General features: G+C 41.5%; 48 protein-coding genes, 1 rRNA gene, 1 riboswitch and 2 other annotated features. Of the genes, 8 read left to right on the top strand and 41 right to left on the bottom strand.

Translation table 11 applies throughout. From position 1 onward, the window contains the following. From HUK49_RS06370 to purC, 15 genes are all read right to left on the bottom strand, one after another. A 16S ribosomal RNA gene (locus tag HUK49_RS06370) occupies nucleotides 1-97 on the bottom strand; the annotation flags it as partial. Between the two features lie 538 nt (nucleotides 98-635). Further along, nucleotides 636-1,889: a tyrosine--tRNA ligase gene (gene tyrS, locus HUK49_RS06375; RefSeq protein WP_191913089.1), complete on the bottom strand. Its 1,254-nt coding sequence runs from the start codon at nucleotides 1,887-1,889 to the stop codon at nucleotides 636-638. 55 nt (nucleotides 1,890-1,944) lie between these two features. Further along, nucleotides 1,945-2,147, bottom strand: a binding site (T-box leader). A 96-nt stretch (nucleotides 2,148-2,243) separates the two neighbouring features. Further along, a complete protein-coding gene (locus HUK49_RS06380) occupies nucleotides 2,244-3,251 on the bottom strand; it encodes a hypothetical protein (RefSeq protein WP_102169490.1) in 1,008 nt (335 codons plus the stop codon). 200 nt (nucleotides 3,252-3,451) lie between these two features. After that, nucleotides 3,452-4,000: a folate family ECF transporter S component gene (locus HUK49_RS06385; protein WP_191913090.1), complete on the bottom strand. Its 549-nt coding sequence runs from the start codon at nucleotides 3,998-4,000 to the stop codon at nucleotides 3,452-3,454. 59 nt (nucleotides 4,001-4,059) lie between these two features. After that, a riboswitch (THF riboswitch) is annotated at nucleotides 4,060-4,153 on the bottom strand. A gap of 188 nt (nucleotides 4,154-4,341) precedes the next feature. After that, entirely contained in the window at nucleotides 4,342-4,770 is a 429-nt protein-coding gene (locus HUK49_RS06390; RefSeq protein ID WP_102169492.1) for a hypothetical protein, read from the bottom strand. Nucleotides 4,771-4,980: 210 nt separating this feature from the next. Further along, entirely contained in the window at nucleotides 4,981-5,667 is a 687-nt protein-coding gene (locus HUK49_RS06395; RefSeq protein WP_102169493.1) for a 2,3-diphosphoglycerate-dependent phosphoglycerate mutase, read from the bottom strand. A gap of 130 nt (nucleotides 5,668-5,797) precedes the next feature. Next, nucleotides 5,798-7,054, bottom strand: a complete 1,257-nt coding sequence (gene purD, locus HUK49_RS06400; protein ID WP_191913091.1) for a phosphoribosylamine--glycine ligase — start codon at nucleotides 7,052-7,054, stop codon at nucleotides 5,798-5,800. A gap of 348 nt (nucleotides 7,055-7,402) precedes the next feature. Next, a complete protein-coding gene (gene purH, locus HUK49_RS06405; RefSeq protein WP_235981021.1) occupies nucleotides 7,403-8,941 on the bottom strand; it encodes a bifunctional phosphoribosylaminoimidazolecarboxamide formyltransferase/IMP cyclohydrolase in 1,539 nt (512 codons plus the stop codon). 3 nt (nucleotides 8,942-8,944) lie between these two features. Next, on the bottom strand, nucleotides 8,945-9,523 hold the full coding sequence (gene purN / locus HUK49_RS11255; RefSeq protein WP_148444677.1) for a phosphoribosylglycinamide formyltransferase: 579 nt from the start codon (nucleotides 9,521-9,523) through the stop codon (nucleotides 8,945-8,947). 9 nt (nucleotides 9,524-9,532) lie between these two features. Next, nucleotides 9,533-10,570 (bottom strand): phosphoribosylformylglycinamidine cyclo-ligase, encoded by a 1,038-nt coding sequence (gene purM / locus HUK49_RS06410; protein ID WP_191913092.1) that lies wholly within the window; start codon nucleotides 10,568-10,570, stop codon nucleotides 9,533-9,535. Further along, complete coding sequence (gene purF / locus HUK49_RS06415) at nucleotides 10,567-12,030, bottom strand: amidophosphoribosyltransferase (protein WP_191913093.1); 1,464 nt, start codon at nucleotides 12,028-12,030, stop codon at nucleotides 10,567-10,569. The genes purM and purF overlap by 4 nt, the downstream gene beginning before the upstream one ends. After that, nucleotides 12,006-14,234, bottom strand: a complete 2,229-nt coding sequence (gene purL, locus HUK49_RS06420) for a phosphoribosylformylglycinamidine synthase subunit PurL (protein WP_191913094.1) — start codon at nucleotides 14,232-14,234, stop codon at nucleotides 12,006-12,008. Before purL ends, purF begins: the two co-directional genes overlap by 25 nt. 3 nt (nucleotides 14,235-14,237) lie before the next feature. Continuing rightward, nucleotides 14,238-14,918 (bottom strand): phosphoribosylformylglycinamidine synthase subunit PurQ, encoded by a 681-nt coding sequence (purQ, locus tag HUK49_RS06425; protein ID WP_191913095.1) that lies wholly within the window; start codon nucleotides 14,916-14,918, stop codon nucleotides 14,238-14,240. Next, complete coding sequence (purS, locus tag HUK49_RS06430) at nucleotides 14,919-15,167, bottom strand: phosphoribosylformylglycinamidine synthase subunit PurS (protein ID WP_102169499.1); 249 nt, start codon at nucleotides 15,165-15,167, stop codon at nucleotides 14,919-14,921. After that, complete coding sequence (gene purC, locus HUK49_RS06435) at nucleotides 15,168-15,887, bottom strand: phosphoribosylaminoimidazolesuccinocarboxamide synthase (protein ID WP_191913096.1); 720 nt, start codon at nucleotides 15,885-15,887, stop codon at nucleotides 15,168-15,170. Nucleotides 15,888-16,202: 315 nt separating this feature from the next. Next, nucleotides 16,203-16,452: a binding site (T-box leader), on the top strand. Nucleotides 16,453-16,633: 181 nt separating this feature from the next. On the opposite strand from purC, the gene HUK49_RS06440 reads away from it, so the two are divergent. From HUK49_RS06440 to HUK49_RS06450, 3 genes are read left to right on the top strand one after another with little or no spacing between them, the layout of a single operon-like run. Beyond that, nucleotides 16,634-17,410, top strand: coding sequence for a homoserine O-acetyltransferase/O-succinyltransferase family protein (locus HUK49_RS06440; RefSeq protein WP_235981023.1), 777 nt, complete (start codon nucleotides 16,634-16,636; stop codon nucleotides 17,408-17,410). Next, nucleotides 17,407-18,696, top strand: a complete 1,290-nt coding sequence (locus HUK49_RS06445) for an O-acetylhomoserine aminocarboxypropyltransferase/cysteine synthase family protein (RefSeq protein ID WP_191913097.1) — start codon at nucleotides 17,407-17,409, stop codon at nucleotides 18,694-18,696. Before HUK49_RS06440 ends, HUK49_RS06445 begins: the two co-directional genes overlap by 4 nt. Before the next feature lie 21 nt (nucleotides 18,697-18,717). Continuing rightward, on the top strand, nucleotides 18,718-19,959 hold the full coding sequence (locus tag HUK49_RS06450; protein ID WP_191913098.1) for a homoserine dehydrogenase: 1,242 nt from the start codon (nucleotides 18,718-18,720) through the stop codon (nucleotides 19,957-19,959). A 63-nt stretch (nucleotides 19,960-20,022) separates the two neighbouring features. On the opposite strand, the gene HUK49_RS06455 is transcribed toward HUK49_RS06450, so the two are convergent. Continuing rightward, nucleotides 20,023-20,769, bottom strand: coding sequence for an alpha/beta hydrolase family protein (locus tag HUK49_RS06455; protein WP_191913099.1), 747 nt, complete (start codon nucleotides 20,767-20,769; stop codon nucleotides 20,023-20,025). Nucleotides 20,770-20,838: 69 nt separating this feature from the next. Here HUK49_RS06455 and HUK49_RS06460 point away from each other — a divergent pair, with 69 nt between their 5' ends. After that, nucleotides 20,839-21,591 (top strand): NADPH-dependent oxidoreductase, encoded by a 753-nt coding sequence (locus HUK49_RS06460; RefSeq protein ID WP_191913100.1) that lies wholly within the window; start codon nucleotides 20,839-20,841, stop codon nucleotides 21,589-21,591. A 78-nt stretch (nucleotides 21,592-21,669) separates the two neighbouring features. Here HUK49_RS06460 and purB read toward each other — a convergent pair whose 3' ends face one another. From purB to HUK49_RS06480, 4 genes are all read right to left on the bottom strand, one after another. Further along, on the bottom strand, nucleotides 21,670-22,965 hold the full coding sequence (gene purB / locus HUK49_RS06465; protein ID WP_191913101.1) for an adenylosuccinate lyase: 1,296 nt from the start codon (nucleotides 22,963-22,965) through the stop codon (nucleotides 21,670-21,672). Nucleotides 22,966-23,022: 57 nt separating this feature from the next. Next, nucleotides 23,023-24,138, bottom strand: a complete 1,116-nt coding sequence (gene purK / locus HUK49_RS06470; RefSeq protein ID WP_191913124.1) for a 5-(carboxyamino)imidazole ribonucleotide synthase — start codon at nucleotides 24,136-24,138, stop codon at nucleotides 23,023-23,025. Nucleotide 24,139: 1 nt separating this feature from the next. Beyond that, on the bottom strand, nucleotides 24,140-24,625 hold the full coding sequence (purE, locus tag HUK49_RS06475) for a 5-(carboxyamino)imidazole ribonucleotide mutase (protein ID WP_191913102.1): 486 nt from the start codon (nucleotides 24,623-24,625) through the stop codon (nucleotides 24,140-24,142). 296 nt (nucleotides 24,626-24,921) lie between these two features. After that, a complete protein-coding gene (locus HUK49_RS06480) occupies nucleotides 24,922-26,100 on the bottom strand; it encodes an SAM-dependent methyltransferase (RefSeq protein WP_191913103.1) in 1,179 nt (392 codons plus the stop codon). A 137-nt stretch (nucleotides 26,101-26,237) separates the two neighbouring features. Between HUK49_RS06480 and HUK49_RS06485 the strand changes: the two genes are divergently transcribed. Both HUK49_RS06485 and pyrE read left to right on the top strand, forming a co-directional pair. After that, a complete protein-coding gene (locus HUK49_RS06485; protein WP_191913104.1) occupies nucleotides 26,238-27,293 on the top strand; it encodes an AI-2E family transporter in 1,056 nt (351 codons plus the stop codon). 243 nt (nucleotides 27,294-27,536) lie between these two features. Continuing rightward, on the top strand, nucleotides 27,537-28,187 hold the full coding sequence (pyrE, locus tag HUK49_RS06490; protein WP_191913105.1) for an orotate phosphoribosyltransferase: 651 nt from the start codon (nucleotides 27,537-27,539) through the stop codon (nucleotides 28,185-28,187). Nucleotides 28,188-28,268: 81 nt separating this feature from the next. Here pyrE and HUK49_RS06495 read toward each other — a convergent pair whose 3' ends face one another. The 16 genes from HUK49_RS06495 to rsmG all read right to left on the bottom strand — a co-directional run bounded on the left by HUK49_RS06495 (nucleotide 28,269) and on the right by rsmG (nucleotide 42,816). Next, on the bottom strand, nucleotides 28,269-28,628 hold the full coding sequence (locus HUK49_RS06495) for an AzlD domain-containing protein (RefSeq protein ID WP_191913106.1): 360 nt from the start codon (nucleotides 28,626-28,628) through the stop codon (nucleotides 28,269-28,271). A 15-nt stretch (nucleotides 28,629-28,643) separates the two neighbouring features. After that, complete coding sequence (locus HUK49_RS06500) at nucleotides 28,644-29,525, bottom strand: AzlC family ABC transporter permease (protein WP_191913107.1); 882 nt, start codon at nucleotides 29,523-29,525, stop codon at nucleotides 28,644-28,646. 136 nt (nucleotides 29,526-29,661) lie between these two features. Further along, complete coding sequence (locus tag HUK49_RS06505) at nucleotides 29,662-30,804, bottom strand: sensor histidine kinase (RefSeq protein ID WP_102168574.1); 1,143 nt, start codon at nucleotides 30,802-30,804, stop codon at nucleotides 29,662-29,664. Nucleotides 30,805-30,837: 33 nt separating this feature from the next. Beyond that, entirely contained in the window at nucleotides 30,838-31,527 is a 690-nt protein-coding gene (gene croR / locus HUK49_RS06510; protein ID WP_191913108.1) for a response regulator transcription factor CroR, read from the bottom strand. A gap of 235 nt (nucleotides 31,528-31,762) precedes the next feature. Then, nucleotides 31,763-32,800, bottom strand: a complete 1,038-nt coding sequence (locus tag HUK49_RS06515; protein WP_191913109.1) for an LCP family protein — start codon at nucleotides 32,798-32,800, stop codon at nucleotides 31,763-31,765. 80 nt (nucleotides 32,801-32,880) lie between these two features. Beyond that, nucleotides 32,881-33,336: a DUF441 domain-containing protein gene (locus tag HUK49_RS06520; RefSeq protein ID WP_191913110.1), complete on the bottom strand. Its 456-nt coding sequence runs from the start codon at nucleotides 33,334-33,336 to the stop codon at nucleotides 32,881-32,883. A 378-nt stretch (nucleotides 33,337-33,714) separates the two neighbouring features. Beyond that, on the bottom strand, nucleotides 33,715-34,857 hold the full coding sequence (gene guaB / locus HUK49_RS06525; RefSeq protein WP_191913111.1) for an IMP dehydrogenase: 1,143 nt from the start codon (nucleotides 34,855-34,857) through the stop codon (nucleotides 33,715-33,717). Between the two features lie 217 nt (nucleotides 34,858-35,074). Next, nucleotides 35,075-36,268, bottom strand: a complete 1,194-nt coding sequence (locus HUK49_RS06530; protein ID WP_191913112.1) for a phosphopentomutase — start codon at nucleotides 36,266-36,268, stop codon at nucleotides 35,075-35,077. Between the two features lie 17 nt (nucleotides 36,269-36,285). Then, nucleotides 36,286-36,957 (bottom strand): deoxyribose-phosphate aldolase, encoded by a 672-nt coding sequence (deoC, locus tag HUK49_RS06535; RefSeq protein WP_102168569.1) that lies wholly within the window; start codon nucleotides 36,955-36,957, stop codon nucleotides 36,286-36,288. A gap of 114 nt (nucleotides 36,958-37,071) precedes the next feature. Next, a complete protein-coding gene (locus HUK49_RS06540) occupies nucleotides 37,072-37,839 on the bottom strand; it encodes a DUF1129 domain-containing protein (RefSeq protein ID WP_191913113.1) in 768 nt (255 codons plus the stop codon). Nucleotides 37,840-38,090: 251 nt separating this feature from the next. Further along, nucleotides 38,091-39,188, bottom strand: coding sequence for a redox-regulated ATPase YchF (gene ychF / locus HUK49_RS06545; RefSeq protein WP_102168566.1), 1,098 nt, complete (start codon nucleotides 39,186-39,188; stop codon nucleotides 38,091-38,093). Between the two features lie 37 nt (nucleotides 39,189-39,225). Continuing rightward, nucleotides 39,226-39,426, bottom strand: a complete 201-nt coding sequence (locus tag HUK49_RS06550) for a DUF951 domain-containing protein (RefSeq protein ID WP_003716214.1) — start codon at nucleotides 39,424-39,426, stop codon at nucleotides 39,226-39,228. Nucleotides 39,427-39,441: 15 nt separating this feature from the next. Then, a complete protein-coding gene (locus HUK49_RS06555) occupies nucleotides 39,442-40,329 on the bottom strand; it encodes a ParB/RepB/Spo0J family partition protein (RefSeq protein WP_102168565.1) in 888 nt (295 codons plus the stop codon). Further along, complete coding sequence (locus HUK49_RS06560; RefSeq protein WP_191913114.1) at nucleotides 40,316-41,086, bottom strand: ParA family protein; 771 nt, start codon at nucleotides 41,084-41,086, stop codon at nucleotides 40,316-40,318. Before HUK49_RS06560 ends, HUK49_RS06555 begins: the two co-directional genes overlap by 14 nt. An 11-nt stretch (nucleotides 41,087-41,097) precedes the next feature. Next, nucleotides 41,098-42,072, bottom strand: a complete 975-nt coding sequence (locus HUK49_RS06565; protein WP_191913115.1) for a nucleoid occlusion protein — start codon at nucleotides 42,070-42,072, stop codon at nucleotides 41,098-41,100. 18 nt (nucleotides 42,073-42,090) lie between these two features. After that, complete coding sequence (gene rsmG / locus HUK49_RS06570; RefSeq protein WP_191913116.1) at nucleotides 42,091-42,816, bottom strand: 16S rRNA (guanine(527)-N(7))-methyltransferase RsmG; 726 nt, start codon at nucleotides 42,814-42,816, stop codon at nucleotides 42,091-42,093. A gap of 577 nt (nucleotides 42,817-43,393) precedes the next feature. On the opposite strand from rsmG, the gene HUK49_RS06575 reads away from it, so the two are divergent. Beyond that, nucleotides 43,394-44,377 carry an aldo/keto reductase gene (locus tag HUK49_RS06575; RefSeq protein ID WP_191913117.1) on the top strand — a complete coding sequence of 328 codons (984 nt, stop codon included), beginning with the start codon at nucleotides 43,394-43,396 and terminating at the stop codon, nucleotides 44,375-44,377. Nucleotides 44,378-44,485: 108 nt separating this feature from the next. Here HUK49_RS06575 and HUK49_RS06580 read toward each other — a convergent pair whose 3' ends face one another. The 5 genes from HUK49_RS06580 to HUK49_RS06600 all read right to left on the bottom strand — a co-directional run bounded on the left by HUK49_RS06580 (nucleotide 44,486) and on the right by HUK49_RS06600 (nucleotide 52,593). After that, nucleotides 44,486-45,484, bottom strand: a complete 999-nt coding sequence (locus HUK49_RS06580) for a hypothetical protein (protein WP_191913118.1) — start codon at nucleotides 45,482-45,484, stop codon at nucleotides 44,486-44,488. Between the two features lie 165 nt (nucleotides 45,485-45,649). Then, on the bottom strand, nucleotides 45,650-48,040 hold the full coding sequence (locus HUK49_RS06585; protein WP_326515824.1) for a mucin-binding protein: 2,391 nt from the start codon (nucleotides 48,038-48,040) through the stop codon (nucleotides 45,650-45,652). Nucleotides 48,041-48,046: 6 nt separating this feature from the next. After that, a complete protein-coding gene (locus HUK49_RS06590; protein ID WP_191913120.1) occupies nucleotides 48,047-48,598 on the bottom strand; it encodes a MucBP domain-containing protein in 552 nt (183 codons plus the stop codon). Then, the gene (locus HUK49_RS06595; protein WP_191913121.1) at nucleotides 48,599-51,535 is read right to left on the bottom strand and encodes a YSIRK-type signal peptide-containing protein; all 2,937 of its coding nucleotides are present in this window, start codon (nucleotides 51,533-51,535) and stop codon (nucleotides 48,599-48,601) included. It abuts the gene before it with no gap. Between the two features lie 302 nt (nucleotides 51,536-51,837). Continuing rightward, nucleotides 51,838-52,593, bottom strand: coding sequence for an SDR family NAD(P)-dependent oxidoreductase (locus tag HUK49_RS06600; protein ID WP_191913122.1), 756 nt, complete (start codon nucleotides 52,591-52,593; stop codon nucleotides 51,838-51,840). Between the two features lie 81 nt (nucleotides 52,594-52,674). Here HUK49_RS06600 and HUK49_RS06605 point away from each other — a divergent pair, with 81 nt between their 5' ends. Then, entirely contained in the window at nucleotides 52,675-53,040 is a 366-nt protein-coding gene (locus HUK49_RS06605; protein ID WP_191913123.1) for a MerR family transcriptional regulator, read from the top strand. Nucleotides 53,041-53,145 lie beyond the last annotated feature (105 nt).

Consider the following 53,145-nt stretch of genomic DNA (forward strand, 5'->3'; position numbering starts at 1 on the left):
GCAAGCACGTCATATCAGTTGGGCCAGTGCGCTCGACTTGCATGTATTAGGCACACCGCCGGCGTTCATCCTGAGCCAGGATCAAACTCTCATATAAAATATAAGAACTTGAATAGCTCTACTTCAAATTAATTAAGCGAATTGACTTCGCAAATGTTTTGCTTCAAATCATTATGATTGAAGACCCTACACATTTGATTCGTCGAAACTTTGTTCAGTTTTCAAAGGTCTACCTTAGTCAGTAACAAGTGCTGACTAACAAATTTATTATATCAGATGTCTTTTAAGATGTCAACAATTAATTTTAATATTTTCAAATTAACTCATCAATCATTCTCAACAGACAACTTTTATAATATATCATCTTGTTAAGAGCGAGTCAACATGTTTATTGAAATAAAAACAATTTATCAGATAAACAAATAACTCTTTGTATCTCTCAACAGGAACTATACTATACCTTCTTTTTATTTCTTCGTCAACAGCAAATATGAAGAACTATTCATTTGTATTGAACTAATTCGAACATTGAATTCAAATTAGCAAATATAGTTAATGATTTTTTAAACAAAGCAAAAGAGTGCCCGCCATTTTTTTGGCAAAAGCACTCATAAACTGAACAATTTATTTTTAAATTATTTTACCCGAACTAAGAAGTAACGTTTCTTTCCGCGGCGAACAATCACAAACTTACCATCAAAATGGCTACTTGGATCGATCTCTGCATCAACATCAGTTACCTTTTCACCATTAATATGGATAGCACCACTTTCAACATCTTGTCGTGCTTGACGACGTGATGGTTCAATCTCGGTATCATCGACTAACCATAAGATAATGTTCTTCTTTTCATTAGCTACTTCTACTGAAGGAACGTCCTTGAAAGCTTGTTCAATTTCCTCAGTAGTTAAGTCAGCAATATCCCCTGAGAATAGCGCCTTAGTAATCCGTTGAGCTTCGGCTAATCCTTCTTCTCCATGAACAAACTTAGTAACTTCTTCAGCTAACCGACGTTGAGCTTCACGCTTCCATGGTTCTTTCTGAACTTTTTCTGCCAACTCATCAATTTCTTCCTTAGATAAGAAGGTAAAGTACTTGAGGTATTTAACAACGTCACGATCATCCTGGTTAATCCAAAATTGGTAGAATTCGTAAGGCGAGGTCTTCTTTGGATCAAGCCAAATAGCACCACCAGCAGTCTTACCAAATTTCGTCCCATCAGCTTTTAACATCAACGGAATGGTCAACCCGTATACTTTTGCATCGGGTCCTTCTACCTTATGAATCAAATCAATCCCGGCGGTAATATTCCCCCATTGGTCTGACCCACCAATTTCAAGTTGCACACTATTATTTTGGTAAAGGTGCAAGAAATCTACCGCTTGAAGAATTTGATAAGTAAACTCAGTAAAGGAAATTCCTGAATCAAGTCGACTTGCAACAACTTCCTTATTTAACATTGTATTAACATTAAAGAGCTTCCCAAAGTCACGTAAAAAATCAATCATGGTGAAGTCCTTCAACCAGGTGTAATTGTCAACAATCGTAAAGTTCTCAGTACCAAAAAGTTTCTTCATTTGTTCAGTAAGAGCCTTCTTATTGTGATCCAACTGTGATTCAGTTTGAAGGGTCCGTTCCGTTTTCCGTCCAGATGGATCACCAATTGCACCAGTTCCACCACCAATGATAATAACTGGGTGGTGCCCTGCTAACTGGAATCGCTTGAGAATCATAAAGGGAATTAAGTGACCGATATGAAGACTATCACCTGTTGGGTCAGTCCCACAGTATAGGCCAATATTCTTATTTTCAGTTAATTCCTTCAATGCTTCTTTATCAGTAGTTTGGTTAATGGCGCCACGCCATTCAAGTTCATCAATAATGTTCATCGTATTGCCTCCTATAACATATTTCAGATCAAAAAATCCCCAACTTCATATTGAAGTCAGGGACGATTTACCGCGTTACCACCTTGAATTGTAATTACTAATCCAGTAATTACCTCTCTAGTCGATAACGAGACGATCCGTTCAAAATTGAAAAGCTCCGTAAGTGTAATTCGTCAGCCAACCGCGTTAGACTTTCAGCAACCGTCTAATCTCTAATCTACTAGTTGGCAAACTACTAAATTACATCAACGCCTTTATTATTGCCGTCATTGTACCTAGAGAATTAGTACTTTGTCAAGATAAAAAGGAAAGCCACAGAATCCACTTCTTTCGTGACTTTCCTTTTACTGAGGATTATTTATTTTCTTGTTTCTTTTTATCCTGCTTTTGTTTAGCTTTCTTTACCTTTTTCTTTGGTGTATAAACTTCATGAACATAAGCCTCACCAGTTAATTCAGCAACTGGCTTAAACGTGTCAGCAAAGTCTTCATCCAAGTTAGCGGTTTTCTTTGCTTCTTCATAGTAAAGGGCACCACTAGCAAAAATCACTGGTAAGTATGCGGCAAAGCCAAGAATCATTAACAGCAATCCAATATATATCAACGCGTAAGTTGCGGTGTAAAGTCCCCAGTATGCCAGGGCACCGAAAATAACTTCCCAAACAACCATTGGGATAAAGATTACAACAAGCATGATCAATAGGTAGTTCCACTTACGTCCACCCATAAACCGTCGACTAGCGGTTAGGGCATGGCGCATTGATTGACCAAGGAATTGTGGCTGACGATCACGGTAAAGGAAATTGGCTTGGGAATATTCAATTCCTTTCCATACCATCACAATATCGTTTAGTATCCGGCAAACAATCACTAATGCTTGGTTTTTAGCAACTAATCCACCAATAATATCTAACGGCAAGCTCCACAGGAATACAAATAAGCCAGTGTAAAGAATAATCCGCCATAATTGATTCTTCCGCAAATGCTTATAGTGCATCCATACTGATCCAGCGCTGACAATTTGTTCAGGATGACGAACCTTATCCTGGTAAGTAAATTGTGCAGCCGTGGTAAAGAACGAATAGAAGAATGATAATGCGACTAAAATAACAATTGCAAGAAGCAGCTCAAGCAAAGCCAATCCAATTGCTGCAGGTGATGCCATCCCGTACATAATCATCATCATGGCCATCCCCATCGAACTTAATATTCCCTGGGCAAAATAACCAACAATAAACGATAACGCGAGGAAAATAATCATCACTCCGCCAAGCGGCCACATTGAAGTTTGGTAATGTGGCTTAACTAGTCCCTTCAGGTCATGAATGAACTGTTTTAAGGATAAATGATAACGTTTCTTCATTTAATACTCTCTCCAATTATTTCAGAATATATTTTTCATCATAACACAAAACGAACAAAGCTCAATTTTCATGGTGCTTTTTTCATAAAAAATTCAAAAAGTGCTTACCATCACAGTCAGCAAGCCGATTAATGAAGGTCAGCACCTTAAATTATCTTCTATTAAAATATTCGTCAAAATTCGCTAAATTGCTTCAGAAGCTATACTCTCAAATTAATCTTACTCAATCGCTTCAAAATAAGGAAAACAATAATTCCCTCCAAAGGCCAAGTAATGACTTCTTTAGGCAGCCGGATAAGCAAAAGCGCCCAGAATGTTTTCCCAGTGCTTCCCGTATTTAGGCTCATAATGTAAATCCAAAGTGTTGTAAAGATAACATTAGTTACTAAAATTTGGAAGAACTCATAAATTAGCGCCCGTTGCCAAGTAACTTTCTGGTTATACAGGAACATCCCCGCTAGTGCGCCAGAAACAAAGGCTGAGAAGGTAAATCCTGGGAAAAAGGCAGTTCCAGAATTAAGAATGGTGTTACTAATAATATCATTAACCACCATGGCCCAACCACCAATCCACGGTCCTAAATAGTAACCAATCAAGGCAGTCGCAATAAAGCCAAAACCAAATTTAAGAATCGTTGGATCACCAATTGAGATTTTCTCTAAAACAACCTCAAGAGCAATCAACATTCCAGCAAGAGTTAGCCGCTTAGTAGTAAACCGCGGACCAGCAAAAGATAACATTGATGACATCTCAATCCACTCCCTACTTAAAAATTTATTCTGTTAGGGAACACATTGACAGGTGTCTCTGTGGTGAATGCGAAATTATCAAGCAGCTAATGCTTCCTTCCAGCGTTCACATTCCGTTCCGCTGGACAATAACTCGGTAATTTCTACCCCAACACTCAATAATATATCTCAATTGCGGATAATATTCAATATATTAGATAATATTATATGGAAAACATCGATTATTAACCACATCCAGCCATAAACATTCGTATTTAGCTTTGTAAGATAATAAAACACCGCGATTGATTCAGACTAAACCAATTGCGGTGGAATAAAATTTAATTATATCTGGTTAAAAATTAATCATTGAACTTTCCAGCGCTCTTTAAAATTTCCTGAGCTTTTTCAAGATAGTGGTGTTCAGCACGGAATGCCTTAATCTTGCCGCCCTTGCTCTCGTCTAGGCCGTCAAGTTGCTTTTCCAGTTCATCAAAGCCCTTCTTAAGATCTTTGATAACTGGTTCTTCATCTTCCATGTAAATGTAGTGATTCTCAGCAGGATCCTTATGTCCTTCACCTGCAACACGTTCGAGCTTATCGCTATCCTTATCTACTTTCTGAGCGTGCTTAAGAATTGACTTGATATCCTTAATTGTTTCGTGTTGAGCAGTACGATGCTTTTCGTTATCTACACTATCTTCAATCTTAGTTAAGTGTCCCTCAGCATCCGCAATCTTTTTAGCAATCCGATCTAATGCCTTTAATTGACGTTTTGCGTAATCAGCCATAATAATAACCTCCTGATAAATATTTATTTACACTATTATTATATTTTTAATAATAACGTTATGCAATTAATAGCACTTATTATTTTGTATTCATTAGAATAGTAATTAATATTTTTATCAAGGTTCATTATATTGACCGAAAGATCGTCATTTGATTTTTGCATCAAAAAAAGCCGGAAATTTCCGGCTTTTTCATTAAGAATATTTATTCTAGTATTTTTCTTTGCTCAAAACGTTAAGCTTCTCGTCAAAGTCATAAACAACTGGTTGACCAGTAGCCATTTCAAGGTTCATGATGTCATCATCAGAAATGTTTTCGATGTACTTGCTCAAAGCACGGAGAGAATTACCGTGAGCTGCAATAATAACGTTCTTGCCATCAAGAAGCTTTGGAGCAATTTCATCTTGCCATAAAGGAATTACCCGTTCCAAGGTAACCTTTAAGTTTTCACCACCAGGAACTGTCCGTGGATCCAAGTTAGCGTAACGACGATCGTGTAATGCTGAACCTTCATCATCAGCAGTCAGCAATGGAGGTAAAACATCGTATGAACGACGCCAAATGTGAACTTGTTCGTCACCGTACTTTTCAGCAGTAGCCTTCTTGTTAAGGCCTTGTAAAGCACCATAGTGACGTTCGTTCAAGCGCCAAGTCTTAGTTTCAGGAATCCAAAGTTGGTCACATTCTTCAAGAGCATAGTGTAATGTCTTGATAGCACGCTTCAATACTGAAGTGTATGCGTAGTCAAATTGAATACCATGTTCCTTAAGGGCTTTACCAGCGTTCTTAGCTTGTTCAACACCCTTTTCGCTCAAATCAACATCAATCCAACCAGTGAACTTGTTAGCAAGGTTCCATTCACTTTGGCCGTGACGAATTAAAACTAGTTTTGCCATGTTTTAATGACCTCTTTCTTCTTAAAATCGCTATACTACTATACAGCATTACCTAATTATTTTAATCCAAACATTGAAAAAATCCAATAGGTGAAGCGGTGATCTTGTGAAATTAATCGCGATTATCGTTCTATAATCCTGCTTTTGCACCAATATCATGACGATAAAAACATTCTGGTTGATTCAGTTTTTCTAAATACGCATAAACACGATCATGAGCTTCCTGAAGAGTTTCTGCTTGGGCAAGCACCATCAATAATCGTCCTCCCGCGCCCCGTAAATGACTAAGTGATCCCGTCACGTTAGCATAGTCAATTTCAACTTCACTGCTCTCAGGAAAGGAGCCTAATTTTTGACCATGAATTGGTTTTTGCGGATACCCTTTGGAGGCTAGAACAACACCAAAACTAGCTTCAGTGGTCTCACTAATTGTTGGTAAAGGCTGATCATTGATTGCCGCATCAACAAGTTGATAAAGATCCGTATCTAAGCGCGGAAGGACCACCTGAGTTTCCGGATCACCAAGGCGAACGTTATATTCAATCACCTTTGGCCCATCCGCAGTCAGCATCAGCCCAATATAAAGGACACCATGGTAATGGTATTCACCTTTCACTAACCCATCAACCGTTGGCTTAACCACCTCATCAATCATCCGTTGGCGATCAGCCGTCGATAACTGGGGAAGTGGACTATATGAACCCATCCCCCCAGTATTCGGACCCCGGTCGCCATCATAAGCTCGTTTATGGTCTTGTGCCATCGGTAAGATTCGATAATGACCGTTGCTGATCACTACAAACATCGAATATTCAGGGCCGCTCAAACATTCTTCAAGAACTATCCTGGCTTGCCCCGATGCAAACATCTCTTTAATTGTCCGAACCGCAGCATCGTGATCCTGGGCAATCACAACCCCTTTACCTCCAGCGAGGCCATTTTCTTTGATAACAACCGGGTAGCCAAATTGATCCACATGTTCAAGGATTGCTGTTTGGTCACGATAGGAAGCATGCTTAGCAGTTGGTACACCGTAATTATTCATAAAGTTCAAAGCATAATCTTTTGAACCCTCTAGTTGCGCTGCCCGAGCATCGGGACCAAAGATCTTCAATCCAGCTGCATGGAAGTCATCTACAATACCATCAACCAGGCAATCTTCGGGTCCCACAAACGTCCATTTAATATCGTGATCTTTTGCAAATTTGATCAAGCCGGCAAAGTCGTTTTCAGCAATTGCCACTGGCTCAACTCCTACACTTGGCATCCCAACATTTCCCGGTGCACAGTAAACATGGTCTACACTAGCGCTTTCCCTCAGCTTTTTGGCAATCGCAAATTCGCGACCCCCTTCGCCGATCACTAATAAATTAACTTTATCTGTCATGAGATCCTCCTGAATTTGATGTTGGATAATCATTTTTGTTGGTGACTTGTGTTTTGGCTCGTACTTTAATGCAGCAGAGTCGAGATCTGCGCAGTAGCTGATTGACTCCTTTCATCAACAAGTTGATAGCAAGAAGTCTAATCAGCTTTGCGAGGGTTCACAGACAAAAACAAGTTTTCTGGTTCACTCCTTCGCCGTGACCGCAATCTCCGTCTAACGTTTTAATGCAGCAGAGCCAAGATCTGCTCGCCAGGAACTTGCTAGAGTTAGCAACCTCCCTCCTAGGCGCAAACCGCCTTCGTCGGGAGAAATTGCTAACTTTCCGCAAGTTCTTTGCTGGCTCACACTCTAGTGTCTAAAATGTCTTACCCCAGTAGTGGCCATGGCGATACCGTATTTATTAGCCATGTCGATTGATTCCTGATCACGGATGGAGCCGCCGGGTTGAACGACTGCTTTAATGCCGTGCTTACCAGCATATTCAACGCAATCACCGAACGGGAAGAAAGCATCCGAAGCCATCACGGTTCGTTCGTCAATATCATCCCCTGCATGCTTAACAGCAATTTTAAGGGAGTCAATCCGGTTTGGTTGGCCTTCACCAACGCCAAGCGTCCGTTCATCATTCGCTAAAACAATTGCGTTTGATTTAGCATGCTTAACGGCTTTCCAAGCAAACATCAGTGTCTTCAACTGTTCTTCGGTTGGTTGAACATCAGTTACGCACTTCCAGTCATGATAGTCTTCCTTAAGGGTATCTTGTTCTTGCATTAGCATTCCACCCATTACAGAGACAACTTCATGCTTAGTTGGTTCATCCTTTTTACTGAAATCAAGACTAAGCAGACGAATATTTTTCTTCTTTGCTAAAACTTCGTAAGCATCATCATCGAAGCCAGGTGCAATCACAATTTCAAGGAAGATTTTGTGCATCTTTTGGGCAGTTGCTAAATCAACTTTCCGGTTTAGGGCGATAACTCCACCGAAGATCGAAACGGTGTCCGCTGTGTATGCGCGATCCCACGCTTGCTCCAAGGTTTCACCTCGACCAATACCACAAGGATTCATGTGCTTCATGGCAACGACCGCTGGTTCATCAAATTCCCGAATACAACGAAGAGCCTCATCCGCATCCTTAATATTATTGTAGGAAAGTTTTTTCCCGTGAAGCTGCTTAGCAGACAATATTGAGAATGACTTTGGCAATGCATCCTGGTATAACCAAGCTTTCTGGTGGCTATTTTCACCATAACGCATCGTTTCTTTCAGGTCCCAAGTTAAAGTTAACTTTTCGGGATCTTCTAGGCCATTTTCCTTAGTCAAGTATTGAGAAATTAATGCATCATAAGCAGCCGTATGACGGAAAGCTTTGGCAGCTAACTTTGAACGGGTTTCCAATGTCGTCGTGCCATTTTCCTTAAGTTCACCCAACACCTGATCATAGTCGTTTTGGTCAACGACGATTGTAACGTCACGGTAATTCTTAGCTGCTGAGCGGACCATGCTTGGGCCACCAATATCAATATTTTCAATTGCATCCGCAAGCTTTACGCCTGGTTTTTCAATCGTCTCCTTAAATGGGTAGAGATTTACACAGACAAGATCAATTGGCGTAATATTAAGTTTTTCAAGGGTTTTCATATGTTCTGGTAATTCACGCCGCGCTAGTAAGCCCCCATGAACATATGGATTTAATGTTTTTACCCGACCATCCAGAATTTCAGGAAAATGGGTAACATCTTCAATACTGATCGTATCAATTCCTGCATCATCCAAAACCTTCTTTGTTCCACCAGTAGAAACAATTTCAAAACCGTTTTCTACCAGTCCCTTAACAAAGGGAACCAAATTCGTCTTATCAGATACACTTACCAATGCTCGTTTCATAAGTTAATTCTCCTTCTCTAACTCTGTCAAAACTTGTTTTACTGCTGCGGGATATAATTGATGCTCAGTCTCATGGACCCGTTCTTCCAACGTTTCTACCGTATCGCTAGGCAAAATTGGCACGTGCCGCTGGGCGATAATTGGTCCAGAATCTAAACCAGCATCGATATAGTGGACGGTTACCCCGGTCTGTTTCCGCCGGTCATTAAATGCCCGCTCAATCGAATGTAATCCTGGATACTCTGGCAACCACGCGGGATGAAGATTGACGATTCGGTGTTCATATTGATTTAGGATCGTTGGACCGACCACCCTTAGGTAACCGGCTAAAGCAATAAAGTCAATTTGATATTTTTTCAGTAACTGTAAAAGCTGTTTTTCATACTCTTCCTTTCCACCACAGGATTTCACCGTGAAACTTTCGGCAGGAACACCAAGGCGCTGTGCCCGTTTCATCACCGGTGCATCTGGATGGTTGCAAAAGAGCAACGATAATTCACCAGGAATATCACCGCTTTGAAAATGCTTTGCTAGCACTTCAAAGTTTGTTCCGTTCCCGGAAGCGAAAATGGCAACTCTCATTTTCAAACCTCACTTAATTTCAATCTTTTCAGCATTTTCAGGGCGTTGACGCAAGTGACCAATTTGGTAACTTGCCTCACCTGCTTCTTTCAACTTCTCTTGAACCTGTTCAACATTAGTAGGATCAACTGCCAACACTAAGCCAATCCCCATGTTGAATGTTTGAAAGCAATCTGTCAGCGGTAACTGGCCGAGTTGCTGTAAGTAATCAAAAACTGGCAATGTCGGCCATAACTTATGATCGATTACCGCCTGCAATTGATCGTCAATCATTCGGGGAACGTTCTCAATCAATCCGCCACCAGTAATATGGCTTATCCCTTTAATCAATTTTTGGTGAATTAAAGGTAGTACTTGACGGACATAAATTCGGGTTGGTTTTAAAATGGCCTCGCCAACCGTCTCACCGTGAAGGACTTCTGGTTTCTCGTCGAGTTGAACATCATGATCCTTAAAGAGAATCTGACGAACAAGGGAAAAGCCATTCGAGTGGATCCCACTAGCTGGCAATCCCAAAAGGACATCGCCAGCTTGTGGTTGAGCCGTGGTTAAAAGCTCTTCTTTCTCTACGACTCCAGTCACCGTCCCCGCTAAATCATATTCATCTTTTGCGTACATATCCGGCATTTCAGCTGTTTCGCCACCAATTAATGCGGCACCAGCATCACGACAACCGGCTGCTACACCACTCACAATTTCTGCCATCTTTTGAGGGTCGTTATGACCAGTCGCAATATAATCGAGGAAGAATAACGGCTCAGCCCCTTGAGCTAAAACATCATTCACACACATTGCAACTACATCAATACCGATCGTGTCATGTTTTCCCATTTGTTGAGCAACCAGGAGTTTAGTTCCAACACCATCTGTCCCCGAAACGAGAACCGGATGTTTCATGTGTAACTCTCCCAAATCAAACATTCCACCAAAACTACCAATGCCACTAACAACGCCTGGGCGATCGGTTGATTTTACAGCCGCTTTAATCCGATTAACTAATTCGTATCCGGCATTTACGTCAACACCGGCTTTTTGATAGCGATTCATGATTCAAGTTCCTTTCGTGCCCGCTTTTCTTGTTCGTTTAGTGACTTCAAATATCCTTCTTCGTAATCGTAAAGCGGAGTTGGGTAGTCGCCATTAAAGTAAGCTACTGTTAGGCCACCATATGGCGCATCCCCCGCGTCCGGAATATTGATTGCCTTAATCAAATTCTCAACACTCAGAAAATGAAGGGAATCAGCGCCAATTAACTCTTTCATTGTTGGAACTGAATAATGAGCTGCCATTAACTCTGACCGCGTTGAAATATCAATTCCATAAAAGCACGGAAATTTAAATGGCGGTGAAGCAATCAACATGTGAACTTCCTTAGCTCCCGCATGCCGAAGCATTTTAATAATCTGCTTAGAAGTGGTTCCCCGAACAAGCGAATCATCGACTACGATTACTCGTTTGCCAGCAACAACCCCGCGAAAGGCAGATAGTTTGAGATGAACGCCCTGCTCACGAAGAGCTTGTGTTGGCTGGATGAATGTCCGGGCAACGTATTGGCTCTTAATCAAGCCCATTTCGTATGGCAATCCAGATTCTTCTGCATAGCCCGACGCTGCGGATAGTGATGAATTGGGAACACCAATAACCATATCCGCATCAATCGGGTATTGCTTTGCCAGTAATCTTCCCATCTGTTTACGGGCGTTATGGACTGTTACCCCGTGAATAATCGAATCAGGGCGGGCAAAGTAAATATATTCCATTGAACAAATTGCTAATTGAGTATCCGTTGTGTAGTGGTCAATATGTAACCCATCACGATCAATTACAATCAGTTCTCCTGGTTGAACATCTCGAATGAATTTAGCGTTAACAATGTCTAAGGCACATGTTTCGCTAGCCACTACATAGGCACCGTTTTCCAATTGACCAATACATAAAGGGCGAATCCCGTTTGGATCCAGCGCTGCAATTAACCTGTCCTTTTGTAGCAAGAGAAAGGCAAAGCCACCGTGGACAATGTTCAGGCTCTTTTTTAAGGCCGGAATAAAACCTTCTTTAATGTACTTCCGAACTAGGTGAATCAGAATTTCGGTATCGGAATCCGACTGAAAGACCGCACCATCATCCTCCAGCTGGCGTCGTAACGTAACGGCATTAGTCAGATTGCCGTTATGCGCTAACGCAACGTCACCATCATGGAAGTGGAATAAAAAAGGTTGGACATTGGCGATTGAATTATGACCGCTAGTACCGTAACGGACATGACCAATTGCTGCGTCACCAACTAATCGCTTTAATTCATTTGGGTTAGCGAACACCTTTGCTAAGAGTCCCCGGTCACGATGCTGGTAAAGTTCTTTTGAATCAGTCGAAACGATTCCGGCACCTTCCTGACCACGATGTTGAAGGGTATGAAGACCATAGTATGTTAACTGGCTTGCATCTTGAGCACCAAAAACGCCAAAGACACCACATTCTTCATTTAATCCTTTGATTTCAGCTGGCACGGGATCGCCTCCTCCCACAATTTTTGTAGTTCAGCAACACTTTGATTAATCTCAGCATCTTGCAATTGCGCTTCAAGCCAATGCGTATTCGTGACTTCCCCAACTAGCAGTGCATCCGCACCCATCGTTTTTTCAAAAGCAGCCGTCTTGGCAGCAGGAACTGTCACAACAAACCGCCCCGGAGTTTCGCTAAATAATTGAGCAGCTGTCAGGTGACGAATATCAATATTCATCCCCAAATCTGTCTTAAACAATGTTTCAGCAAGGCCAACTCCAAGACCGCCTTCACTTAGATCATGAGCACTTGCAACATCGCCCCGTTGCATTGCGGTAAGAAGACGCATCATGTAGTCATGAACGTGTTCCAGATCAAACGAGTTAAGGACACCACTAATATCACCGGTAAGCATCTTTTGAATTTCTGTACCCGCAAAGTCATTCTCAGTTTTACCAATGAGGTATACTTTGTCGCCAGCATGTTGAACAAATGATGGAATAACATGCTGAATATCCTTAATCAGGCCAACCATTCCGACCATTGGTGTTGGGTGGATTGCCTTACCATTGTTCTCGTTATATAGCGAAACATTTCCTGAAATAACCGGGGTATCAAATACTCGACAAGCATCGGCCATCCCCTTAACAGATTGGTGAAGTTCCCAGAAAATTTCGGGATCGTTTGGGTCACCATAGTTTAAACAATCGGTAATCCCTAATGGTTCGGCACCACTAGCCACAATGTTAGTTGCCGCCTCAACAAGAGCAATTTGACCCCCAATTTCTGGGCTCAAATAGACGAACCGCCCGTTACCATCAGTTGTCATTGAAAGGCCTTTATGGGTACCGCGAATACGTAAAACACCAGCATCGCTCCCGGGACCGACCACCGTGCTTGTCCGTACTTGTGAGTCATATTGTTGATAAAAAATGCTCTTATCCGCGATTGTTGATTGTTGAAGAAGACTCCGCAACGTTTGTTCAGCATCATCAATGGTTGGTACCCATGCAGTTTGCTTTTCTACTGCTAAAATCCGTGCTGGTTTCTTTTCCTCACTAGCTTCTTCCAATACATCATCAGTCAAACTAGAAACAGGAATATTGCAGACCTCTTGTCCATCATGGTAGAGAACGTAATCGTGACCAGCAGTAATCCGACCAATCGTCACTGCTTCTAGGTCATAAAAGTCAAAGATCTTTTTAACGTCTTCTTCGTGGCCCTTATTTACACACAGGAGCATCCGTTCCTGCGATTCACTTAACATAATTTCGTAAGCTGACATATTTGGTTCACGTTGAGGAACGAGGTCAAGGTTTAGCTCCATGCCGCTTTGCCCTTCAGATGCCATTTCTGCACTTGAAGAAACAATTCCGGCTGCCCCCATATCCTGAATACCAACTAGCCAGTCAGGGTGCTTAGTGATAACTTCCAGGCAAGCCTCTAAAAGGAGCTTTTCCATAAAGGGATCGCCAACTTGAACCGCAGAACGCTGGGTAGCATTCTCATCACTAAAATCAGCAGAAGCAAAGGTTGCCCCATGAATCCCGTCACGGCCAGTTTGCGCGCCGACATACATTACCGCATTGCCAATTCCGGCTGCCTTCCCTTTCTGGAGATCCTTCTGGTCCATCAAGCCAACACTCATCGCATTACATAAAAGATTTCCTTGGTAGCACGGATCAAAAGTTGTTTCACCGGCAATTGTGGGAATTCCCATACAGTTACCGTAATCACCAATTCCCCGCACCGTCCCATCAACCTTCATCCGCATCTTTGGATCAGTTAGTTCGCCAAAATGGAGAGAATCAAGTGAGGCAACTGGGCGAGCACCCATACTGAAAATGTCACGAAGAATTCCACCAACCCCAGTAGCAGCTCCCTGATATGGTTCTACCGTTGTTGGGTGGTTATGGCTTTCCGCTTTGAAAACCACGGCTTGACCATCATCAATATCAATAACTCCCGCACCTTCACCAGGACCTTGCAAAACTCGGGAATTCTTATTTGGAAATAATCTTAAAACAGGTTTTGACTTTTTATAAGAACAGTGTTCGCTCCACATTGCGGAAAACAATCCGGTTTCAGTGTAGTTTGGCAACCTACCAAGAAGCTTTTTGCTAATGTAGTTGTACTCATCTTCGCTTAGACTCCAGTCAAGGTATGGTTTTTGTTTTTTAATTTCTTCAGGGGTCATTGCCTGTTCCATTGTCTATTCCTCCACCTTTGCATTTCTATTTGCGAGCAACGATTTGAATAACTGTAATCCATCAGTATTACCAAGAAGTGCTTCAACAGCTCGTTCTGGGTGAGGCATCATTCCCAAAACATTTCCCCGTTCATTAGTAATCCCCGCAATATTACGCAGACTGCCATTTGGGTTTTCCTCAGCATACCGAAATACAACCTGATGATTCTTTTCAAGGCGGTCAAGCGTCTCTTCATCTGCAAAATAACTGCCGTCAGCATGAGCAATTGGCAAAGCGATTCGTTCGTGCTTTTCATATTGTTGAGTAAAGATCGTTTCGTTATTAACCACTTCCAGGGGAACTGTTTTGCAGACGAACTTTTGACTATCATTCCGTTTTAACGCTCCAGGAAGAAGACCAACTTCTGTTAAAATTTGGAAGCCATTGCAGGTCCCAAATACTGGTTTCCCTTCTTCTGCCATCTTGATAACCGCTGGCATAATATTAGTAAAGCGAGCAATTGCCCCCGCTCTTAAGTAGTCACCATATGAAAAGCCACCTGGCAACATCACAGCATCAAACCCTGCTAAACTCTTTTCTCGATGCGAAACATATTCCACATCAGCATGACAAACTGAGCGGAGTGCTTCATAGAGGTCAATATCACAGTTAGAACCAGGAAAAACAATCACCGCGATCTTCATTTAATCTTCCCCCATCACTTGATACTTATAAGTTTCCATATTGAAGTTAACTAAGAGTTGATCCGCAATTTCTTCAATTGTCTTTTCAACCACTTTTCCAGTCCCTTCAACAGTTACATCAAAGAATTTACCAACCTGGACATCCTTCACTTCGTCATGGCCCAGCGTATGAATTGCATCTTTAATGGTCTCTCCTTGAGGATCAAAAACTGATTGCTTATAGGTAACGAAAATCCGCACTTTTGTCATTTACTTATCCTCCGCAATAACATCTTCCAGCCGTGCTAATACTTGATCATAGGTTTGGGTTAAGTCAGCTAACTTTCGCCGATAAACATCCTTATCCATGTGCTGATCGGTTTTAATATCCCATAGCCGACAATTATCAGGCGAGAATTCATCTGCCAAAATAATCTTGCCATTGCTTAACCGACCGAACTCTAACTTAAAGTCAACTAACTGCATCCCCGCCTTTTCAAAAAGTGGTGTTAACAGGCCGTTAACCTCTCGACAAATGTCCCACATTTTTTCAAGTTCAGAATGGGTAGCAATTCCTAACGCAATCGTTGCCGACTCGTTAATAAATGGATCGTCTAATTCATCACTCTTATAAAAAGTTTCCTCAACCGGTTCTGGAAGCCTCTTTCCTTCGTCCAACCCATACCGACTAGCAAAGTGTCCCGCAACCACATTCCGGGTAACAAATTCTAGCGGAAACATCGTACATTTCTTAACTAGATCTTCATTAGCTGACAACTTTTTGATGAAGTGAGTCTCAATCCCGTGCTTGATTAAATATTGAAAAACCAAGCTTGAAATGGCATTAGCAGCTTCACCCTTTCCAGCAAAGTGCTCCTTCTTTTTCCCGTTCAGCGCAGTTGCTTGGTCCATATATACAACCCGCAGTACTTCGGGATCGTCTGTTTGCCACATCTGTTTTGCTTTTCCGGTATAAAGTAACTTTTCCATTGTTAATTAAGGCTCCTTTACATAAAAAACGAACATTAAACTAACTAATAACGATTTTATTCGTTAAAATCTGTCATTAATATACTCTCAGTCATAAGTAATTGTCAACATAATTTACTAACTTTATTTACACTTTCTTTATAATAGTTCGTGTTTTACGCTAGTTTTAATTCTTAAAACCCGTAATTTTTATAAAATTAACCTAATTTATCTTTTAAGCCATTGTTAACTATCTCTAAATAAATATTTTTAATTTCTCAAGATAATTATTGACTTTTCAAAAATTAAGATTAAACTAATAAACAATTAAATTATGATTAGACTTTGAAGAGAAGAGTAGTACCTCGTCGTTTCTGCAGAGAGTCCTTACTTGGTGAAAAAGGATATTCGACAACAGTATGAAGATGAGCTCTGAGTCATCTAACCTGGTCATCCCGGCTAGGTTAGACGGATAGCAATCGTTACATTGCGGAGTATTCATATCTTATAATGAGTACTTAACGAGGTTGTTATTGTAAGGTAACAATAAACTCAGGGTGGTACCGCGAAAGCTTTCGTCCCATAGTTCAAATAGAATTATGGGACGAAAGCTTTTTTATTAGAAGCTAATCTAGCTTAATCTAATCACTTAAGAAAGGAGAATCAGTAATGACAGCAAATGCAAAAAATGGTTTCTTGCTCAGTAACGGTCACTGGCAAAATCACTATATCTTAATAATCCGGTATCAATCGTGGTGGTTAATCTAATGCCAACTAAAGAAACAACTGAACGTCAATTCCTTGAAAGTTTCAATAAACTAACTCAAGACGTTGAACTTACTTTTCTTTATCCGGCAACTCACCATTTCAAAAACATTTCCTTCTCAGCGATCACTAAAGCTTACGTCAGCTTAGAAGAAATTGAGAATTACTCGTTCGACGGCTTAATCATTACTGGTGCTCCCGTTGAACAGCTTGCTTTTCAGCAAGTTGATTATTGGGAAGAATTTCGCACAATCTGTGACTGGGCAGAGCGTCATACCAAGCAAAGCCTGCTAGAATGCTGGGCTGCTCTTGGCGGTCTCTATAACGACTATCAAATTAAGAAGCACCAGTTATCGCAGAAGATTTTTGGGATCTATCAAGCAACAGGAATTAACAGGTGTAATCAATTAGCGGAACATCTTACTAACCAGCAATTAGTCATTCCCCAATCACGCCACTCCAGTCCCAACGTTGATCCAGAGAACCTTCCCGATGATCTGCAAATTGTCGCTGAAAATAATGAAATCGGTCCTTTAATCTATCACTCCCCTGGTAAACACCGCACTTACATTACAGGCCACCCGGAATATGAAGCAGATACGCTTGCGCAGGAATATTACCGTGATCTAAAAAAGCGGCTGCCTATTCAGGAACCGCGTAACTACTTCTCTAACCGGAATACCGGTGAGATTAAATATTCATGGCGAAAATCAAGCACACAAATCTATCAAAATTGGTTAAACACATTCACACAACAGAAAGTAGGTACATTAGTATGAGTAATCAAGAACAATCACCAAAATACCATTTTGAAACTCTCCAAGTCCACGCTGGTCAAACCGTAGACGAAACTGGTGCTCGCGCGGTACCAATTTACCAAACAACTTCTTACGTTTTCAAAGACGCTAAACAGGCCGCCGACCGATTCTCCCTAAAGGAACCCGGCAATATTTATACCCGGTTAACCAACCCAACTACCGATGTCGTTGATCGTCGGGTAGCCGCCTTAGAACACGGGACAGCCGGAATCACTTTAGCTACCGGTTCAGCAGCAATCACCGCTGCGATCCTGAACATTGCTCAGCAAGGCGATGAAATTGTTTCTGCAAGTACAATTTACGGTGGAACTTATGACCTCTTTGCCGTTACCCTTCCTAAATTAGGAATTAAAACTCGCTTTGTCGATCCTGATGATCCGGCAAACTTTGAAAAGCAGATCAACGAGCATACTAAAGCTCTCTACGTTGAAAGTATTGGAAATCCCGGGATTAACCTAGTTGACTTTAAGGCGATCGCCAAAATCGCTCACGATCACGGAATCCTCTTTATTGTCGATAACACCTTTGGGACTCCCTACCTCGTTAAACCACTTGACCTTGGTGCCGATGTTGTCGTTCATTCCGCAACTAAATTCATTGGCGGTCACGGAACAACGATGGGTGGTGTCATTGTAGAAAACGGGAAGTTCGATTATCAGGCTAGTGGTCGCTATCCTGGCTTCACCACCCCTAATAGTCAATATGATGGCCTTGTGTTTGCCGATCTAGCACCTGCTGCGTTTACTACCAAAGTTCGGGCAGAAACCGCTCGTGACCTTGGTGCCACCATTAGTCCATTTAACTCATTCCTTCTCCTTCAAGGGCTTGAATCACTCTCACTCCGGGTTGAACGTCACGTTGCTAACACCAGAAAAATCGTCAAATTTCTTAACGATCATCCAAAAGTTGCTTGGATCAACTACCCAGAATTAGCAGATAGCCCGTATAAGCCATTAGCAAATGAATACTTCCCTCACGGTGTCGGTTCAATTTTCACCCTTGGCCTCAAGGGCGGCGAAGAAGCAGGCAAGGAGCTTATCAGCAACCTCAAGCTCTTCTCATTATTAGCAAACGTTGCCGATGCCAAGTCGCTGATTATTCATCCAGCTTCAACAACTCATGCCCAGTTAAGTCCCGAAGAATTAAAGGCTGCTGGTGTGACTCCCGATCTCATTCGGGTTTCTGTGGGAATTGAAAACGCGGATGACCTGATTGCGGATCTCGACCAAGCACTAGCAAAGATTTAGCCAAGTAAAGGAGGCCCTGTTATGCAGACAATTACGATTGGTCTTCTCGGTCTGGGAACCGTTGGCGGAGGAGTTGTGAAGCTATTACAAGAACACGCTGCTAAAATCGAGCAAACCACCAACGTTCACTTTGTTCTTAAGCAAGTAGCGGTTGCCCACCTAGATAAGGCACGAAATGTAACCCTTCCTGACGATACAATTCTTACCGATCAACTTGATGAAGTTCTTAACGATCCGGAAATTCAAGTAATCGTTGAAACAATGGGGACCATCAACCTTGCTCGTCAGGCAATTACTCAGGCAATTTACAACCACAAATCCGTAATCACTGCCAACAAGGATCTCTTGGCAATCGATGGTCCGCGCCTTGCCCAGCTTGCTAAAAGTCGTCACGTTGATTTTCTCTATGAAGCGAGCGTTGCTGGTGGGATCCCGATTCTCCGGGTACTAAGCAGCAGCCTTGCAACAGACCAGATTAGTCAAGTCACCGGGATCATTAATGGGACTGCTAATTATATTCTGTCGGCAATGACCAGCAACAATGTTAGTTACGATAAAGCGTTAATGAATGCCCAGAAAAAAGGCTACGCGGAAGCAAACCCGACTAATGATGTTAAGGGGATTGATACTGCCAACAAGCTTAGTATTCTTAGCCAGTTTGCATTTGGGAAAGCACTGGATCCCAATAAACTTGGTATCCGCGGTATCGAAAACCTTACCGCGGCCCAATTAGCTAGTGCAAACCATTTTGGCTACACAATTAAGCTCCTCGCAATTGCCAAGCGACTAGGTAACAAGCTTTATACCTTCGTTGGTCCAACACTAATTGAGAACAACGACCAGCTCGCCCAAGTTAATGGTGTTCAAAATGCAGTTGCTGTTGAAAGTAATGCTCTTGGTTCAAGCATTTATACGGGGCCTGGTGCCGGTGCTAAGCCGACCGCTAACAGCATTTTAAGCGACCTTGCCGCAGTGGCAAATGACATTTTAGACTATGACTGCGGAAGCGAATTTAATAATTATCACAATGAATTAGCGCCCTGTAGTTTAACTACCGTTCCCCAATCATACCTGGTCACTACTTATGGGACTTCTGTTAAGCCGACTAATGCAATTAACTGGCAAGGTGAAACTAATAGCAATAACTACTGGAGTGGCCTTACCCCAGTTATTTCTCATCAAGAATTAGAATCATTTCTCAAAAGTCTCCCCAAGAGTTCGGCAGTTAGCTACTTACCAATCTATAACACCGCTAAATTATAAATCTTTGGATATGAAAAGAGACCTCCTCAAGTATTTTTACTCATACTTAAAGAGGTCTTCTTATCACTCTTGAAGAAAATTTGTCACAAGCTTAAGAATCGCTGGTTTCTCTTTCCCCATAAACTTATGTCCTTCTCCTTCAATGAGATGCAGTTCACTATTCGGCAAAATAACATTATATTTTTTGGAAGCTTCAGGTGAAACTACTGTATCCGCGAGGCCATGAATCAACAGTGCTGGCCCCATGAAGTGCTGAGCAGTTTCATAGATTGGCAGCAACTGAGCCGTTCGGAAGTACTCACCGCTCACTGCCTCACCATGAACATCAACCGTTAATGGGATATGGTTAGGATCGTATTCGGTTCCCTGGCAGGTTCCCAGCAACGCATCATCCTTTAACGTTGCAGCTGGCGCTAAAAGGACTTCCTTAGTAATAACATCTCGATAATAAGCGGCCAACATCGAAGCCACTACACCACCTTGAGAATGTCCAATTAAGTAGATTTGTTGGGCGTCAATTTCCGAACGTGCAAAATCAATTATTTTCATTCCATCACTAATTTCACTTAATACGGTCATATCAGTAAAGGAACCATCGCTTTGACCACAACCCGCGAAGTCAAACCGCAGCGTTGGGATCCCTGCTTGATTCAATTCACGAGATAAATCATACAAAAAATTGCCCGCTTTATAACCCCGATCTCCTTGAAAGCCATGCATCAAAATCGCTACTTGCTTATTTTGTAATTGTTCCGTTCCCTCTAAAACTCCACGAAGAGTAAGTCCATCGCGTTTTACAGTCACATCCATGTTACCGAATCCTTTTACTTTGTCTTCTATTCTGTTATTTTACTATAATGAAATAGGAGGTGCTTCAAAATGATTCACAACTTTACAACAGACAATCAAGTTAACCACCGTTCAATTCGGCAGTTTAAGGATCGGCCATTAACTGCCGAACAGCTAACAACCTTGTATGAAGCGGCCCGTCACACTTCATCAAGCATGTTTCTTCAGCAATTTAGCATCCTGCACTTGACCGATCCCCAGAAGCGAGCTGCTGTCCGCGAGATCTCAAAGCAGCCATATGTCGGTGCTAATGGCGATCTCTTTATTTTTATTGCCGATTTATATCGAAACCAGCAGATTCGTCACCAGCTTGGCAATGATGACGGTCGATTACATACTACGGATATTTTCATGCAGGCCGCTGAAGATGCAATTCTAGCTTTGCAAAACGCTCTAACGGCTGTTGAAAGCATGGGACTTGGCGGTGTCGTTCTCGGGTCAATCAAGAACGAGCCCGAAAAGCTAATTCAGGTATTAGACTTACCGAAAATGACCTTTCCTATTCTCGGTCTTCAAGTTGGGATTCCCGACCAAGAACCACAGCTAAAGCCTCGGTTACCCCTTGAGCAAATCGTCTTTAATAATAATTATCCGCGTGACTTCAAATTGAGTTCACTGAAAGAGTACGACCAAATCGTAACGACCTACCATGACTTACGGGATGCTAATAAGCGAATCGACTCCTTCACTAAGCAAATCAATGGTGCTAAATTAAACCAACATGAAACAAGTCGTGATAAGTTGCTTCAGGCCCTTCACGAGCAGGGACTCGCCTTAAATTAATGGTTTAAACTACCAAACAGGTTTCAATGTTCAGCGATAGCGATATTGAACATCGAAACCTGTTTTTCATTCATTAAATTAGTCTAAGCCGACCCGTTTAAAGATATCGTCAACGTGACGGAGGTGCCAGTGGTAATCAAAGGCATCGTCAAGGCCTTTCTTAGAGAGTTGCTTTTGAATCGTTGGGTCAGCTTCAAGCAATGGCCGGAACGGAATCTGTTCTGCCCAGCACTTAGCAGTATATGGTTGGATTAAGTCATAAGCCGCTTCACGAGTCATCCCACTATTAACCAACTTCAAGAGAACTCGGCCACTGTAAATCAAACCAAGAGTTTTGTCCATATTCTTCTTCATTGTTTCTGGGAAGACATCGAGGTTATTTAAGATCCGACCAAAGCGACGGAGCATGTAATCAATTAAGGAAGTGGAATCTGGTAAAATCATCCGTTCAGCACTGGAGTGGGAAATATCCCGTTCGTGCCAAAGAGTGACATCTTCCATCGCCGTAACAACATTTCCCCGAAGGACCCGGGCACAACCACAGATGTTTTCTGAGCCAATTGGGTTCCGCTTATGAGGCATTGCGGATGAACCCTTTTGTCCCTTGGCAAAGTGTTCTTCAACTTCATGGATTTCAGTCCGTTGTAATGACCGAATTTCGGTTGCCATGTTTTCCAAACTAGTTCCCATTAAGGCAATTGCGGAAATGTATTCTGCATGAAGATCACGTGGAAGGATCTGGGTTGAAATTTCTTGGGCGCGTAATCCTAATCGTTCACAAACATACTTTTCAACGAATGGATCAATTTCAGCAAACGTTCCCACAGCACCAGAAATTTTTCCGGCTTCAACACCGCGAGCAGCGTGCTCAAAGCGTTCTTTGTTCCGTTTCATTTCGGAGTACCAACGGGCCACCTTGAGACCGAAAGTTGTCGGTTCAGCATGAACACCGTGAGTCCGTCCCATGCAGACAGTGTACTTATACTTTTCAGCCAACTTTTTCAGGACTGTCATAAAGTCGTCGATATCCTTGCGAATGATGTCGTTAGCTTTCTTTAAGCGAAGACCCTGAGCAGTATCAACAACATCAGTACTGGTCATTCCATAGTGAACCCACTTCCGTTCTGGCCCAAGTGACTTTGAAACGTCACGGGTAAAGGCAATCACATCATGGTGGGTAACTGCTTCAATTTCAGCGATTCCATCAACGGAAAACTTTGCGTTTTTGCGAATTTTTTCCACATCTTCAGCTGGGATGTGACCAAGCTTACTCCAAGCTTCATCCGCGGCAATTTCAACTTCTAACCAACATTGGTATTGGGTTTCCAAGCTCCAAATTTTCGCCATTTCTGGACTAGTATAACGATCAATCATTAGTTAAAAATCCTCTCTAATTATTTCTCTCAGTAACAATATACCATGTTCTGGGAATTATTTATCCCAAATATGCGTATCATCAATCTCTTTCAATGTCTTAGCAAAATCATCAGTCAAAATTGTCACATGACCCATCTTTCGGTTATGACGAACTTCAGCCTTTCCGTAATCATGAAAATGCCAATTAGACTTCTTAGCAATTTCATCGCGAACTCCCGCAACGTGTTGACCAAGAACATTCACCATGACGACATGGTGGAGTAATTCAATCTTTGGTAATGGCCAATTGCAGATTGCCCGATTGTGGATCGCAAATTGGGAGAAGTTGCAGGCTTCAATCGAATAATGACCTGAATTATGTGGCCGTGGGGCAAGCTCATTAATGTAAATTGCACCGTCATTGCCGACAAACATTTCAACGCCAAGGATCCCTCGTAAATCAATCGCATGGGCAATTTTAACTGCCATTTGCTTTGCCTTTTCCTGCAGTTCTGGACTAATCCGTGCCGGGACGATACTAAGGTGCAATATCTCGTTATGGTGAATATTTTCGGAAACCGGAAAGACTGTTACTTCCCCGTCTTCATTTCGCCCGACCATCACTGAACATTCTAGTTTAAATGGCACCCATCCCTCAAGAATTGCGTCCTCTGTAGAAAGGATTCCTGAACATTTTTTGAGATCTTCATCGCTACGCAAAACTTCTTGACCATGGCCATCATAACCACCTTCACAGGTTTTCAGCACTGACGGATAGCCGATCTTCTTCACAGCTTTTTTCAAATCCGCCGCATTTTTAACCGCCATAAATGGTGCCGTCTTCAAGCCCGCATTGCGGAGAAATGTCTTTTCCCGAATCCGGTTCTTAGTAGTGTACAACAGGTTAGTCCCTTGGGGAATGTAAACCCGATCGGCAACGTCCCGCAACGCAGCCAAATCAACATTTTCAAACTCATAAGTTAAGACATCTGACCGGTGAGCCAGTTCTTCAATCGCCTTTACATCTGCATATTCCGCAACAATCTGGTCATCAGCAACCTGACCAGCCGGACAAGCAGGGGTTGGATCAAGCACAACGACCTTCATCCCCGTGTACTTAGCATCCAATGCCATCATCTGACCGAGCTGACCGCCACCGATAATCCCGATTGTTTGTCCCTGTTGAATCATCTTAGTCAAGGTGAGCACCGCTTTCTATTGATTGATCATGCATTTGCTTTCGGTAATCAAGAATCTGTTGTTGAATTGTCGGATCATTAATTCCAAGGATTTGGAGTGCTAATAACGCAGCATTCTTTGCCCCTGCTACTCCAATTGCTTGAGTAGCAACCGGAATTCCTGCGGGCATTTGAACGATTGATAAAAGTGAGTCCATCCCGCCGAGCGCTTTTGTTTGACCCGGAATTCCGATTACCGGTAATGGAGTATTTGCTGCAATCATTCCTGGTAAATGGGCAGCCCCACCCGCACAAGCAATAATTACTTTGGTCCCTTTTTCCACAGCGCTTTGAGCAAACGCGAACATTTCGTTTGGCATCCGGTGAGCGGAAATAACATTTTTTTCATAGTCCATACCAAACTGTTCAAGGATCTTGCATCCTTCCTTAACGGTTGGCCAGTCTGATTTACTACCCATTACAACACTGATCGCACTCATAATTGAACCTCCTTAAAAACTGCTTTAAGGATAACAAATAGTTAAGGTAAATACAATAATTTTACGAACTAAATATAATTTTAAATTAAAATAGTTCGTATATATGAAGTGTAAAAATAATCTGGCAAAGAATAATAACCGTTCTTTGCCAGATTATTTTAGTTGACTTCTACTGCCGCATATTCAAGATCTGCTCGCCCTAACCTTCCTCGAGCTAACGGCCTCCACCTCCGACGACGAAACGTCGTTCGGTGGAGAAATCGTTAGCCACCGGAAGGTTTTAACGGGCTCACACTCTATTTCTCATAAATATAATCCCTTGTCATCGGCAGGTTGTTGCCAGAAGGGCCTTTGGTAATCAGGTATTGAATAACATCAATGTTGCCTGATTCAAATGAAGCCGCACAAGCTTGAAGGTAAAGATCCCACATTCGAGTGAAGCGATCTCCCATCATATCTTCAATTTGGGAACGGTGAGCATTAAAGTTCATGTCCCAAATTTCTAGTGTTCGTTGGTAATGACGACGAAGCATTTCAATATCCGCAATCTGCATGTCATTCTCAACAATATGACCGATCATTTCTTCTAATCCAGGGACATAACCACCAGGGAAAATATACTTATTGATCCAACCATTGTAAGCACCGCCTTGTTGACGAGTAATTCCGCGAATCAGGGCAACGCCATCCTGTGTAAGGTACTTATAGATATCCTTAAAGTAAAGGCCAAGATTTTCCTTACCAACGTGTTCAAACATTCCAACGGATGTAACATAGTCCCACTTGCGGTCTCCTAATTCCCGGTAGTCAACCAAAAGAACTTCCGCAACATTTTCCAAACCTTCGTCCTTAATCCGCTTTTGAACGAGGTTAAACTGCTCTTCACTTAATGTTACTCCGGTGACCCGAAGGCCATATTCCTTGGCTGCGGTAAGCATTAGAGTTCCCCAACCACAACCAATATCCAGTAAGGTCTTCCCAGGTTTTGGATCAAGTTTCTTCAAGATATGATGAACCTTATCAATTTGAGCCTTGGTCAGATCGTCACGGTTACCATGATCGAAGTAAGCACAAGAGTAGGTTAATGTATCATCAAGCCATAATTTGTAAAAGTCGTTTCCAACATCATAGTGGCTTTGAACATCACTTTCACTTTCCTTTTCAGAGTGTCCTTGCTTGGGTAAAAACCGCCGAAATTTAGAATTCCGCATAAAACTACCGGCACTTTCATATGCAGCGGTAATTAACTTTTGAATACTACCGTCAATTTCGATTTTGCCGTCCATGTAGGCTTCCCCAAGAGCAATGGAGGCGTTCTTCGTAACGTCACGGATCGGGAGTTTTTCCTTAAAGGTAATAGTTACTTCTGGTTCGCCATCACCATAAACCGCACTTTTACCGTCCCAGTAAACAACCTTAACTGGGATATTAAACGAGTGGCTTAACAGTGACTTATAGAACGTCTTTTCTAACATTTCTACGAATCCCTCTTTCAAAAAAGTATGAGATCATTATAACACTCCATAGTAAAATACAGTGATATTATTGTTCAGCCCCTTAATTATTTGCTAAGATTAGGATAACTGAAGCATAAAGCAGAGGAGGAGATATAATGACCGATGCCTGGCACCGCTTCATTGCTAATGTCAAGTTACGTCGTTTTGTAGTCTTAGCACTAATCATCTTTGTACTATGGCTTCTTCGGCCAATGATGAACTTGATCCTGTTTACATTTATCCTAACATTTATTGTTATTAGTTGGGTTCGGTGGGTTCAACGTCACGTTCCTAAATTATCGACAACATTTACTGTAATTATCACGTATGTCGCATTAATTGTTGCAATCTACTTTGGCGTTACTCGCTACCTACCAGTTCTGGTTAACCAAGTTATTAAAATGGTTAATTCTGTAGTTAAATTCTATAGCTCTCGACAAGCAACTGAAATTATGCACTACGTTAACCATTACATTAGCTGGGCGACAATCATGTCACAGATGAAGCATGGTGTAACCCTCGCTGTCAGCACATTAACCAGTATTGGTTCAATGACAATCACTTTCTTAATGTCGTTTATCCTAAGTTTCTTCTATACCCTTGAGTTAAAGCAGATGAACGAGTTCTCGCGAACATTTCTCAACAGTGACTTCGGTTGGTTCTTTAGCGATATTGATTATTTCGGCAAAAAATTCGTGAATACTTTTGGGGTTGTATTGGAAGCCCAGTTTTTCATCGCCATTTGTAGTACTGTCATTACATCAATTTGTCTTGTGTTCATGCACATGCCACAAATTTTTGCTTTAGCGCTAATGGTCTTTATTTTTAGCTTAGTACCAGTTGCCGGAGTAATCATTTCGTTGATCCCCCTATCAATGGTTGCCTATTCTGTTGGAGGGCTTCGGGATGTCATCTATATTCTGATTATGATTTGCGTGATCCACGCCCTGGAAGCCTATGTTCTAAACCCCAAATTTATGTCTAGCAAGACCGAATTGCCCATTTTCTATACCTTTATCGTCCTTCTGGTTGCTGAACATTTCTTTGGTACCTGGGGATTAATCGTTGGTGTGCCAATTTTCACCTTCTTGCTAGATATTCTAGGCGTTAAGTCAATCAAGAAAAAGCCGCACTCACTTAAAATTCATCATCAAGAAAAAAGTGAAAATTAATTTTTCTCTTGACTTTTCCTAACTAGCCGATTATTATAATGACCAATGAAATACCTTTAACTTAGTCCAGAGAGGCTAGGAAGGATCTAATTGAACGTCATAAGTACTCGATCTACCTTTCTAGTCCATTGCTAGAAAGGTTTTCTTTTTATGCAATGGATAAGGCAGTACGAAACAACGTCAATTATTTCAACTAGGTATTTTGGAACAAGTCACTTTTGATTCACCTAGGAGGAAATATTCATGACATACTCACAACGTGTTGCCAAAGCACTTTTAGACATTAACGCCGTTACCCTTAGTCCAGAAAAGCCATTCACTTGGGCTAGTGGAATGAAAGCACCAATTTACACCGATAATCGACTAACTATTTCATACCCGGCTGTTCGTCAAGCAATCGTTAACGGAATGGAAGAACAAATCAAACTTCACTTCGGCGATGTTGATGCCATCGCCGGCACCGCAACCGCTGGAATTCCTCACGCTACCGGGGTTGCCCAAGAAATGGGGCTCCCAATGGTTTATGTCCGCACCAAGCCAAAGGACCACGGCGAAGGTAAGCAAGTTGAAGGGGTTCTTCATGAAGGTGAAAAAGTTGTTGTTATCGATGACTTAATCTCTACTGGTGGTAGTGTTTTGAATGCCGTTCACGCTGTTGAAAATGAAGGTGCTGAAGTAATCGGTGTTGTTTCCATCTTCACCTATCAATTACAAGCTGCTGAGCAAAACTTCTTAGCCAACGACCTCCAATACTTCTCAGTAACTGACTACACCACTCTAATTAACCTTGCAAAGAAGACTGGCCTAATCAGCGCCGACCACTTGAAGTCACTTCAACAATGGCGTGAAGACCCAATGAAGTGGAGTAACAACCAACAATTACAAGCAATCTAATATAATCCATAACTCCTTGAAATAACAAAAGAGATTGAGTAAAGCAAAGCATCTTTTCTCAATCTCTTTTATTATTCAAATTTATAAAACCATATTTAGAAGCCAGATGCCGACTAACCCGGCAATGACTGAAATTGACATTGAGCGGGTAAAGTAAGCAATCACCATAACGATCAATGCCGCAAAAATCTGGTCTGGATGACCATAAGGGACAAAATGGTAGCCCTTAGTGGTGATAAAGATATTTTTGATTACCAGTGCCGTAAACAAACTGATCGGCACATATTTCATCCACTCATTAAACCATTCAGGAATTTTTCTTGAGGAGAAGAAGTGGATCGGAAAATACCGTGGAATGAATGCCGCAAATGCCGCAAAAATAATTACGACGATATGATAAAGAATTTGATTACTGCCAATTCGGGATATTAAAAACTCCATATTACTAGTCTCCAATTATTCATGCTGACTCGATTTAGGTACCTGTGAATTTGTTGATTGCTCTTTTGACTGCTCTTTCTTTTTTTCAAGAACCTGCTCTTCCTCAGCTTTTTGATCTTCAACCGTAATTCGGGTAGCCCGCGGACGGAACAGTTTGGATAAGAACCAGTTATCATCTGGTCTCTTTGAGTGCTTACGGACAGCATTTTCAATTAAGAAACCAATAAATGAAGCAATCAAAGTTGCAATTACAACACCGATAATACTATGAGTAATTACCATGAAGAAAACAGCAAGCACTGCTGAAAGCAGACAAATAATCAGGGTCAGGTGACTTCGCATTTGCATCACAATCATATAAATAAAGAGTGCAGTTAGGGCAAAGTCAACTACTTCAAGATTAATCGAGATCGTACTTCCGATCAATCCCCCAACCATATTGGAAACAGACCAAGAAATTAATGAGTAGTGTTCAACCAGCAATGCATCTTTCGGTTTCCATTTTTTATCGGTTGCAAATTTTAAATAGTTAACAGCATAGTTTTCGTCGTTCATTGACACAGCAAATAACCAAATAAAATGCTGCGATTCGGATTTGATATATTTTGAAAGACTTGAGCCGAGCAAAGCATACCGCAATTCAAGAAAGAAAAGAGTCACGAAGATCGAGGTTAACGGTGCATGGATCGTTAGCAGCGATGCCAAAATAAACTGGGCACCACCGGAAAAAACCACAATCGACACGATCAGCGTCATGATAAAGTTAAAGCCCGCAGCATGCAATAAGATACCACAAGCGACCCCAATCGGGATATAGCTCAAACAGAGTGGCATTGCAATGCCTAAAACTTCTAGCCAGCGTGCTTTTTCGGGATTAATTTGTTGCGCTTTAGCCACAGAATTTCCTCCAATAAAATGTGTTTATTGACTCTACAGCGAGAGTTAATACAACCAATCTTTAGTTTAGCACATTCAAAATCAACTGAATATAAAAACACCAGGATTTAATTGATAAGTCCTGATGTTTTTTCTGTTAATCTTTCTTTCGCAACTGTTCTTGTTTTAGCGGTAAAGTAACAATGAAGCTTGTTTCATTGTCATCAGAGGTTACTTGGACGTTCCCGTGGTGCAGATCAACAATACTCTTAACGATTGCCAACCCCAATCCGGTTCCTCCTGTCGCCCGCGATCGTGAACCTTCTGCCCGATAAAAGCGTTCAAACAAGTGATCAATTGATTTTGCTGGGATTGGTGTTCCGTCATTGCTAACTTTAACCACAACTTGGTCTCGTTCTTGACGCGCTGTTACTCTAATATAACTTGCACCATTACCATACTTTAAGGCATTAGCTACAAGATTACTAAAAACGCGTCCTAATTTTTCTGGATCCGCTTCAATCATCAATGGATTAGGCTTAACAGATGACGTAATTTCAATTCCTTTATGCTGAGCTTCTAATTCAAAGCTTGCCGTTAATTGTTCCAAAAGTTGATTAAGATCAATCTTCATTATATTGATCGGACTGCCATGTTGTTGAACCTTAGTATACTCAAAAAGATCTTCAACTAAGTTTTTCATTTGCTTAGCTTTTTCATAAGCAATATGAGTATATTTAAGAATATCATCTTCACTTCGATATTGCTTATCCTCAATCAAGCCTAAATAACCAATGATACTAGTTAATGGTGTCCGGAGATCGTGACTAACATTCGTAATCAACTCATCCTTTGACTTTTCAATTTTCCGTTCATCATCCATTGACTGGACAGCACTATCAACCAGAGCGTTGACACTAGTAATCACATGTTGCTCACTCCCTTTTAGGCGAAACGGGATTCGGTGATCTAAATGTCCCTGAGCAATGTAGTGTAATTCGCGAATAATATGATTCATCTGGTACAAGTGATAGCGTCTGCGCAATCGCCACCAAACGACCCAGATATCAATCACTACCAAAACAGCAATCAAAATTCGTTGATAGCTCCAGATCTGTGCCTGCATTGGCCCAATTCTCATTGACTGCTTAATCATAAAGATACCACTAGTAATTCCTGGATTACTCTGGATAATATCCTGAGCAAGAATAATAATGGCCATATCCAATAAGACAAGCAGGATGACCGTAACAACCCCTTCCAGGATTAATGAACTTTTCTCCCGTCCTGTTAGCTTCAAAGCTTCTCCTCCATAACCTTAAGCATCCTAATTCTAGTGGTCTTCAACCTTATAGCCAACGCCCCAAACCGTTTGAATTACTTTTTCACCATTGGTTGCTTCTTCAATTTTGTCTCGCAAGTGACTAACGTGAACCATAACCGTCTTGGCAGAAACAACGCTTTCTTGTTGCCATACCCGTTCAAAGATGTCATCCGCAGAAAATACTCGGTTAGGATGGCTAGCCAAAAGGTAGAGAATCCCAAATTCCAATGCAGTTAATTGAATGGTGTCTCCCTTAATCGTCTTAACTTCGTAGGAATCCTTGTTAATTGTCAGTGGACCGACATTTAAAATATCAGGAGTATCATTAGTTACTTCACCCTGACTCCGCCGTAAAAGAGACTTCACTCGTGCCATCACTTCAAGCGGATTAAATGGCTTAGTAACATAATCATCAGCGCCACTAATCAATCCTTGAATCTTATCCATGTCTGCTGTCTTAGCTGAAAGCACAAGAATCGGAATATCTGAATCCTTTCGTACCTGCTTAATCACCTGCATTCCATCCATTTCAGGCATCATTAGATCCAGGATAATCAAACCAATATCGGGATTGGTATTTAGTTTTGTTAGTGCTTCCTTACCGTCATAAGCAGTAACTGGCTCGTAGCCTTCATTACGAATATATATTTCTAACAATTGAACGATTTCTTTATCATCATCGACGACTAAAATCTTCATTCTTTATCCACCCCTTGAGAACTTTCTTACTAACATCCTATTATAAGCGTTTATCGATCTTAACGGCGAGATTTAGCGGAATAGTTTAAAGAAACTTAGAAGAAGCTGGGAAACAACCTACTTGGGAGCCTGGTGGGCTAACCTAGAAGGCTCCGGTTGTTTTCCGTGATTAGACCATTTATGTTTAAAAAACAAGTTTGGAAAGCATATTCTTTCCAAACTTCCTTAATTTTAGTTATTCCCCTTCATCAATATCCATTGGCTCTAAACCGAGGCTCTTCCGTAAGGTATTGGATACTCGTTGCCGTTCATTATAGGAAACATCTTGGAATGATTGCCCGTCAGAATCATCGTCAGTTCCTTGAACATGCCCTTGTTGGATATTCTTTGTTGCCTTCCGATAGGACTTAGCAAGGGTCATCATGTTATCAAAGGTTAGGTCAGTATGAGCATTCTTTGAAACCGTCTTTAAGAATTTTTGGTTAAGAACCGTCTTATAGGATGCGGATTTCTTAAGTAATGCCATGATAACCATCTTCTGTCGCTGCTGCCGACCATAGTCCCCTTGCGGATCGTCATATCGCATCCGGCAAAACTTTAATGCCTTTGCCCCATCCATATGTTCAGGAACGCCCTTTGTAAAGGAATATCCTTCATATGTAAAGGTAAGCGGTGAGGTAACAGTCACCCCGCCAACCTGGTTAATAGCTTGCTTCATCCCTGCCATATTGACTAGAGCATAAAAGTCGATTGGAATATTAAAATACTTCTGAACGGTATTAATCGTTTCCTTAGTACCACCATATGCGTACGCCGCATTAATTTTGGCTGGCGATTCATCTTCATATCCCGGCAGGTTAACCTTCATATCCCGCGGAATACTCATTAACGTGGTCTTCTTGGTTTGTGGATTGATAGTCATTACCATAATGGTGTCAGTCCGGCCCCGATAAGTTCGTCCCAAATCACCCGTATCCGTTCCCAATAAAAGGATTGACACTGGTCGTTTCTGTTCGAGGACCTTTTGCGCATTCCGCCGCTTATTTGCCCCAGCTGATGTAAACATTTGATCACTTGTCTGCTTGGCATTATACCAAGCAAGGCCTCCAAAGATCGCAACAAGAAGCACCAAGATTAAAATAATAATTCCAAAGATCTTTCTTCCCCGATGATGTTGTGGCCCGTTACCATTACCTTGATTGCTACCACCACGAATCCGTCGCTGATATTCTGCACGAGTTAACGGAAATTCGCTTTCTGATTGATTACCCATCTTTTTCTCCCCAAATTAATTACTAATTTCAAAATTTATAAATCGATTCTACCACGATCCTTAGTTACAAGCACATTTCATTAATAATGCAAATTAAATAAACTAACGATTAAGTAAGTCATCCCACTCGCAATAACGGGTCCCGCAGCAACTCCCTTAAAGAGGACTACACCAATAATCGTTCCTAATACTAACATTACCGTAATTTGGGGAACATTTGCCAGCTGATCAATTCCATATTTTGAAAGAATCGCAACTGCAATCCCAGCGATAATTGCAATCCAACCAGGAATTGATTTAAAGGCGGCTGTCAGATCAGTAAACCCAATCTGGCCTAACGCAACCGGTACCAAAATAGCAACAGAAATTATCGTAACACCCCAATTGATTCCCTTTGAACCAACTAACGATAACCATTTGGTAGTCATTGGCGTTAATTTCATAATCATCACAACAACGGTCGCAATAATTAATGACATGTTTCGTCCCCAATATGCAATTGCTAAAATCAGGAGTAAGAATAACCAACTTTCCATCTAATTTTCCTTCTTTCATTTGGACACAAATAATCTCCAAGTATTCGTTAGTAGCGAATATTTGGAGATTTATTACTTAATTACGTTGAATATACATAGAATTAATTCTCTTAAAATCAATAATACACTTGACTTAACGTAGAAAAATATGCTTATCAGAAAATTGCTAGAGCTAACAACCTCCGCCTAGATGACATTCTACTACAACAAAGTCAAACCGTGTTCGCAGGGAAACCCCTATAGACAGCGACTTAGGCAACCAAGCCGAGATCTGCTCCCTCGGAACTCGCTAGAGCTAACGACCTCCGTGAAGCGGTGCAAGACACCACTCCCCGGAGAAATCGTTAGCTTTCCGCGAGTTCTTTGCGAGGTCGCACTCTATTTGTAATTTGGCGCTGCCTTAGTGATTTGAACATCGTGAGGGTGAGATTCCCGAAGACCAGCATTAGTGATTTGAACAAATTGGGCATTTTCGATCATCGTTGGAATGTCTGGGGCACCAACGTAACCCATTCCTGAACGAAGACCACCATCAATTTGGAAAAGAACATCAGCAACGTCACCCTTGTAAGGAACACGAGCTTCGATCCCTTCTGGAACTAATTTGTTGGCTTCGTTAACACCACCTTGGAAGTAACGGTCTGATGAACCGTGGGCTTGAGCCATCGCACCAACAGAACCCATTCCACGGTAAGCCTTGTACTTCTTACCGTTATCTTCATAAATGTCACCAGGCGCTTCAGTGGTTCCAGATAACATTCCACCAAGCATTACGGCATTTCCACCGGCAGCTAAGGCTTTAACAACGTCACCTGAGTACTTAATCCCACCATCAGCAATGATTGGCTTACCGTATTCACGGGCAACTTGGGCAGCATCGTAAATGGCAGTAATTTGTGGAACACCAACACCAGCGACAACCCGGGTAGTACAGATTGAACCAGGTCCAATACCAACTTTCACTACATCTACTCCAGCATCATATAAGGCCTTTGTAGCTGAACCAGTAGCAACATTCCCGGCAATCAATGTAACATCTGGGAAGTGATCACGAATTTCCTTAATCTTCCGTAATACACCAGCAGAGTGACCATGGGCAGTATCAATAACGATTGCGTCTGCACCGGCATCCAATAATGCTTGTGCCCGTTCAAATGTATCACTAGTCACACCAACGGCGGCAGCACAAAGTAACCGGTGTTGATCGTCAACTGCAGCCTTGGTTGCACTAGCTGGAACAACTACACTCTTAACGTTAGCTACTTCGCCCGCTTGAGCTTGGATGGACATGTTCTTGTGAACAACCCCAAGTCCACCTTGTAGCGCCATCGCAATCGCCATTGCTCCTTCAGTAACGGTATCCATTCCGGCACTAATAATCGGAATGTTCAACTTAATGTTGTCTGCTAACTTCGTACTAAGGTCAACCTCATTTGGTAAAACGTGACTTTCTGCAGGAATCAGAAGGACATCATCAAACGTTAAACCCTTCTTGACAAACTTAGTATCCCAATTTGACATGTGACTAGACACTCCTTTTTTGAATTTTGATTAGGTATACTTTACTAGTAATTTTTCTAAAAATCAACAAAATCGGTAAATCATTTCTTGAATTAGTGGATAATGTTCGCTATTCAGGGACTAATTACGAATTATTCACTTAAATCAGCCGGTTTTTAAAATAAAAGTTCGGTTATTAAGTGGTTACATTTTAGTTGATGCTTTAGAAATCCGCCTTTTAATCATTCCTAATTTCATGATAGAAACTCGTCCCCTTTTCTCCTTGAACGTTAAAGTTATCCAGAATTGTCGCACCAAGATCAGCAAAGGTCTTTCGAATCCCTAATGACTGATTTTTCTCCTTCATCGTTGGTGAATAGACAAGGAGGGGAACATTTTCCCGAGTATGATCGGTTCCCCGGAATCCCGGATCATTCCCGTGATCAGCCGTAATGATCAATAAGTCGTTCGGCCGCATTTCATCAAGAACCCGACCAAGCCGTTGATCAAATTCCATTAGTGCCTGACCAAAGCCTTGAGGATTTCTTCGGTGACCATATTTTGCATCAAAGTCAACTAGGTTAGTAAAACAGAAGCCAGTGAAATCTTCTTGCATTACCTCATCTAGGTGATCCATTCCATCCGCGTTACTTTCATTATGAAATCCCCGATCAATCCCTTTGCCGGAGAAAATATCATTAATCTTACCAATCCCAATCACATCGTAATCGGCCTCCTGCAAGCGTTCCAAATCAGTTTTTCCCGTTGGTGCTAAGCTGAAGTCATGCCGGTTGGCAGTCCGGACAAAGTGCTCGCGATCCGTACCAACATAAGGCCGCGCAATTACTCGACCGACCGTATATTTTGGCCCATTTAATAGCGTTCGCGCATATTGGCAAATTTTATAAAGCTCATTAACCGGGATCACCTTTTCATGAGCAGCAATCTGCATTACCGAATCTCCCGAAGTATAAATGATTAATTCTCCGGTTTTCATTTGACGTTCACCATAATCGTGAATTACTTGGGTTCCAGAATATGGTTGGTTAACGATCACTTTTCGTCCAGAATAGTCTTCGATTTGTTTGATTAAACTTTCAGGAAAACCATTTGGAAAAGTATCCAATGGTTTAGCTAACGGCAACCCCATCATTTCCCAGTGACCATTCATACTATCCTTTCCGGCTGACACTTCTGCCATCCGTCCATAGTCGCCAATTGCTGGAGTAGCAACGGGGACTCCCTTAATTGGTATCCCCCGAAGATTGCTCAAGCCCATTTGGCCTAAATTTGGTAGTTGGAGTTTGCCTTGATAATATTCACCAACATGACCAAAGGTATCAGCACCAACATCATCAAATCTAGCTGCGTCCTCTGCCTGTCCTGTCCCCACTGAATCAAGGACGATTACAAACACTCGTTGATATGCCATTATTACACTCCTTCTTATTATTCTGATGCTTCATTAAGGATCTTAACTGATGCAGAAACTCCCAGGCGATCTGCACCGGCATCGATCATCGCCATTGCTTCATCATAGCTATGGATCCCGCCAGCAGCTTTAATCTTAATTGCATCGCCAACCGTCTGACGCATCAATTCAACATCTGTTACTTGAGCACCAGAAGTTGAAAAACCAGTAGAAGTTTTTACAAAATCAGCTTGACCAGCAATTGTTAACTGACATGCTCGAACCTTTTCTTCGTCAGTTAGCAGGGCTGTTTCAATAATTACTTTCAAAATACGGTGCGCACGATGAACTTCATCCGCAACGGCCCGAATATCAGCCATGACCTTATCATCATGTTTTGCTTTCAATTCGCCAATATTAATCACCATATCTAATTCATCCGCACCATCTCTAACCGCTTGTTGAGCTTCAAAAACTTTACTTGCCGTTGTAGTAGCACCGAGTGGAAAACCGATCACTGTACAAGTGTTGATTCCCGTCTCAGATAGTTTTTGGTGAACTCGCTTTACCCAGTACGGATTAATACAAACAGAGGCTGTCTGGTACTTAATCGCTTCAGCTACTGTTTGATCAATCATCGTTGCAGTTGCTTCAGGTTTTAGCATTGTATGATCCAGATATTTTGCTAATTGGCGTCGCTTTAGTTTCATCATTTTCCACCTCAGTCTAATTTATGTATCCGCTTACATAATATCAAACAAAAAAGCGGGCGTCCATTGCTCAGTATTATCAGTAAGAAACAGAAACTCGCTAATATTATTTAACTATTTTCTTCTGTTTCCGTAGAACGAACCAGTAATGTGGTACTTACGACGGAAGACAAGGTCGCCAGCAAAGGAAATTACCCCAAGGATAATGTATGCCCAAGCATTTAATCGAGGGTTGATTGCATTAGGTAATAAGCTGGAAGCCATATAAACGGCTAGCCAAACAACCAATCCAAACGCAACGGTTAAGATCCGGAACCAAAGTGGTTTTGCTTGGACCCACTTGCCATTCTTCTTTACCGGTTGCAGTTGTGAAGCAACATAACCGAACAGAAGCCCACCAGAAACTGCTACCAAAATAATGGCAAGTAAACCACTACTCCCATAATGAGTCATCTTCATTGCGGCTGGTGAAATCCAGAACATTAGTCCGAACATGAAAGTAAAAATACTGAAGAAGATCAGCATGTTGTCAATAGCCAGCAACTTAATCGACTGTTTAGTCATATGGTTAGGCTGATTGTTTTTCTTTGGATCCTTTAATTCTTTAACATACTCAGTTGGTGTGCCGAATAGTGCTTTGGCAGTTTTACCTGTCTTTTGCCCTTCTTTAAGTTGGGTAATAGTATCTTGAATGATTTCAGGACGTTTTTCTTTAGCAACTCCTTGACGTTCAAGCTGCTTATTTAGTTGAAAAACGAATTCTTCATTTTTCTTTGTTAAGTTATGCTTACTAATTACATTTCCCGCTTCACGCCGGTTTTCTTTTAAATGTTCTTTTTGTCGTTGACCGGCTTGAGCGTTTCGTGGTTGATTTTCGCTCACAATGAGACTCCTCTCTTTATCTCTTGGTATGAGGTTGGTTGTTTGAAATGGGTTAGCCAGGAATCGGCTAAAGATAGCGTTCTAGGCTACATGGTCGAAACATGCTCGCCCGAGTTTCCTACCGCGACACAGTTAAGATCTGCTCGCCAGGGCCTTGCTAGAGCTAACGCACTTCTGGCTAGACGTGAACAAGTCACGCCTTCGCCAGAAGCCATCGTTAGCCAACCGCAAGTCCTCTGCTGGCTCGCACTCTAGACATTGAACCTAAATTCCACAATGTCGCCGTCTTGCATGACGTAATCTTTACCTTCGAGGCGGAGCTTACCAGCTTCTTTAACGGCAGCTTCGGATCCTAACTTGTCGAGATCGTCAAAGCTCATCACTTCGGCACGGATAAAGCCCCGTTCAAAGTCGGAGTGGATGATTCCGGCTGCTTGTGGTGCTTTGGTACCCTTCTTGAAAGTCCAAGCACGGGTTTCGGGACCACCAGCAGTAAAGAAGGTTTCAAGGCCAAGAAGCTTGTAGGCAGCACGAATTAACCGGTTCAACCCAGGTTCCTTAACACCTTCCATTTCAAGGAAATCAGCCTTGTCCGCTTCATCCATTTCAGCGATTTGTTCTTCGGCAGCGGCAGCAACCCCAATTACTTCACCATCATCCTTAACATGTTCCTTAATTTGATCCATGTACTTGTTAGCATCTGGATCTGCCATGTCATCTTCAGAGATGTTGGCAACATAAAGAACTGGCTTACTGGTTAGCAAGAAGAGCCCCTTAACGATCTTCTTTTCGTCATCATTAAAGTCAATTGACCGAACGCTCTTTCCGTCTTCAAGAACTGGCTTGATCTTGTTAAGGACATCCAATTCTGCTAGGGCATCCTTATCACGACCCTTAGCAGCCCGTTGAACCTTAGAAAGTCGCTTGTTAACGGCATCCAAGTCAGCCATTACCAATTCCAGGTTGATGGTATCAATATCATCGATCGGGTCAACCTTCCCGGTAACACTAGTAATGTCATTATCATCAAAGGCCCGGACAACGTGAACAATCGCATCGGTTTGCCGAATGTTTTCCAAGAACTTGTTACCAAGACCTTCACCCTTGCTGGCACCCTTAACAATTCCGGCAATATCAGTAAATTCAAACGTTGTTGGGACGATCTTCTTAGCTGGAATAATTTCATCAATTCGTTGAAGACGGCTATCTGGAACTTCAACCATCCCCACGTTCGGATCGATCGTGGCAAATGGGTAATTAGCCATTTCAGCTCCTGCTTTAGTAATCGCGTTGAATAGGGTTGACTTACCAACGTTTGGTAATCCAACAATCCCTGCAGTTAATGACATAAGTTGTTCACTTTCCTTTTCAATTTAATTTTTATTTCTAATCTTCAGACTCAGCGGCTTTTTCCAGGACCTTCTTAAAGCCCTTATCAAACTTCTGCCGTGTCATCATCACAATGTGGCCGCAACCGGTGCATTGAATTTTAATATCCGCACCGACACGTGTGATTAACCACCGATTGGTACCACACGGATGTTGCTTCTTCATCATCACAATATCGCCCTTATCATATGCTGCCATCAGTGATCATCCTCCTTAATCTAACGAAATGTTTAACACTTCTAAAATCCGGTTAAAGTCGTCAGCGGAAGTGTACGGAATTTCAATTTTTCCGGCATTTTTCTTCCGACTCGGTGCCACCGCAACCTTTGTTCCAAACTTACTTTGTAATTGAGATTCTGCCTCACGAACATAGGCCGGTTTCCGTTGACGACGTTTTGCCCGTTTCTTTTCAGCTGTCCCGTTCATTTGGGAAACTAATTCTTCAAGCTGGCGGACGGTTAAATTCTTTTCGACTGCCTGCTTAGCAAGTTTAACCAATTGCTTGCGATCTTTCAAACCTAATAACGTTCGTGCCTGACCCATTGATAGTTTCCCGGCAGAAACTAATTCCTTAATCTCATTTGGCAAGCCAAGCAGACGCAGGTAGTTAGCGATGTATGGACGGCTTTTTCCTAGTCGTTCCGCAACCTGAGCTTGAGTAAGGGACAGCTTATCCATTAATGTCTGGTAAGCTTGAGCCTCTTCCAGCGGTGTTAAGTCTTCCCGCTGAAGATTTTCCAAAACAGCAACTTCCATCATCTTTTCATCACTCATGGTTCGAATGATGGCCGGAATCGTTGTTTGTTTAGCAAGCTTAGATGCTCGGAAGCGCCGTTCACCGGCAATTAATTCATACCGTTTCAACTTTGGATCCGGCTGACGGAGAATGATCGGCTGAAATACTCCTGATTCTTGAATTGAGGATGCTAACTCCCGGAGCGCCTTTTGATCAAACGTCCGTCGTGGTTGATATGGGTTAGGACGAATCAGCGATAGTTTAACGTCTTGAACCGTTTCGTTATCGCTAATCTCATTAAAATCATTTTCTTCGAAGAGCGCTTCAATCCCGCGTCCTAGTCCACTTTGTTTATTTTTCGCCATGACGAGCTAACACTTCCTTTGCTAATTGTTGGTAAACTTTCGCCCCCGTTGACCGTTTGTCATAATCAACGATCGCTTGTCCATGACTTGGCGCTTCGGATAACCGAACATTTCGTGGAATAATCGTTTCATAGACCTGGTCACCAAAGTACTTTTTGACTTCCGCGTTAACCTGCTGACCCAGATTTGTTCGTTTATCGTACATCGTCAATAATACCCCTTCAATTTTCAAAGCAGAATTGAAGTGTTTGCGAACCAGCTTAATGGTATTTAACAACTGACTTAACCCTTCAAGAGCGTAGTACTCACTCTGAACCGGAATCAGGATCGAATCACAAGCGGTAAAAGCGTTAATGGTCAACAAGCCAAGAGAAGGCGGACAGTCAATCAGAATATAATCATATTCATCCTTAACATCACCAAAAGCATCCTTCAACCGAGTTTCCCGAGCCATTAGGTTAGTTAATTCAACTTCCGCACCAGAAAGGGCGATTGTAGTTGGAACAATATCTAGGCCCTGATGACTTGAGTGCAAGATCACTTTTTTCAGATCAACATCGTTAATTAAAACGTCATAAACGCTCTCATCAATATCTTTCTTATCAATTCCCAACCCACTTGTGGCGTTTCCCTGAGGATCGAGATCAATCAGGAGGACTTTTTTACCAGCGTCTGCCAAACAAGCTCCTAGGTTAACACTTGTTGTTGTCTTACCCACGCCGCCTTTTTGGTTTGCTAATGCAATAACATACCCCATTTTTCTGCCTCCTACTGTTTCTTCGGAATTTCAATAACTAATTGGTAAGTATCATCATCATCTTTTTCGTGAGTCGTAATAGTAAAGCCATTATCAGTGGCTAGCTTAATTGATTTCTTGATGGTGTTCAAAGCCAGCCGGGCATCGTTAGCCTTCGCAGACTGCTTACTAGTAGCACTCTTCTTTGGACGTTTACTAGTCTTCTTTTTCTTTGGTTGTGCCTGCTTTGAGCTCTCAACGGCCTCTTCGGTGGTTGGTTCCTCGGTTGGCATCCCTTCAAGATCAGCTAATTCTTGCCGTTTCTTTTCAGCCCGTTGCTTAGCAAGTTCTGACGGTAATGGTCGACCAAGAGTCCGGGCAACTTCATCTTCAGTCTGGCGAACCGTCAACCGTTCATTAACGACTCGCATTAACATTTCCCGTTGTTGCTTTTCGTCCAGATCCAGCATCGCCCGACCATGCCGCTCAGAAATTCGATGGTCAAGGATCGCTGTTTGGACCGGTTTAATCAGCTTCAGTAACCGGAGCTTATTAGCAACAAAGGATTGACTCTTCCCCATTCCCTTTGCCAGTGCTGCTTGGGTTAAGTGATTTAAGTCCATTAGCCGGCGGTAAGCCTGTGCTTCTTCGACAGAACTTAATTGTGACCGCTGGAGATTTTCAATCAAAGCTAATGAGGCGGTTTCTTTATCGCTCATCTTCTCAACAATCGCTGGAACAGTATCCCAGTTTAATAATTTCACCGCACGATACCGTCGTTCACCGGCAATGATTTCATACTTTGCTGACTCATATTCACGAACAACGATTGGTTGTAGCAAACCGTGTTCGTCAATTGTTTGCGCCAATTCACGGATTGAATCTTGATCAAAGACTTTCCGTGGCTGATACCGGTTGGGAATGATTTGATCAACCTTAATTTCAACAACCTTATTCTTTGTATCGCCAGAGTGATCCTTACCGATACCGAATAATGAAAACGCCATATTCTCTCTCCCTCACTTTTATTGAATTGGTTTCTTACTTGGCAATCCTGGACGTCGTGGAAACTTCTTGGGAGTAGCTGCAACCTTATCAATAACAATAATGTTTCGTTCTTCATCAGTTTCCGGTAGTTCTAGTTTAACCGTCTTCCGAATTTGTCCCCCAAGCTTCTTAATTGCCGTTCTCCCCTGCTGAATTTCTTCTGGGGCAGCACTTGCCTTATAAGCAATAAACTCACCGCCAACTTTTGCTGCTGGCAGGCATAATTCACTCAGAACCGCCAATCGCGCAACCGCCCGAGCTGTGACAATATCGTATTGCTCACGATGATCGCTTTTTTTAGCACTAAAAGTCTCAGCTCGATCATGAACAAGGGTAACATCAGACAAGCCTAGCCGATCTACTAACTCTTGTAAAAAGATAATCCGCTTATTTAGTGAATCCACAATCGTAACCTTTAGCTGTGGAAACGCAATTTTTAATGGGATCGATGGGAACCCCGCGCCAGCGCCAATGTCACAAAGCGTTAATTCATCAGTCATTAACTTTGGCTCTGCAAACGCTCCGCTAATAGAATCGAAAAAGTGCTTAAGGTAAACTTCCTTTTTCTCGGTAATTCGTGTTAAGTTAACATGCTCGTTAGTTGCGACTAGTAAGTCGTAATACTCAGCAAACTGCTTCATTTGCGCATCGCTAAGGTTAATTCCCCGTTCCGCAAGTGCCTGCTGAAATTGCTCTGGATTCATTTTAACTTCTCCTTTCGTGAAACAATTTTGTTTCACGTCTTTTACTACTGTAACTTAATTAGTAGGTTTTTTCAAGGGGAAAATAGATAGAATGCGAGCCAGCAAAGGACTTGCGGAAAGCTAACAATTTCTCCCGACAACGGTGTTTTGCGCCTAGGAGGGAGGTTGTTAGCTCTAGCAAGTCCCTGGCGAAGGAGTGAACCAGAAAACTTGTTTTCGTCTGTGAACCCTCGCAAGGCTGATTAGGCTTCTTGCTATCAACTCGTTGATGAAAGAAGTCAATCAGCTACTGCGCAGATCTCAGCTCAAGTTGCCCAGGCGGAAGTTGCGGTCACGGCGAACACGTTTAGACTCAGCCGCAGCAGTTCCTCATTCACCATATCCATCAACTCTACCCAAAGAAAAAAGGCCAACATTTTACTGTCAGCCTCTCGCCCCTGCCAAGGATCCCCATTCTATAATTTTTCTTAAACTGACGCAATTTCCCTACTCTCTAGTCGCCTTTCAATATAATTCACGATATAATAATTATAGTTGTATGTATTCGCTTACAAGTAAATTGAAAGGGGCATATATAATGGTAGAATCTGTTAAAATTGGTCGTTCTGATGTTGTCGCAAACCCGCTTGGCCTGGGCACTAACGCGGTTGGTGGGCATAATCTTTTCCCTGACCTTAAGGATGAAGACGGGATCAAGTTAGTTAAGGCTGCTCTTGATAACGGGATCAACCTCTTAGATACAGCCTATGTTTATGGTCTTGGTCATTCAGAAGAATTAGTTGGTCAAGCAATCAAGGATTACGATCGTCATAAAATTGTCATCGCAACTAAGGGTGCCCATGATTTTTCTACTGGAAAAGAAGTTATCAATAATGATCCTAAATTTTTAACTGACCAAGTAAACAAGAGTCTTAAACGATTAGGGACAGATTACATCGATATTTACTACATCCACTTCCCTGATCATGACACGCCAAAAGCTGAAGCCGTGGGTGCTCTACAAAAGCTTCGGGAAGAAGGAAAAATTCGGGCGATTGGTATTTCTAACTTTAGTCTAGACCAAATTAAAGAAGCAAACGCGGATGGCTACGTTGATGTCGTTGAAGACGAATTTAGTCTCCTTCACCAGGATCATTTGACAGAGGGAATGCTTGATTACCTGCATGATAATCAAATCAGCTTTGTTCCGTACTTCCCACTAGCTTCAGGACTATTAACAGGTAAATACGTTAAGGACGTTAGTTTTCCTGAAGATGATATTCGGAGTCAAATTGCAGACTTCAAGGAGCCACGATACAGCAGCATTCTTGATGCCGTTGATAAGGTTCGTGACATTGCAGATGCTCATCATGCTACCGTTGCTCAAACTATTTTAGCTTGGTACTTAAAGAATCCGCTCATCTCTGTCGTCATCCCCGGTGCCAAGAAGGCCAAGCAAGTTATCGCTAACGCTAAGGCAATGGACATTACCTTAACAGATGATGAGTACCAAACCATTGAATTAGCTTTCAACCACTTTAAGAATACCAAGAGCGGTAAATCACTAAAGGATCCAGATTAATAAATTTTCAGTAATAGTTAGAGGCTGAGAAAAAACGAAACGTCTTTTCTCAGCCTCTATTCTATTTATTGACTTATTATTCATCTTTTTGGCCAAATCCCAGCATTGCTAAAAAGCTCTTGCCAAGGACGCCTGATTGTTTTTTCGACTGATGGTTATTAGTTCGCCGACTAGCACTCCGCGAATGGCTTGTTGTGTTTTGAACCCGCGACGAAGATTGAGTTTCGACACGTGATGACTGCTGTTCTTTTTTCTTTGCACCTGGGGACCGTTCCATTCAACTTTAGGCTGTTTTGATTTACTTTGCTCTTCCTCGGGAGTTGCAAAGATTGGCTTTACCTTTTCACCATCAATCTTTGGTGGACGTGGTGGTTGTAGCCTAGCAACCTGACTTTCTTGCGATTGTGCTAACGTAGATTCGTTTGTCTCAATACTTTCTTGCTCGTTTTGCGTTTCACTTACCGAGCTTCGGTATGCTTCCCGGGTTAACGACTGTTCAACGTTTGGCGTTTCACTTTCGCTATTGTTAGATGCCAGTGAAAGTGAATTGGCATCTAACTCCTGTTGAAGCTTGGATAATTCTTGATTCAACGCCATCAAAGAGTCAAGAGGACTTTCCGTATTTTCAGAATTAATTTCTGAGTTTTGAACTTCTTTCTCTTCTAAACTTTCTGACATTTGCGCGCTAGCTGACGAAAAATCCTGAGCTAGTGTTAAGGACTTCTTCAAATCATCACGGGTTAATGTAATTGCTTGTGATTCCAAATCAGTAACAGATGAATCCGGCACCTTACTTTGAACAGTAATCTGTGGTGCTGATTCAGCATTCGTTAACGAATTACTTGCTATTGATACTGAATCATCCCCATTTTCTTGTTCAGTATCAGTATGGATGTCAAATACCGGTTGTTGGCTAACCGGGTTTTGATTAACAGGTGTTCCTGGATTTTCTTCAGCCTTTCCTGCTTGATCAGTTTGACCACTTTTAATCGAAAAAACGGGTTGCTTTGCTGAAGGTTCTCCCTCAGTATCAGCTGTTTTTTTGACATTCTTAATATCAAACGAAATCTTTGCTTTGGCATTGCTTCCTGAATCGTTATTGCTCACAGTGATTAACCTCCCCACAAACTTCCAGTATATTTTATCACTCTTTATAGGCTTAAAAGGAGTCTCCAGAAAATTCTTAAATATCCTTTATGATCTAAAAAGCCCTATTCAGAAATTCAGTAAACTTCCGAATAGAGCTTCTTCTGTTAAGCCTTTAATTTAAGGTTAAAACTTTTTCTCACTATCATGACGTTTCATCAAAGCACCTAAACCAAGTGCACCTAATAGGCTAGCGAATCCTAGGCCAATTAAACCAGCCTTTTGTTCATTACCCGTTTGTGGTAATGCCTTAGTTGTCGACTTCGACAAAACTGGACTAATCGTTGCAGCCGGTTGACTAACTTGTTCCTTAGTTACCTGAACTGAATTAGTCGGTTGAACTGCTTGGCTTGACGTTACTGGTTCATTTGGTAATTCTGGTTGAACAGGTTTGGTTGGTGTTACTGGTTCAACTGGAATTACTGGCTTTTCAGGAGTCGTTGGTTGAGCTGGTACCGTCGGTTGCTCAGGCTGCGTTGGTTGTGTAGGAGTAGTTGGTTGTTGACTCTTAGTATATGTCACCGTGATTACCACATCACCGCTATTAGCAGCAACAGTTTGTTTAGCAACCTGTGATTGATCTGGTGTTGCTCCAGCAATAATTGGAGATTGAACTGCCTTAAATTCAGCACTAGCCGGTGTCCATGCATTCCAGGTCGTCTTACCCGTTGTCAGGTTCTTCGTTCCAGTTCGCGTAAAGACTTCACTGGCAACATAATCATCATGAGCCTTAGTTCCGTCACTGTAAACGTAGTGAATTGTCTCCGTGACGGTCTTACTGTCAGAAACTTCCTCTGTCATTGGCGTTACTGGTTCGTCCTTTGCGTAGGTTACGGTAACTTCAATATTGTTAGAGTCACTCTTAATCCCGTCAAATGCCTTAACTTGGTTGCCTTCAAGGGCATTCTGAGCATCACTCGTTACTGCTGAAACTACATGGTAACCATCAACTTGTGGGTTAGTGACACTCGCAAAGCTACCTGTTTCGGTCGTCTTTCCATCAAGGTGCCACCCACTAATGTGATCAAGCTTTGAATCAACCAAGTCACGATAACTACCATCGTTTGCCACGAAGGTTAAGCTTGCTTGATGATCAGAAAGTGCAGTTGGCGTGCCAACATAGTGGATTGTTTCGGTAACAATCTTGTTAACAACCGGACCATGATCATGCTTGAAATGCAATGTAAATACTTGGTTAGTATTATCGTCATCATCAAAGTTACCAAAGATCGTTGACCAATCAGTATTATCAGAAATCTTTACCTGGTTATTATTAGTTGCCAACAGAAGCATTAGTAATGCAGTCTTATTAACATTTTCAGTTCCGCTGGTCATATTTTCAAGTTGGTAGTGTTGATCCTCTAGCTTCTTAATTGAACTAGCAATCTCTGCAAACTTAATTGGCGTACCGCTAAGACCGGTAGCTGTAACTGAATTACCAATTGCCGTACCTTGTTCATCGTCGTCAACGAGATTCAAAATAGCAGTTTGCTCAGTCGCATTTTTGGTGTAGTAAACGTTGATTGGAGTAAGAGTTACATTGCCCTGATCCTTCAAACTAGTCGTATCAACCTTTGGTGCAGCAACAGTAGTCTTGTCTGCCGTATAACCATCAATTATAGGTGAATCAATAGAAGCTAGCCCATCTTTGGTTGTCCAACCAGCCTTGTCCCATTGTGTTTGGTTGCTTACAAGATCCTTAGTTCCTGTCCGGGTATAGGTAGCCGTCTTGGTATATGGAGCATGGGCTGATTGCTTCGTATCTTGATAAAGGTAGTTAATCGTCTCAGTTACTTGAGCGTTTTCCTTTACTGATTGTGTCTGGTGCTTCAAGTAAATTGTAAATGTTTGATCCGTGGTCTCGCCCTGATCAAAGTTACCAAAAGCAGTAGTCCAATCTTGTCCTAAGTCTTTATTAAGATCCGTATCATTAACGACCTTATCAACCTGATACCCTTTATTAATTAAACCACTAATAACTTGGCTAACATCCTTAAAGTTAATTGTCGTAGCCGAGTCACCCTCTGTAGAAATCGAAGTTGCCGGGTTCTTAGTTTCATTCCCAGTAGCATTCTCATCGACAAAGTTAAGTGTAGCCCTTTGCTGATCAATATTGTAAGTAACAGTAAACGTATTTCCTTGATCTGCTCCCTTCTTTAATTCCTTAAGTTTAACCTCAGGAGCAGGAATTTTTGCATAATCAGGTGTGTACCCAGCAATTTTTGGTGAAAGCATATCAACAAATGCCGTCGAGCCATCAGTCATCTGCCAACCGCCAGGATTATCTTTGGTTGCACCGTTCCACTTAGTCTTATTTGTTACAAGGTCTTTAGTTCCTGAATGACTATATTTAATCACACATTCATATGGTTTATAAGCCTGTTGTTTACCATCACTATAAACATACTTGATCTTCTCAGATGCTGTTGCATTTTCTGTTACTGGCTGAGTAGCGTGGGTAAAGTGGATGGTAAATGACTGGGTAGTTTGATCATCAGAATCGTAAGTACCGAAGATCGTTAATCAATCAGTTGAAGATGGATTAGTTACTACACCGCCTTTTGCAAGTACATAATGGTCGGCTTTAAGTCCCTCAACAATCTCAGCAACTGACTTTCCCTCTTGATTCTTAAAGTTAATCTCACTCCCTGCATCGCCTTGTGCAGAAATTGAAGCTGGCATCTTGGTGCTGGAAGGATCATCGTCGTCGACAAAATTAAGCTGAGCTTGTTGGACAGCATTTTGAACATAAATATAGTTGACAATAATATTTTGTGCTCCGGTAGTTCCTGTTGCGTTAGTTGGTATTTCCTGCAAATGATAATTTTGTGGAATTTCAGCTGTACTTAACGGATCTGTACTATAGTTCTTTCCCGATTCTACATTAACATTTACTGAACTTTTAATTGGTGTTGGCTTACCATTGGCATCTTGCTTATACCAATTAGTAGTTACTTGAACATAACGATCAACATGAAGTGGCATTACCCCATTATTATCAAACGTGGATCCTTTATGATCACCCGTAAAGAGGTTTTGCAGATCATAATCAACCGATTCCTTACCATCTTGCATTCAACTAACAGTGAATGAGATATAAGCATTAATAACCGCACCATTCGTCAACTTATTAGACTTAAGCAATACCGCACGAACTTTTGACCAGTCAGTGATCTGATCAGCAGTTACAAAATTAGTTAAATCAGCTTCGGTTAAACTGTTTCCCTTTGTAACCGGCGTTAATGAATACAGTAATTCTGAACTACCAGTATTATCACCAATCATAGTTCCTTTGCCAGTCAAGTTAAGGGTAATTGGATCGCCGTTTGAGGCAGCTGGTAGATTAATAACGTTATACGAGTAATTTGAGGTCCCACCATCAGTTAACATATTAGTCAACCGAATTTGACCATTAGAATATGTTGCGTCAGGAACCCCATTTTGGTTAGCGCTGTAAGTAAAGTTAGTCGATCCAGTTACAAAAGCATCATGATAACTAGCTTCATGGTTATTTTTAATTCCACTGTCCGAACCGTAACGAGATTGTCCAAGGAAGGTGTAGGTAGCATCAGAAAAACCTTGATCCCAATGCCAACCATTACTTTCTGGCATTACCTCATAGGTTTTCCCACCTAATGTAATTGTTCTAAAATCAGCTCCTTGGTTATTATCATGTGGTACTAGTGTTCCCTTTTTTGCTATTTCCATTGTTAATGCGATTCCTTGAGGATATCCAAAATCATGTCCATATTGATAAGTAGCAGGGCCCTGATTACTATTAATGCCTAAAGTAAATGGAACATTATCAGCCTTTTGAACATATACTGGAGTTCCATTGCCGTCATCTCCTGGTGTAAATGATAGATCCAAACGATAAACATATTCCCCTGCTGGTCCAATTGCCCCTAAAGCGGTTATTTTTGCCTGCGGAGCACTTAAGTACTTACCTTTGTACATCACTCCCATATCACTTTCTGAAATAACATGGAACCCAGCCGGAATCACTAATAGATATGAACTTGGCCGCGTAAGATCCTCTTTAGAATGAGCAATCTTATAACCAATTTGTCCTGATTTTAACGCAGCCGTACCCGTAGCATTTTTATCATAATTACCATTAGTAAATCCATAACTATATCCAGCAAAGCTTAAATCCTGTTCAATCGGATCGGGAGCAGCAATCTTGATATCCTTCGCATCCGACTTTACAATCCCCTGGTCAGAAGTAACCTTATAACCATATTCAGCCTGATCGCCGACTTTCTTGGTGGTTGCTGCCGACAGGATCGCCCCTTTACTGTTTAGGGTAATATCGACTCCTGATCCAGCTTGAATTTGGTCGAAACTAATATCAATTGCTTTAATATTTGAACCGTCCTTAGCAGTTGGATCATTAATTATTGCATTATAACTATTATTATCACTACCTGAGACAACAGCAGTATTGAGATTGAGCTTTGAACCGTCGACTAATGTTGTCGTTACTGTAAAGCCACTATTTTCATTAGTAGTTGTTAAATTAATTGGTCCTTTAAAAATAGTTCCTGGTTCAACATCAAGGTGTAGTTTGACATTAGTTTGTTCAACATTACCGTCATTTCTAAGGTTAAATGACCAACCACCAGGATACTTATACTTATCAGTTTCATCTGATTGGTGTTGCCCATTAGCTGTCCCATTATCGGTATCAACCTTTTCAGGCAAGTTCATTATTGGTGTTATGCTGGAGCGTTGTTCATCAGTAACCGGTAAATTAATTGCTTGAGTCGTGCCGTTAAAGGTATGGACAAGCGTCTCTACCTTCCCATTATTTTCAGTTTGATATGAAACATCAACTTTAAAATTATTTTGTTCTGCAGTCAAGGTCTTCGTATATGTTCCCCAGAAAAGGATTAGGTCGCTATTTAAAAGACTTTTCCCGTTATCGATACCAATTACCACTGGAGTTCCTGTATCACCTGGTTGACTAATCGATGTGAATCTATCAGGAAGAGTTTGATCCGTATTTCCATAATTAGTTGCGGAAACGAATCCATAACCCCTATTTGATTCTAATTGGAACCCCTCAGGAACCTGAACAGTAACAGTCCCTTTAAAATTATCTCCATCGTTAGCACCAGTATTAGGAAGGTTAACCGCAATTGCATATTTCTGTCCTTGAACTAAATTACCATGTTGATTGGGATCAACCGAAACTTTAGAATCCGTAATTACAGCAGGCTGATCAATCGTATAAACTAATTGAGCAATTTTATTACCATTCTTTTCAACGTTAACAGCGTACTTATTTCCGGCAGGTAAAAGTGCCCAGTCGTTGACTAACGGCTTCAGAATAATATTTAAACTATATGAATTATTAGACTTAGCGGTAAAACTGTAAGTAAATGATTGTCCAGAGTCAACCTTATTTTCAACGACTGATACTCCCATTGAAGGATCACTATCTGCCGAAGCATCGAAAATTTCTGGAGTAGTTACTGTTACATTATCGCCCGCTTTTGCAACAATACTAAAAGCTAACGTACGTCGGTCCTGTTGTTGGCCATGAGTTAAAGTAACCTCGGTTTGCCCATTATCAGTGATTTCAGCATCAGCAGTTTGAGCTAATTCAGCTTGAACTTGCTTAGCATTAGCTTGACTAGTAACAGATTCCGTTGCTGCCTTTACATTTATCGCCTGGGTAGCAGAATTATGATCACTAACGGGAGTGGTAGATTGACTAGTTGTTGACCTCCCCTCAGTAGGCGTAGCAGTCGTTTGCTTAGTCAGTTGAACAGCGTTTCCAGTCGTAGCAGTCTCATTTTTCCCTGTCGAAGTTACCTGTTGCGATACTGGCTGTTCTTCTGTTGAGGAACTTGCAGAAGTATCAGCCTGTGCCACTTGAGTTCCCATAAAGAAAGTTGTTCCAAGCAGAACTGAAGCCACACCAACCGTTAGTTTTCGCAAGCCAAACCGTTGACGTTTATTCACGTTCTTTTCTGTTAACATTTTCACATTATTTTTCGATAGCATTTCTAACACTCCCCCAAACTATATAATTCAATTACTCCATTTCCCCATTATTGTAAATCTCTTAAAGTCAAAACTGAATTCAGAAAACTATTAATTGTTAATGTCTTACTTATAAATACTGTTATATCAACATTTATTTTCCTTATCAGTTGAAAAACATATGAAATATTTTTCCTATTTATTTAATCAAAATTGTCTAAAGGCATTCTTCATTAAGTCATTTAAATTAATATTTAATTAATGTAATCAAAAAAGCACTTATCAAATTTAATTGATAAATGCTTTAATATTATTTATAAGTTTTAAAAATTACCAGCGACACAGCCACTATCAACCGGTAAAATAACGCCATTTACAAATTCTGATCCATCCTCAAAAAAGAATTTAACTGCATGACCAATTTCTGCTGGTTTACCTAACCGCCCTATCGGATTAGAATTTTCCCACTTTTTGAATTCTTCAGGTGCCGTTTCTTTGTAAGGCAAAATTAATTCAGTGGCAATTGTTCCTGGAGCAACTGCATTAATCGTAATTCCTTCCCTAGCGTAATCAAGTGCTACTGCCTTAGTTAAGCCCACAACCGCATGCTTGCAAGCACTATAAAGAGCCATCCCTTTACCAGCAACTAACCCAGCACCAGAAGTAGTATTCACGATTCGTCCGAAGTGTTGTTTAGTCATAAATTTTAATTCATTGATCATACAATACATTACAGCTTTAATATCCAAGTCAATCAAAGAATCAATCTCAGAATCATTTACTTCAGCAAACGGCTTTGACAAAATACCACGTCCAGCATTATTAAATGCATAATCCACACGTCCGTACTGTTTTCTTATCTGTTCAAATACACTATCGACCTCTTGACGTTTAGTAAGATCACAATGAAAGTATTTACACTCACTGCCAAGCGATTCAACTTGTTTAATTACATCAGGTGCCTTTTTATCCTGTACATCAAGAATAATAATTGTTAAATTTTCTTTAGCTAGTTCTAAAGCAGTTCCTTTACCAATACCGCTTAAACCACCAGTTATAACTAAGACATTTCCTTTCATAATAAGTTCACCATCCTTAATACTTGTGTATCTTCAGTTTAAGGGTGGTGCTAACCACCAAGTCAAGGGAGAGTACAGAATATGTATACTTCAAAAGATTTACAAAAAATATTTCGGATTGGTCGTGAGACTATAAGATATTATGAAAAAATTGGAATTATTCACGGAAAAGTTAACGCTACTAATAAATATCATTATTACGATGACTTAGACATAGAAAATCTAGCCCGTATATTAAAATATCGAGAATTTAAATTTCCACTACAACAGATAAAGAAGCTCCGATCAGCTAATCATATAAGTGATTTTCAGTTTGTCTTAACCAATCAAATTAGGCACCTAAAATCCGAAATTAAGATCGATAAGGTTTTAGAGGCAAGATTGACCTGGAAAATGAATGAATTAGCCGCCTATTCAAAAAATAGGAGAGCATTTGGCAGATTGTAAAATTTAAGTTGAACATTTAAGTAGACAGAAAAACCCATCAAGGTCTTTAATGGTGTTACCACAACATTCCATTAGAAAGAAGGACCTTAATGGGCACCACTATTT

Origin of the sequence: Limosilactobacillus portuensis (genome assembly GCF_014838735.1) — a bacterium.
Taxonomy (GTDB): Bacteria; Bacillota; Bacilli; order Lactobacillales; family Lactobacillaceae; genus Limosilactobacillus; species Limosilactobacillus portuensis.

Coding starts and splice junctions, on each gene's coding strand:
- tyrS (WP_191913089.1), bottom strand. CDS start 1,889: ATGAACATTATTGATGAACTTGAATGGCGTGGCGCCATTAACCAAACT.
- HUK49_RS06380 (WP_102169490.1), bottom strand. CDS start 3,251: ATGAAGAAACGTTATCATTTATCCTTAAAACAGTTCATTCATGACCTG.
- HUK49_RS06385 (WP_191913090.1), bottom strand. CDS start 4,000: ATGTCATCAATGTTATCTTTTGCTGGTCCGCGGTTTACTACTAAGCGG.
- HUK49_RS06390 (WP_102169492.1), bottom strand. CDS start 4,770: ATGGCTGATTACGCAAAACGTCAATTAAAGGCATTAGATCGGATTGCT.
- HUK49_RS06395 (WP_102169493.1), bottom strand. CDS start 5,667: ATGGCAAAACTAGTTTTAATTCGTCACGGCCAAAGTGAATGGAACCTT.
- purD (WP_191913091.1), bottom strand. CDS start 7,054: ATGACAGATAAAGTTAATTTATTAGTGATCGGCGAAGGGGGTCGCGAA.
- purH (WP_235981021.1), bottom strand. CDS start 8,941: ATGAAACGAGCATTGGTAAGTGTATCTGATAAGACGAATTTGGTTCCC.
- purN (WP_148444677.1), bottom strand. CDS start 9,523: ATGAGAGTTGCCATTTTCGCTTCCGGGAACGGAACAAACTTTGAAGTG.
- purM (WP_191913092.1), bottom strand. CDS start 10,570: ATGAATCGCTATCAAAAAGCCGGTGTTGACGTAAATGCCGGATACGAA.
- purL (WP_191913094.1), bottom strand. CDS start 14,234: ATGGAACAGGCAATGACCCCTGAAGAAATTAAAAAACAAAAACCATAC.
- purQ (WP_191913095.1), bottom strand. CDS start 14,918: ATGAAGATCGCGGTGATTGTTTTTCCTGGTTCTAACTGTGATATTGAC.
- purS (WP_102169499.1), bottom strand. CDS start 15,167: ATGACAAAAGTGCGGATTTTCGTTACCTATAAGCAATCAGTTTTTGAT.
- purC (WP_191913096.1), bottom strand. CDS start 15,887: ATGGAAAAGTTACTTTATACCGGAAAAGCAAAACAGATGTGGCAAACA.
- HUK49_RS06440 (WP_235981023.1), top strand. CDS start 16,634: ATGCCAACTAAAGAAACAACTGAACGTCAATTCCTTGAAAGTTTCAAT.
- HUK49_RS06445 (WP_191913097.1), top strand. CDS start 17,407: ATGAGTAATCAAGAACAATCACCAAAATACCATTTTGAAACTCTCCAA.
- HUK49_RS06450 (WP_191913098.1), top strand. CDS start 18,718: ATGCAGACAATTACGATTGGTCTTCTCGGTCTGGGAACCGTTGGCGGA.
- HUK49_RS06455 (WP_191913099.1), bottom strand. CDS start 20,769: ATGGATGTGACTGTAAAACGCGATGGACTTACTCTTCGTGGAGTTTTA.
- HUK49_RS06460 (WP_191913100.1), top strand. CDS start 20,839: ATGATTCACAACTTTACAACAGACAATCAAGTTAACCACCGTTCAATT.
- purB (WP_191913101.1), bottom strand. CDS start 22,965: ATGATTGATCGTTATACTAGTCCAGAAATGGCGAAAATTTGGAGCTTG.
- purK (WP_191913124.1), bottom strand. CDS start 24,138: ATGATTCAACAGGGACAAACAATCGGGATTATCGGTGGCGGTCAGCTC.
- purE (WP_191913102.1), bottom strand. CDS start 24,625: ATGAGTGCGATCAGTGTTGTAATGGGTAGTAAATCAGACTGGCCAACC.
- HUK49_RS06480 (WP_191913103.1), bottom strand. CDS start 26,100: ATGTTAGAAAAGACGTTCTATAAGTCACTGTTAAGCCACTCGTTTAAT.
- HUK49_RS06485 (WP_191913104.1), top strand. CDS start 26,238: ATGACCGATGCCTGGCACCGCTTCATTGCTAATGTCAAGTTACGTCGT.
- pyrE (WP_191913105.1), top strand. CDS start 27,537: ATGACATACTCACAACGTGTTGCCAAAGCACTTTTAGACATTAACGCC.
- HUK49_RS06495 (WP_191913106.1), bottom strand. CDS start 28,628: ATGGAGTTTTTAATATCCCGAATTGGCAGTAATCAAATTCTTTATCAT.
- croR (WP_191913108.1), bottom strand. CDS start 31,527: ATGAAGATTTTAGTCGTCGATGATGATAAAGAAATCGTTCAATTGTTA.
- HUK49_RS06515 (WP_191913109.1), bottom strand. CDS start 32,800: ATGGGTAATCAATCAGAAAGCGAATTTCCGTTAACTCGTGCAGAATAT.
- HUK49_RS06520 (WP_191913110.1), bottom strand. CDS start 33,336: ATGGAAAGTTGGTTATTCTTACTCCTGATTTTAGCAATTGCATATTGG.
- guaB (WP_191913111.1), bottom strand. CDS start 34,857: ATGTCAAATTGGGATACTAAGTTTGTCAAGAAGGGTTTAACGTTTGAT.
- HUK49_RS06530 (WP_191913112.1), bottom strand. CDS start 36,268: ATGGCATATCAACGAGTGTTTGTAATCGTCCTTGATTCAGTGGGGACA.
- deoC (WP_102168569.1), bottom strand. CDS start 36,957: ATGAAACTAAAGCGACGCCAATTAGCAAAATATCTGGATCATACAATG.
- ychF (WP_102168566.1), bottom strand. CDS start 39,188: ATGTCATTAACTGCAGGGATTGTTGGATTACCAAACGTTGGTAAGTCA.
- HUK49_RS06550 (WP_003716214.1), bottom strand. CDS start 39,426: ATGGCAGCATATGATAAGGGCGATATTGTGATGATGAAGAAGCAACAT.
- HUK49_RS06555 (WP_102168565.1), bottom strand. CDS start 40,329: ATGGCGAAAAATAAACAAAGTGGACTAGGACGCGGGATTGAAGCGCTC.
- HUK49_RS06560 (WP_191913114.1), bottom strand. CDS start 41,086: ATGGGGTATGTTATTGCATTAGCAAACCAAAAAGGCGGCGTGGGTAAG.
- HUK49_RS06565 (WP_191913115.1), bottom strand. CDS start 42,072: ATGGCGTTTTCATTATTCGGTATCGGTAAGGATCACTCTGGCGATACA.
- rsmG (WP_191913116.1), bottom strand. CDS start 42,816: ATGAATCCAGAGCAATTTCAGCAGGCACTTGCGGAACGGGGAATTAAC.
- HUK49_RS06575 (WP_191913117.1), top strand. CDS start 43,394: ATGGTAGAATCTGTTAAAATTGGTCGTTCTGATGTTGTCGCAAACCCG.
- HUK49_RS06590 (WP_191913120.1), bottom strand. CDS start 48,598: ATGCAAGATGGTAAGGAATCGGTTGATTATGATCTGCAAAACCTCTTT.
- HUK49_RS06595 (WP_191913121.1), bottom strand. CDS start 51,535: ATGCTATCGAAAAATAATGTGAAAATGTTAACAGAAAAGAACGTGAAT.
- HUK49_RS06600 (WP_191913122.1), bottom strand. CDS start 52,593: ATGAAAGGAAATGTCTTAGTTATAACTGGTGGTTTAAGCGGTATTGGT.
- HUK49_RS06605 (WP_191913123.1), top strand. CDS start 52,675: ATGTATACTTCAAAAGATTTACAAAAAATATTTCGGATTGGTCGTGAG.